We start from the raw sequence: 57,671 nt of genomic DNA, 5'->3' as shown, positions 1-57,671 counted from the left end.
CGAATGCGTGGAGTTGTCATTCATAATCATGAAGTTAACGTTGGTAAGAAAGTAATTTTATAGTTATCGCCGAGTGGCGATAATGGCAATTAATGACAGTATTCCAGTCACTATAGGCGTTAGGATGTAGACTCTGTCTACGCTTGTTACTCGAACTTTACCAGGCTCTACGTACACTACATCGTTTGAGTGAAGTGTATAATATGGCGATTTAAACGCATCACGTCGAGTCAGATCCAGCCGGGCGAAAATACGCTTCCCCCCTTCTTCCCGAACAATCAGCACGTTGTCTCGACGACCGTAAATGGTCAAATCGCCAGCCAGGCCTAGGGCTTCTGGCAGTGTTACCTGTTCATTTGGAATTGTAAATAGCGATGGTCGGGTTACTTCACCCAGCACCGATATTCTAAAATTCAGGTTCCGCACTGTAACGGTCGGCTCCTTTAAATAGGCTTTAAGTTTACTGCTTATTAGTTGGCCTGCCTTTGCGTTTGTTAAATCAACTACCGTTACTTGACCAATTAATGGTAGTTTAATAGCTCCATCGGTATCCACTAAATAGCCAGCTGTTCGAGCGAGTGGGTTAACTGGCGTTACTGACGGCGTTGTTTCTGCTACTGATGATGGATTGAAGTAGGTTGACGCTTCTGCGTTTAAACTGCTTACCTGAACCGATAATACATCTCCTTTCCTAATGGTTGGGACAAATGGCTCTGGTATTACTACCGTGTCATCACTACTCGTGGCTCCTTGAAAGTAAATCAGCTTTCGGGCCGATGTGCATCCTGCCAGTGAGGCTAACCAAAGAGCAATGACAACATAACCACATAAAATAATTCCCCTCCTTTTTACTTCATCCGTTAATAATTTGTGCATTAAGGTAATTATTGATAAGTACGTTGAGTATTTTACAGTGTAGAAACAGAAGCTTTTAACAGACGGCAACCTTATGAGTTATATACGTCACTCGCTCGATGTTATCTACTATAAATTTATAGCAGGTGTTTTTAAGAAAGACATATAATAGACCTGCCTAAATAAAACATGGGTAAACTTATAGATGTTTTTAATTTTCAAAATTATTTTAACATTAACCAATTATTTACTTATCATTATTAATAGTAACAAATTGATTGGATTAATTCAATAGATAAATTTAATATTATCACCTTTGCCTGATTAGAAATTAATTGCTCGGATAGGGCCTAAAATGATTCTATAGCCCAGTCTATCACAAGCCTGGAAGACTAAATAGGTAAAGGCAATAACGATTATAATACCTATTTTTACATTTAGTGGACTTAATATCACTACCCTATATCAAGTACATTAAGGGATTGGATTACCTGCTTCATCGTAATTCATAGAGGCCTGACAACTACCACCTAAAACAGCATCATACGGTTTACCACCCATACCCTGAATCAATCTATTTTTTGTCAGCACGTTATTTATGGCTTTACTACCATAAGCCATAAACGTAGCCTGATTTCCAGAGCTGGCCTTATTAGAAATGGTGTTTTCTGAGAACGTATTATTAGGGGTGTCATCGCAGATAATTGCCTTGTTCGACGAACTTTCAATGCTGTTCCCAGTGAAGGTGCCGCCTGAAGTTGAATGCAGGAGTTCCAACATTCCCGTCATTCGGAAATTGTTTTTGCTAAACTGCATCGCTCCACCATTATGAAACTGTACCCCTCCCTGACATAGACCTATTGTTGAATTGCCTGTAACAACCATACCTCCAACGATAGAACCATTTCCGCCCCCATCATTCGAGCCTTCAAGGAACTTATCAAAGACGCCCTCAAACCGGTTATTCGTAATCGTCACATTCTGAGCAGCTCCAGCAATCTCAATACCATATAAACTGCAGTTCTTTATGTCGTTATTATCAATTGTAAGCTGAGCTAAAGGCCCCGATAAAGACAGACCAAAGTGGCAGTTGTAAAATGTATTTCCGCTAACGGTTATGTTTTTACCCGCGTAGATATTGTAGTTATCATGATTAAAAATCTCACAAGCCATACGTTTCGCCTGTATTGTATTATTCTTCACGACAATATTTGTTGCAGTTTTTCCAGCCTGAATTTTTAGCGTCAGCCAGTTTGTGCTGTCTTTGGCGGTTCCATCGACGCTGGTACAATTCTGAATGGTCAGATCCGAAACAGTAGGGCCATCAATATAAATTGGCCCATTTAAACTACTTTGTGTGGAGGTTAGATTCCAGGATAGTCCATCTACCAGGATATTCTTTAACTGAATCGAAGGGTCGACGGGACTTGAAAGCGAAACGTATACTTTAGGCAACGTAATAAGTACTTTGCCAGCATTGGCTCGAATGGTCAAATTACTGGCCAAATGCACTGTGGTAAGCTGCGTGTATTTCCCGTCGGGAATAAAAATGTTTCCGGTAGCTTTTATGGCCGTCTCCAAGGCAGGGCCAATATCAGCGTCCGATTGCTTGACACCAAACCAGAGTAGATTAGCAGAGCCCTGGAAATCTCGCCTGTATCGGTAGCCATTTTTGGTAACCAGAATTATACCAGTATTATCGACGCTGCTTTGATCGGCGACATCCAGCTTGAAGATCCCTTCGCTACCCGCATCTGTAATCTCAACACTTGTAGGGACAGGCGTCGAGTTGATGGCCCTTACCTGAGTAATGCTAAGCGTGTCCTGCCGTTGTACAACTAGGTCTGGTGCAGGATCTGATGTCTTACAACAAACTAGTCCGGCAAGCATAAGGACAAACGCACTTAGCTGGAGCCTGATTAATTGCTTCATAATAATGAATAATAAAGTAAGTGAGGTATCGGCCCGTTTGAAAAAACGAGTTAGGTGATCATTGGCAAGAAGAGAAAGAAAACGTCAGCGCATTCCAGCCAGGGTCTTTAATCGATTATAAATTCTGACCGGAACACTGTAATGACGAAGTGTTTGCCGATGGTAATAATCGGTGGGCTGGTTTAATTCTGGCAAGTCGAATGTTCGTTGTGTACCCTCGTCCAGTTGGGTTTTGTAGCGATTAAAAATATCAGTATGTGTAGCGTCTTTGCCAAATCCGATGTTTTGTACTTTCGATTTGGTTGGATAGATAGACAAGCCATTTCCTTTAAATCGATTGTAACAGAAACGGATATCCCACGCATCGGACCGCCCTTCCATTTGATCTCGTAACATACCAACGAGGTCTGAGCCTCCCTGCATAAATGCTTTTTGCTGTTGGCGGTCACGCGCAAACTCCGGATAATCTTTCATATCCCAATCAATCGATTGCCAGCGGTCAGCCCAGGTTGCCCATCCCCAAGGGCTATGACGGGGAACTGTGTAGGTATCAGAAGTATATTGGGCGGGTTGTGAAAATGGCAACGTGTAACCCGCAACCGAATAAATACGTTTATTATCTGCATACTTCACCAGACACTGATTCATGAAATCCAGGAAGTTTGGTGCAGTAATCAGATCATCTTCTACAATGATAGCAGTTGGATGCTTGGACAATACTTGAGACACACCTCTAATTATTGAATCAGCACAGCCAATATTATTTTTTGCATAATCTCGATGAATTGTACGAAAACCAGATACCGCATCTAGTAGCTTATGAACCTCATTAACTTTAGCGACATCATCTGGCCGTTTGGGCGCATCTACAAAGATGTATAAGTCGCTTTGTGAAGCCAGATGGTTGGCCTGTAAAGCCCGAAGCGTTTCCCGTAATTCAACAGGGCGCTTGTACGCAAATAAGAGCACGGGTGCATACATAATTGAAACAGCGTTGAGTAGTTAAAAGAGTCATAGACCTGCATGTCAAACGACGTCTATAATCAGGTAATAGTTTACTATTTGCCAAGGGCACTTTACTTTCTATAGCATACAGTGTGTTCAGGATAATCTAAACAATCATAGCACAGGTAAGCTTAGCCAACATAGTACGCTTATCATCTAAGGATGATTTCTCTATAAAATTAGAAGGGTAAGCGTCTGAAGAAAAGAAAAAGCAGAATACTGTTTTATAATTACACTAAACTAAAAATGATTATTAGTTGTTTAAATTTCATTATATTATACTAATTATTTACCAAATTGTATAATATGACAACAAATTTAGTGGATTTATATATTTTAAAATATAAAATTTTCAATTAGTACCAGTTTAGAAATTAATTATTTTAGGCGCAAAAAAGAGGAAGTATCTTTGTAAAGATTGACTCTTTTAGGTTACCGAATAACAACTTTCGTTAATCATACTCTAGAGCTCTTCCAAAATAGATTTTTTTGATACTACTAGATTCTTTTGATACTATATACCTGATTATCAGAATCGATAGAATCTACAGAACTATAGAATCTAAATTGGAAAAGCACTAGTAAGGTAGGTAATCAAAAAAGTCAACCTATATAACCAAAACATAATCATTTGAGCAATGAGCAAGCTAGTTTTTTAGCTATCGTTGTTCAGTTGCAAGTGTTTATTTACCTGCAAAAGTCTGGTTTCAGTCAGTTCAAGTCGTGTACGGGAAACGGGTATGACCCTATCATCAGTCATCCGGACCCATCCGGACCGGCCGCGCTTCTGACCGAATTCCTGTACAAACATTGGATTGATAACAGCTGATCGATGAATACGAATAAAATCTATATTCTGCTCGAACCAATGCAGCGACTGGGTAACAATAACACTTTTGCCATCTTGATAATGTACCCGAGTATAATTTGCTTCTCCTTCTAACCAGACAATTGAATTGATGGCCACTGGTTGAGGATGACCTACCAATTGGATAGTATTCATATTTGTCTTATTTGGTGTTCTTTACATATACGATGGTAAGTAAAATTTGGTTTTGCCAATACATAGTTAGTAAACATTACATAAATCAGCCATTGACTAAACATTTAGACTTAGAAAGACTTACTATAGTTACTATTGGAGAACCCAAGTCACTAATAGCTGCGTGAAACTCTGGTATAAGCCATTTATTTACTGGGAAATTAACATCGAGTAGATCGAAACATATTTTCTGATTGAATTAAGAGCAAGCAGATTCGTCCCGTTTAAGTACTCAAGATAATATGGCGTCAATCTCTGGTCCACTCTATACATTGTACTAATGCAGTAAGAGTTGACTAAAGTCTACATGACCTAAGAGTCTTTATATACACTATAAACTTAATTTTATACTTATATACCCACAATTGTACATAAATGAGTAAACATTCAACTCCTCGGCGCCGAAAGGAAACACCAGTTCCAATTCTGGTTGTTGAAAATAATGCAGAGCAGTGGCTTATTATTCGAGCCGTTTTAGCCCAAACTTTTCCTGAAGTAACGCCGATATGGATGAACAATACAGCACAAACAATCGCCTACCTGCAGACCCATGCAGATGATCCTGTTAAACTGCCCAGACTGATTTTAGCCGAATTATACCTACCCAGACGAGAAGATGGAGTAGCTATCCTGGAATTCATTAAAAACTCCGCCTTCTATCGAAAACCGCCTATTATAACTCTTAGTTTTTCTCAGACGACCGAAGATATAGCGCTAGTATATTCTTTTAGCGTTGCCTCCTATATTGTTAAACCCAGCACCTATCATGAATGGTTAAATTGTCTTTACAATTTCCGACGTTACTGGTGGGAAGTTGTTACCCTTCCTTTACGCACTCAATAGTTATGTTTTTAAAAATGTACAAACGAGAAGCAAGTCTATTTTTTTTTGAATTATTATTTCTGTTTTTTTTACCTATATCGATTAGTCTGGGACAGATTACCTATTATGTTGCCAGTAACGGTAACGATTCTAATAATGGACGGTCTAGTACATTCCCCTTTCAAACGTTAAGTAAAATCAACGGTCTGTCGCTGCAACCTGGCGATAAAGTCCTATTTCGGCGGGGCGATACTTTTCGAGGCACCTTAACAATACGTAGGTCAGGCTCGGCCAGCGCACCTATTATTTTTGACGCATATGATAGTGGGCCAAAGCCTGTTTTAGCCGGTTCAGTGCCAGTAATTAACTGGACCAATGCCGGAAATAATATCTGGCAGGCATCCTGCCCGACCTGTGGTACCGCGGTTACTGGTTTATACCGTAATGGTGTCCCCCTGTCACTTGGTCGTTACCCCAATCCAGACGAGCCCAATAAAGGGAACCTTACCATCAGAGCGCATACTCAGAAATACCAAATCTTCAGTCAGGAACACCTACCCACTACAATAGATTGGCAGGGGGCCGAGGTAGTCATGCGACCTACTCCTTGGATTATTGACCGGGCTGTTGTGGATCATCAATATGGTGATGCGTTAAACTTGTTTAATTACTCAAATTATACACCCAGAGATAATTCTGAATATTTTTTTCAAAATCACCCGGCAACACTAGATAGAGATGATGAATGGTGCTATGATGCAACCAATAAAAAGTTGCTACTATACAATACACAAAATGTATTGCCTAGTCAATTACTGACAACCACTGTCAATAGTCGGGGGATAGACCTCGCTAATGTATCTTTCATTGAACTACGAAACTTAAGGTGTACAGAAACACTCAATACAAATATAATAGCTCAAAATGTCTCAAATCTTTCGCTAATAAACCTTGACATTACCAATGCGGGCGAAGACGGAGTTATTATCAGTGGATCGGGCAAAAACATAATCATGGAAAATAATACTGTAACTAGTATTAATAACAATGGTCTTGTCATTGACGCTTATCAAACTGTTACGCTGAGAGGTAATTTGTTCCGAAGTATTGGCATCGTTCCCGGTCGGGGTAAAAGTGGCGATGGCCAATATAACGGGATAGCCTCAAAGGCGAACCTAGCTGTATTGATCGAAAAAAATACTATTGATAGCGTAGGCTATAATGGAATAACATTCTGGAATAATACAACTATTCAACAGAATGTTATTTCAAATTACTGTTATTCTAAAATTGATGGAGGTGGTATATACTGTTGGAATGGCAATAAGGCTGCAATGACTAACATCCATATATTGTCAAATATATTATACAATAACCCAGCAGGTGGCGCTCCTTGGTTAGATTATACCATCGGAATATTTCTTGACGATTGCACTGAGAATGTAGACGTGAGAAATAATACTGTATTTGGTAACACGCGAGGAGTCTTTCTCCATGCAGCAAATAAGATCACATTTACAGACAACACTCTATTTAATAACAGTGGAACTCAATTAATCGTCTATCATAATGGGGGTGTATGTCCGATTCGAAACGATGTCATAAAGCGGAATATCTGTGTTAGCAAAGAGTCCTCTCAATTTACGGCAGATTATGAATCGAATACCAATGATTTGCTTCTTTACGGTCAAATCGATTCAAATTATTATGCTCGCCCGTTTAAAGAATATGGTTCAGTACTGGGGGTTATAAATTCAACTTTTGGCAGGGGTTGGTCGCTAGATGAGTGGAAGAGTTTTTCGGGTGGGCTCGATCTTCATTCAACAGGTAGTCCTATTACTTATAAGCAGTATAAAAACGATGGGGCTGGTGGAACCAACAAGTTTAATTCGACTTTCGATACAAGTAACGATGATTGGTTCCTCGTTTACAGTCGCTATAACAACGGGGAGGTTACTCAAGATAACACGAACAAATTAGATAATGGAAGTCTGCGGGTGGGCTTTACGAGTTCATCAGGGCAAAGCAATTCATATGCTCAGGCGGCTAAATTTGTTTCCCTTACAAAAGGCAAAACGTATGTGCTCCGATTTGATGCTATTGCTACAACCAAAGATACCATACTGGTCTATCTTCGACAATATGGCTCTCCTTACAAAGAATATGATGAACGATATTCTATCCCGATCAGCACAACACGTACGAGTTTCGAGTTACCGTTTACGCCAACTGACAGTGATTCGAATGCCGTTGTGATGATGCAAATTGATGGCGAAGGACCAACTTTCTGGCTCGATAATGTTCGCCTGCAAGAGGATGCACCTATTCGAAATAATCCCGACGATTTTATTAAATTATTCTATAATCCTACTCTGAGAGATAGTGTTATTACACTCGAAGGAGTTTATCGAAATGTAAAGAATCAAATATATACTGGTTCATTTACCCTCAGTCCGTTTAGTTCGACAATTTTACTAAAGGACACTATCCCACTGTTGACCACTGACCTTAGCTTATTTTTAGAAAATGAAAAACGCTTTTTACAAGTAAATGAACCGGTTAATTTTCGCCTTCGGGTTAGCAATCAAAGTAATGTTCAGGCTGGGTTAGCGCGATGGACGTGCCGCCTGCCTGCTTATCTTGATTTTGTTGATAGCAGCGGACAAGCCTATAGTGATAATGTGTTGACTGGAGAATTGCCCCAGCTTGCTCCACAAAGCGACACTGTTTTTACCTTTTTAGTAAGGCCAACAACTGCCGGATTATTTCATATCTCAGCTCAGATAACTACGGCCAACTCGCCTGACTCTGACAGTACTCCTAACTCAGGTACTGCTGATGGAGAAGATGATGCGGCAACCGCTGAATTACGTGTGGGCAATACGGCCTCTGCTATTGTTGAATCTCCTAACCCTAATCAACGTTTACTGCCAACTGTAGTCTCTAATCAACCTACTCCCAGTCCCGATCAGGCTGACTTAAATTTACAACTGGTAGCTGGTAGTCGTACACTACAGATAGGTAATTTACTAACCTTCACATTATCTGTTACAAATGGAGGAGGACTTGCCGCCGATAGTGTACAGCTCGAAAACCAGTTACCTGATGGATTCGAATTGGTTGATTCGACCAATTGGATAGTAGATGGTAAGTATTTGAGAGCGTCTCTGCCCCCCATTGCTGCGGGCTCTACGCAAACTATATCATTTCAGGTTCGGGCTACGATGCCTGGCAACTGGATTAATAGAGCCCAGATTAAAGCGTCGAATGTAGGCGACCCTGATTCAATACCAGGCAATGGATTTCTAAATGGCGAAGATGACCAAGCCCAGGTAGATGGCCGTACCCAGTGACGCTAAAGTTAATTATCAATACAAAGTCAAGTAAATAGAATTATACCAGACTAACGTATATGAAAAGCTCTTTTAAGTTCTTGCCAAACCGCTAATAAAAGCACTATTAGTGCCAGAAACATAAATCCAATTGGTGCCAGCCACAATGGTAAGCTTATCCACCACCAGGCCCAGTCAATTTGACCGGTTTGTTTCAAAACCAGTAGCAAAAATGAGATTGCTACCAAAACAGCATATATAGTTACCAATGGACGCACTGGTAGTTCTGGAACAGGGTCTAGTTCCTGATCGTATATTTCCGGCATTTCAGACTTCTTTTCGTCTTCAAACTTGTCGACGTGATCAGACATAGGTAGTTGTTGCCTGGAAAAATCAGTAGTTCAGGCTTGGACATATATAGGAAATTAATACCCGTAAGACTATGACTTAAGCGCCATTCATTTTGATCACGGCTATAAGCTTATGAATCGATAGCAAAGAAATAAGAGTGGTATCGTAATAAGTTAGACGGATTGACAGCGAAGCCAAAAGCGGTAAGAAGGGATAAAATAGCTGGTTTATGATGCATCCTGAATAACCTGTACAGTTTCAGAAGTGCCATCTACCTCTAAGATGTAAACACCCGCTTCGTAAATAACCCTTGCACGGGGATTATTCGCATAATAATACAGGTATTTGGGTTCATTCTGGAGCCAGCTTACTCCATTAGAAAATGTAAAGCGATTGAACTGCGTTCTAAAACCTCGAAATGGGCCCTTCAGTTTGCCTACCTGGATCACTAGTTGAGATTGCATATGGGTGGAATAAAGATTTATCAATTTTATGGGTAAAGTGATTTTTTACAGCGAAATAAGCCAAAATATAAAGTAAACTGTAAACAAAATGTTAGTATAAAGCATGCTGTATTTTTTAACTAACTATGCACAAAAAAAAGTGAGCATTTAAAATAAAAAATGAGGTAACGGTCCGATTCACTGTAAGTTATGATCCATAATCTAGAATTAAACTCCACAAAATTTCTATTTTCCAGCAGCAACTACTGTTTAAAATTATCTAATTTAGAAGCCAATTATAAGTTACTCTTTTCTGCAATCAAACACTTGTATTTTACTATGAATAAATTGTATATATTTATAAAATCTAAATATTGTCGGCAGAACTTAAAGAATGCTGCCATATTCTTTTTGATCAATCTGGTCACGCAATCTGCTTGGGCACAAACGACTTACTATGTGGCTAGCAATGGCAATGACTCAAATAACGGTCGATCAACATCAAGTCCGTTTCAGAGCCTGACAAAAATTAATAATTTAGTACTGCAAGCTGGTGATGTGGTTTTATTCCGCCGGGGCGATACGTTTCGGGGTACTTTGCAACTTACTGAGTCTGGCACATCTGATAGCCCTATTGTTATTGATGCCTACGGATCTGGCAATAAGCCTATTCTTTCTGGCGCAGTAGCTGTTACGAGCTGGAGTAATATTGGTAACAATATTTGGCAGGCTACTTGTTCTAGTTGTGGCAGCCAAGTTACAGGTCTATACCGCGATAATACAGCCCTACCTTTAGGCCGATATCCTAACCTGGATGCTAGTAACAAAGGGTACCTCACGGTCCAATCGCATTCGGGCAAAACGCAGCTTACCAGTCAACAAGCGCTATCAACCAACTGGACAGGGGGAGAAGTTGTATATCGGCCGACCCAATGGATATTGAACAGGGCTAAAATCACGAGTCAGAGTGGAAATACCCTGAATCTAGAAAGTGCTGGTAACTACGATATCACAAATAACTGGGGTTACTTTATTCAGAATCATCCCAGCGCTCTTGACCAAAATGGGGAGTGGTACTATAACCCGGCTACGAAAGCAATTCAATTATATTATAGCCAGGATAATCCTAACAATCAGTCCATTGCAGCAACCGGGTATGCTCAGGCTATAAATCTAGCAAACGCGTCTTATATAACTATCCGTAATCTACAGATTTCACAGGCCCTGAATACTGGCGTTTTGGTTACCAATAGTTCAAACATTACTATTACCAGTAATGATATTACGCAGGCGGGCGAAGATGGCGTCTCTATTCAGGGCAGTGGCCAGCAGATTCTATTGGAAGGCAATTTGATTGAAAATGTAAATAACAATGGAGTTGCAATAGCAACCTATCAGAATGTTACGTTTAGAGGCAATATCGTTCGCAATATTGCGCTTCTGCCGGGTCGTGGTAAAAGTGGCGATGGCAATTACGTCGGGTTTCAATCCAATTCCACATCGAATACACTGATTGAGAACAATATATTTGATAATATTGGTTACCACGCCGTTAATTTTTCGACTAGTACAACCGTTCAACGTAATCAAATTAGCAATTTTTGTTTGACTAAAAGTGACGGTGGTGGTTTATATATCTGGAATGGTAATCAACAGGCATTAAATGATATTCATCTGATTTCGAACACCGTCTATAATGGGATTGGTGCTCCTGAAGGATCTCCAAGTGGTACATCAGCCGGTGCTCATGGCATTTATCTCGATGATTGCACCGCTAACATTGAGGTGAAGGATAACACAGTTTATAACTGTAAGGGTTCTGGAATATATCTGCACGGATCGTCTTCCGTTTCGGTAACGGGAAATACCTCTTATAATAATAGCGAAGCCCAGATATCCATAAAAAGCGCCAATAGTTGCCAGCCTCGCTCCAACTCTATTCTAAATAATATTTTTGTAAGTCGCTCAGCAGATCAGTATAATGCTAAATATGAGTCGAGCCAGAACGACTTAGGCAGTTATGGGCAGTTTGATAACAATGTATATGCACGTCCATTTGATGATAATCTTAAGATTCTGGCTGTGTACAATAACACATCTGGCACAGCACTCTCACTTGCTCAGTGGAAAAGTCAATACGGCAAAGATGCATCATCAACCAATAGTCCTATTACCTACTCATCGGGCAATCCCGATGAGTATATCAAACTTCTAACTAACCCAACGGCTAATGCCAATCAGGTTACGCTGGATGGCAATTATAAAAATGCGCGAAATACCGGTTACAGCGGTCAGGTAACGGTTCCGGGTTTTTCATCATTGCTTTTATTCAAAGATACCACCCCAGTTGTAACGCTACGCACGCCCGAAAATCCAGCTAATGCGGTTACTGGACTAGATTATCGCTATTATGAAAATTCATGGAGCAGCCTACCTGATTTCACAACACTAACGCCAGTTAAATCAGGAACCACAAATACTGTTGGCCTATCTGTTCGTAATCGTGACCAGAACTACGGGCTACGCTTTACCGGCTTCATCAGCGTACCAACCGATGGAGTCTACACCTTTTACACAAGCTCAGATGATGGAAGCAAGCTCCTGATTGGCACTACAGAGGTAGTCAACAATGACGGCGTGCACGGTGAACAGGAACGTTCGGGTACCATCGGTTTAAAGGCTGGAGTACACTCATTAACGGTCGTTTACTTTCAGGGTACTGGTAGCCAAGTACTGACGGTTAGCTATAGTGGTCCGAACATTAACAAACAGCTAATACCTGACGCATCTTTTCGTCGGATCGCGACTACGGTAGATCCCCAACCTCCAGTAACCGATCCACAGCCTAGCGTGAGGGCCTATTCAGCGACCAAAGATTCGCCAAAGGCCTCACAGGTTACCACCCGGCTCGAATTGCGTAATGATAGCAATACACCCATTAACAAACAGGATCTGAGTGCTCGTTACTGGTTCACCTCCGACAATGGCCAATTAGCTAAACTCTATGTAGACTATGCAGCCATGGGGAGCTCTAACGTTCAGACTAAAGTAGTTCAAATCAGCTCGGTAACAGGGGCCGATAGTTATGTAGAGCTAAAGATATTGGGCACTGGAACGTTAGCTGCCATGACTAGTTTAGGAGCAATTGATTTCCGTTTGGTACGCTCAGACTATGGCTTGTTAGATCAGACTAATGATTATTCTTACATGAGCAACTATGGCGCTACAGTCCTTAATCCACGTATCTGCGTTTACTTAAAGGGTGTCTTGATCTATGGTACTCCCCCCACGGGAGCCTCAGGTCGGGTAGGAGCAATTGAAGAGCCAGATTCGAAACTTCAGGTTCGCGTATTAGGCAACCCGATAGTAGGCCCTGCGGCTCAGGTTGAGATAAGTGGAGTTAGTGGTCAAGGGGTATTGGTGGAAGTAATGGATCTACAGGGTCGTCGTTGGCATCAGCAAACTCTTGCTCAAGCGAGTTCGTTGGAACAACTAAGTATTCCATTGGGTAGCAGTCGCGGCTTACTATTGTTAAAGGTAAGTAGTGCCGGACAGTCCCAAACTATTAAAATGATCAAGGCCGAGTAACAATAAATCACTATGATCTTCAAATTTCACGAACCTATATGCTATGATAGTACAGTAATCACGGATCATTAAAATCCACATAAATACCTAACTATTACTGCCAAAATTATAGGCTAATACTATTTAATTATTACACTTACGGAAGTTCTGGAAAAGGCTCTTTAACCTACTAACGAGGTCAAGTGCTACGAAGCCCTTACAATCAGAAAAGGGCTGCACCAACCGGGCCTATTTTCTTAAATTACCTAAATACTGCGTAGATTTATGGAGAAATCTACTCTATTACATGAAAGTTGCCCAGCCTCACCCGGAGGAAAATAACCGCCTTGATTCGTTAAGAAGTTACGATATACTTGACTCGCTACCAGAACAAGACTATGACGATTTAACCCGGCTTGCTTCTGAAATTTGCCAGACTCCGATTGCCCTGATCAGCCTGATTGATGATAAACGGCAGTGGTTCAAATCCAATCATGGCCTTGATGTACGGGAGACCCCGCGTGACTACGCTTTTTGCGCACATGGCATTCTTAATCCTAACGAACCACTAATTGTTCCTGATTCGCGGGAAGATGAGCGCTTTATTGGTAATCCATTGGTTACTGGTGATCCGCACGTGATTTTTTATGCAGGTGTACCCCTGGTAAATCAGGAGGGCTATCCGTTGGGTTCTTTATGCGTCATTGATAACACGCCCAATCAACTAAGCGAAAGTCAGTTATCAGCGCTAAAGACATTGGCCAAGCAAGTTGTGAACATGCTGGAACTCCGAAAGAAAAACAAGGCGTTAGAAACCTTAAAACGATTGCTTGAGGAGCGAAATGCCGAGTTAGAGCAAATGGCGAGTATTGCTCGAAATGAGGTAAAACCTCAAATTATCCAGCTTCACGGCACGATTTTGCAGGTTATCGGTGAATATGTCAAACCTGATGGCATGAACCTTAGCCCATTGTTGCAGGAAGCCATCAGGAACACTCGTGCTATTGAAGATGGATTAAGTCGAATGCAACACTTTGACTAAGTTGACTAGCTCCTGCCTATGACTGATTAGTAAGGTTTGCCATAAATCAACGTTTAATTATCTCATAATCAACGATTAAATCTTGTAACTTGCGTTATTGTTCGTAGCTTAAAAAGCGTTCTCAATCTAACCAAATAAATAGCCCATGACAGATGTTAATTTACACGACGCCGAAGTAATGGGTATCGAACACGACGAGGACAACAAAGAACTCGTACTAAAGACCGTGCTTCCGTCAGGGGAAAAATGTCAGGTTATTTTTCAAAGCGTTGAATGGTGGGAGTTATGCTCGTTTGGCGTACAAAATGTACTGTTTTCCATTGCGCCCTTCGACAAACACTCGTTAACGAAAGCCATTATAGATGATCAGGATATACCTGATCAATATGTTCAACTAGTTAATGAAGGCCATTATGTACTTTTTGTCATAAAAGCTTCTATTGGCTTAGAAGGCTGGGTAATTGCCAAAAAAATGCATATTGGCCCTGTGGCCGAAAAGGTATAAACTAAATCACCTCTTCTTAAGCCGGAAGATAGACCTGAAATCTAGCCCCCTGGCCTGGCTGGCTACTGGCCGTGATGGCTCCGCCGTGATTCTCCACTACTCGCTGACAAATTGCTAGTCCAACGCCGGTTCCGGCATATTCATGTTTGCCATGAAGTCGCTGGAACACTTGAAAGATACGGTCTGCATACTTTTCATCAAATCCAATCCCATTATCCTCTACAGTGATTTGGTGATAAATCCGGGCCTCTACACTTGGCTTTACGCCAGGCGGCAATTCACTCAACGACCGCTGGACATACTCAATTCGGATTTGGGGAGATTGACCGGGGACCACAAACTTGATGGCATTCGTCAGTAAGTTCTGAAACAACTGGCCTAATTGCGACTCGTCGCCTTTAATCACGGGTAGTGGCTCAACGCTAATCTTTGCCCCCGACTGACTAATATCCCATTCGAGCATCGTGAGTACATCTGCTACGATGGTCCCTAAGGAAACCGGACCGAAAACCTGTTGGCGGGTTGAGATGCGTGAATAGGCCAACAAATCTTTGATCAGATTCGACATCCGGGCACCAGCAGCTGTAATACGCTGCAAGTGATCTTTAGCCGCTTCGTTCAGTTGGTTATCCAGTTGTTGCGTAAGTAGCGTACTAAACGATTGAATTTTGCGCAATGGCTCCTGTAAGTCGTGACTAGCTACATAAGCAAACTGCTGCAGATTATCATTCGACCGTTTCAGATCAGCATTGGCCTGACTTAAAGCCTGGGTACGGGCCTTTACTCGTTCTTCTAGCTCGGCCGACAGATAGCGGTAGCGTTCTTCACTCTGGCGAAGCGCTTCTTCGGCCCTCTTTTGTTCAGTCACGTCGCTGGCAGTACCAAACCACTCCAAAATTTGCCCCTGTTCATCCAGAATGGGCACAGCTCGCGAGAATGTCCAGCCAATGGTTCCATCGGCCTGAACAACACGGTGCTCCAACTGGAACACCTTTTTAGCCGCGATAGCTTCTTCGATGGCCGTTTCTACCTGCGTCTGATCGTCAGTCGGAATATATTTTAGCAGCCAGTCACGACTAGGCTCCTGGGTATTGGCCAAAAACATTTTCCCGTCCATTTGATTCATTTGTCGCCAGTCGGCACTCATGGTGTAAACCACGTCTGAACTAGCTGTCACAAATGATCGGAATCGTTCTTCACTAGTCCGCAAGGCTGCTTCGACCTGTTTGATATCTGTAATATCACGAGTTGTACCTGCTATAGCCTCCACCTCCCCTTTTTCATTAAGAACAGGCGCAAACACGTAGTCATAAATTCGCTTGCCGAGCGTGGCATGGGGAAACGACACCTCCCCCCGAATCGGTTGCTTGGTCGCCACTACCTGATCGACCTCCCGTTCGTGCATCTCGGCATGCCAGGGCTCATAGCCGTTTTCTAACAGATTTTTCCCGATCGATTTTTCCCAACTACTGCCCCACATATCCAGCAGTGCCCGATTGGCATACATGAACCGATAATTCAGATCAAGTACATACATTAAATCGGGGGTACTGCTTGCAATGGCTTCATAGATCCGCTGCTGCCGTTGTGAATCCAGTCGGATAGTGACCTCTCGTTGCTGAGCTTCTATCTGCGGAGTTACTTCCTGACCCACGCCTGCAAAACGATAAATCTCACCAGCCTCAGAGAAGTAGCTTCTTCCATAAAAACGCACCCACCGCAACTTACCATCATCGGCTCCAACGGTCCGAAAGGTTTCATCAAACAAGCCATTCGACTGAGGATTTATTGCCCACTGAGCAGCGCTATTAACCCGATTTGCATCGTCGGCGTGAATGTATTGAATAGCCTGCTCATAGGACAGGGAGTTATGCCTGGCCAGTCCAAACAACTCCTGGCAACGGTCGTCCCAAAGAACTTGATTGGTAACGAGGTCCAGTTCCCAAACACCCAATCCAGCAGCCTGAAGGGCAAAGTCAATATCTAGTCGTTGAGTTAGTTTTCGAGATGAATCCAAAGGCCGTTGATCACCGGTCATAGCTGAATCAAATGTATACCGTACGTAAAAAGAATCTATTGGTTAATGGCTATTAACTAATTAAGCCGTTTAAGTCGTAAATAACCCATTTACGATACTGATGAAGGTTTTTTAAAAATGTAAAGTACTAACGTTAATCTACGCCAAGTGGTTTTAGCTAAAAATAACTCGATACTAATCAGACCGACTACCTCTCTCAACATACAAATCGATTCAAGACAATAAAACCATTCCGGGAATAAACCTGTCTAATACAAAAGCCTCGAAAACAATATGTTCTCAAGGCTTCTGTATTAGAAAAAAGTCAACAAGCACTCAGGCATTTATTACTTTCTGTAATGACTAAACATTACTTTTTATCGATGCGATATAACCGGCCCTGATCGGTAACGGTATACAAAGCGCCGTCCTTGCCTTGGGTTATGTCTCGAAAACGTTGGAACTGGTCGGACAATAGTCTTTCTTCACCTACAACCTTGTCGTTTTTAATGATTAGCCGCAATACGTGCATACCGCTGAGTGTGCTAATGAATAAGTTATTCTTCCACTCAGGAATATGATCGCTGCTGTAGAATGTCATACCGCTTGGCGACACAACGGGGTCCCAGTAATAAACCGGCTGCTCCATTCCTTCTTTTTGCTGAATGACATCGCCGATTTTTTTGCCACTGTATTCAATACCATACGTAATCGTAGGCCAACCGTAGTTCTTTCCGGGTTTGATGTGGTTCAGTTCGTCCCCGCCACGTGGGCCAAATTCACCTTCCCACAGCTCACCAGTTACTGGATCAAAAGCAAGGCTCTGTACGTTCCGGTGTCCATATGAATACAGTTCGGGTCTGACACCTGCCTGACCTTCAAATGGGTTGCCGGGAGCCGGTTTGCCCTCTTTCGTAATCCGAATTACTTTCCCCAGACCCGAATTTAGCGATTGAGCTTGTGGCCGGGTAACCAGATCAGACCGTTCGCCCGTACTGATGATCAGGTTCCCGGTTTTATCAATAAGAATCCGACCGCCATAGTGCAGATTTCCTTTGTAAGCCGGTGTGGCCTGGTAAATAACCTTCGCCCCTTCAATCTTCTTCTCATCGGCCGACAATTTACCTTTAGCAACGGCTGTCAGGTTGCCATCAGCAAGTGGTTCCGAAAACACCCAGTAAACCATTCGGTTGGTCGCAAAATCAGGATCGACCCGAACGCCCAGAAGTCCACCCTGCCCCGATGGATTTACTTTAGGAATACCTGTGATGGCCTCGCCAACCTTACCCTCGGTTGTAACGATGCGCATCACGCCTTCTTTTTCGGTAACAAGCAGTCGGCCGTCGGGTAGGGTTGTAATACCCCAGGGACTCTTCAGCGCTTCGGTTAATACCTTGCCTTCGTAGTTGGTCGCTGATTTTACGCCAGCAATTCGGGTTTGGCCCGCAAAAGCGGGCTTATAATCCGAATTAGCCTCTTTAGTCTCTACCGGAGGCAGCGTGCTTGCTGTATTTTGACCACAGGCTGCAAATGCTAACGACGTAGCAGCTATGGTGAACAGAATGCAGTTTCTCATTTTGGTTGCTTTATAAAACTGGTTTTAACGTGAATTTGGGGTTACTACATAGATGATTAACAAACTTAACGGGGTTCTGGCTAAAAAGCCAACCTTGCTTACTCTCGCTGAAGAACTTCCTCCAGTTTTGCCTTATAAATCCGGCCAATCGGAATCTCCTCGTTACTGATTCGGATGTAAGTCGCGCTGACCGCCTGAATATGATCCAGTGCCACAATGAACGATTTATGAATACGCGCAAATCGGTCGGGAGGTAGTTTTTCCTCCAGATAGCTAATTCGCAGGTACGACACCAACGTGCCTGATACGGTGTGAATTCGGACATAATCTTTCAGGCCTTCAATCCATAAAATATCCTCCAGAAAGAGTTTGACCATCTCTTTATTGACCTTGAAATATTGGTACTCTTTCCCCACTTTTGCAGGCTCTGGCGTGTCTGGAATGGGCGATATGGCGGGCAAAAAACGGTAAATTTTACCAACAGACTGGAGGAATCGCTCAAATGAAATGGGTTTTACTAAAAAATCCAGCACATCAAATTCGTAACTATCCAGCGCGTATTCCCGAAAGGCCGTTGTAAAAATCACTTTAGGCCGGTAACCTAACGGACGCAGTAAATCGAAGCCAGTTAACCGAGGCATCTGAATGTCCAGAAACAGAACATCGACCGGTGTTTGTTGCAACATCCGCAATGCCTGCGTTGGGCTATTGGATACGCCCACCAGATCCAGATCGGGCAATCGACCGATGTAGTCTTTCAACAAATCGGTGGCGAGTGGCTCATCATCCAGCACAAAACAACGAATCGCCATCAGTTTATCGTAAATTTTAGGACTGCCAGAAACTGACTATCTTCCGGCAACGTAACTAATTCGTAATTGCCCGGAAACAGAATATCCAGTCGCTTTTTCAGGTTTGTTAACCCTAACCCTGTTGTCGATGGATACGAAACCCCTTCCGGGATGGAGTTCTCCGCCGAAAAAACCAGCCGATTGCCACTCCGGTACAAGTGGAGCTGAATCCAGCAGGCGCCCTCCGTTTGAGCGGCTCCGTGCTTGAAAGCGTTCTCCACAAAAGGCAGTAAGAGCATCGGCGGAATCATCAAGTTGGTCAAATTTGACAACTCGTCAAAATTCGTCATCACATCCAGTCGATCCGCATACCGGATTTTTTCAAGCGAAATATAATCCGTCAAATACGCCACTTCTTTGGCCAAAGATACCGTTGAGCGATGGCTTTCGTGGAGTTGATAACTCAGCAGGCCCGCCAGTCGTTGAAGCAAATGGGGCATCTGGGCTGGCTGATGCAGAGAGACCGAAATGAGATTATTAAGCGTATTGAACAGAAAATGGGGCTGTACCTGAGATTGTAACAATCGGTATTCGGCTGCGAGTTTTTCCCGGCGATAGGTCTCGCTCAATTGTTGCTGGTGCAAGGCATGCCGAACCAGATTAACCGCTACAAACAAGGCAACCACTAAGTGCAACTGCATGGATTCGGCCATGATTTTAGGCCAATACCAATAGGGCTTAAGCAAGCCATCTGGATAATAGACCGGATATAACCACGTATAGTTGATGGCCCGTCGGAGCAAGCCGAAAACCAGTAAACCACCTCCTAAGCTGATCCAGAACCCCGTCATACGACCCGAGAGCAGAAAATGGCGAACCGTAAACAGCAGATGCCAATAACCAGCCACCACCAACAGGGGTAAACTAAGGGTAATCTGACAAAGACTTTTCTGGTAATTATCCATATAAGCCCCTGTATTGAGCCACTCAAACAGGAAGTATCCCAGCCAGAAAATAGCTTGAGCCCCAACTTCCCGATACGGTTTAAGCATACTGAAACGAACCATTTGTGCGTGATTTCCCCCACAAAAGAAGTCAAAGCTACACCTTCTTTGGCTCAAAATATGGTCTATTCGTCCAACAACGCGTGCAGGCTCCGTAACGTAGTCAGGATTCGACAAACGACCTATTTTCTCGACCAACTGCGCTGATTCCCCATAAACAGTTATGTGGAGGAGCGAAGCTGTCGTTAGTCTAAAAAAAAATTGAGCTACTGAAACAGTGTATTCATTTGCTCAACAAAATACAACCTGAATTGTCTCACCATCATAAACCTGACATCGACTATGCTACTTCGTCGACTCATTGCCCTACTGGCCTATTTGCTTCGGTCCTTCTTAACCGGATCACCGGTGAATTCAACCACTCACTTTATTACCGTAACCCGGCGAAAGACGTTTGCATGGGTCTACGCTGTTGCCCTGCTCTTGTATGCGCATGCGGGGCAAGCCCAGTTTGAGCCAGTAGTTCAACAAAATGATGTCGAAATCGATTCAAGTCGAGGGTATTGGCAACTTACAACCCAGGCAAGTACCCGTAGCACGATGGTTCAGTTTTTTGGCCCTGATCACCATCTTCTCTACGAAGAAATTATGCCGGAAAAATGGGTCAAACTCAGTCGAAGAAATCAAAAGCAGTTCGATCAATTGTTAGCAAAATTAGTCGCCAATCAACTGCTGACGGATCGCATTAAAACCGAGGCACTTCCGCCAACGCCAACAGAACCCGAACAACCCAGAGTATCCGTCAAAGCAAGCACGAGTTCGTACGCAAACTCAACGGTCAATTCGTATCTGGTTCATGCGTACATCAATCAAACGGGTAAGCTTTACCTTATTGTCGACAATCCCGATCGGTACCGATATATGGTTAAGGTGATTGATCAGGGTGGGCAATCGCTCTATGAAGAGTTCACCAACCATGATCGGTATCGACGCCGATTAGACCTGTCATCGCTGCCGAATGATGCCTACCAAGTCGTCGTCCAGATCGATAATAAACCCTTTGTTTATAAACTGAAACGACAGACAAACAGAATGGCTTATAGCCTTCAATCGCCGTCAGCACTCAAACCCCAGCCTGTTGTTGAGCCCAATCGAGCCGATAACGAACGGTTGTTAATGCCCGTCTCGATTGATTTATAACTGGCATACGCTTAGACCCGACTCAGACCAAAGCAATTATTTGATTTTCGTAATTCTTCGTTTGAATACAATAAGGATAGTAAAATGCCTTACTCTAGTTTAGACGTCACATATTCCAGGGCTACCTACCCCTCGCAACAAACAGAAATTTAGGCAGTTATATAGTAGAGCATTAAACCAATACCACTATGGCAACGATCAAATTTAACATCAATGGAAAAGATCAGTCGATCGATGTTGATCCGCAGATGCCGCTTCTGTGGGCCATCCGGGATGTTGTTGGTCTGAAAGGTACCAAATATGGTTGTGGCGTGGCTCAGTGTGGAGCCTGCACAGTCCATTTAAACGGCGAAGCTGTCCGCTCGTGCGTTACTCGCGTTAGCCGTGCTGCCGGGCAAAAAGTAGTTACCATCGAAGGCTTGTCGGAAAACAATAATCACCCTGTGCAACTAGCCTGGCAGGAGATCGACGTACCGCAGTGCGGCTATTGCCATTCCGGTCAGATCATGTCGGCAGTCGTGTTGTTACGAGAAAATCCAAGCCCAACCGATCAGGACATTGACAATGCCATGGCCGGTAATATTTGCCGTTGTGGTACCTATCTGCGCATCCGTAAAGCCATCCATCTAGCCGCCGGTATGGAGCAGAAGGTTGGCAAAAATGAGTAATGAATAATGGATAATGACCAATGGATAATGGATAATGCTACTACTCTCCCCATTATCCATTACTCATTATTCATTATCCGTTACCCCTCCAATTATCGCTATGAAACAACCTACTGAATCTCAATCCTACTCTTTCCGACCAATCCGAACGATTGTAGCAGCAGGAATTATGCTGACCATAACGGCCATTATGGCGTCGACTTTTGGAACAACACACAAGAGAATAGAAAAGAGGGCAAAAACAAACGCAGCCCCCATCAATCGGGATAGTGTGGAATCCGTAAAAGCCTTTGCGAGTGTATATAAAGTACTGATGAGTCCTCGCTGCATGAACTGCCACCCATCGGGCGATGTGCCCTTACAGGGAGATGATAGCCATTTGCATACGATGGGACCCAAACGGGGAGTTGAAGGAAAAGGGCTCTATGCCATGAAATGCGCCAACTGCCATCAGCCCACCAATACGCCGGGCGTCCATACGCCACCGGGCAATCCGAATTGGCATCTACCGCCAGCCACTATGAAAATGGTTTTTCAGGGGCGAACACCCCATCAGTTAGCCAAACAACTGATCGATCCGAAACAGAATGGCAATAAAACGAAGGAACAATTGCTCGAACATGCCCACGATGGGTTAGTACTGGGCGGCTGGAATCCCGGCGAAGGCCGTACATTGCCCCCCTTGAGCCACGCTGAATTTACGAAAGCCTGGACCACCTGGATTAAAAAAGGGGCCTATGCTCCCAAACCATAAGATCTTCATCGTCAACCAGGAACACCATGACAGTATCCAGAAGGAATTTCCTAAAAACCGTTGGCCTGACCGGAGCGGTTCTTTCGTTGGGCATTTATATCCCAACCAACGCCGAAGAAGCCGAAATTATCAAGGCCGCCGAGGCCGATAGTTTTGGTGTTGAGATGAATGCCTGGGTACACATCGATACATCGGGCAAGGTCACCATTTTCAGCCATCGGGCCGAAATGGGCCAGGGTGTTTATCAGGCTATACCTCAGATGGTTGCCGAAGAACTGGAAGTAAATCTGGACGAGGTAAACATCGTTTTTGCCAAAGGCGATAATAAGAAATACGGGAGCCAGATCACAGGAGGCAGTTCAACGGTTCGTGGTTCGTACAAGAATCTACTGAATCTGGGCGCTACCGCCCGCGAAATGCTGATTCAGGCCGCAGCCAATAAATGGAACGTACCCAAATCAGATTGCTATGCGCAGGCTGGTCATGTATTTCACCGACCAACGAACAGGCAGTTTCACTACGGGGAGCTTGTTCTTGATGCCAATAAACTGGAAACGCCCAAGAATATTATCCTCAAGAAACGGTCGGACTATAAGCTCATTGGCAAGCCACTACCTCGTCAGGATACCCGCCTAAAAACCAATGGTACAGCTACCTTCGGTCTGGATAAAGAGATTCCGGGTATGCTGTATGCGATGGTAGTGCGTAACCCACGCCTGCGGGGAAAGGTCAAAAGTTTTGATGATACCGCAGCCCGTAAAATCCCCGGCGTCAAGCACGTTGTCAAGACTCGAATGGGTGTTTTTAGTACCTATCGGGAAGGCGTTGCCGTTGTGGCCGATTCGATATGGGCAGCCATGCAGGCTAAAAAAGTACTGACCGTGGAGTGGGACGATAGCGGTTTTGAACACCTGAGCACGGCGGATATCTACAAGCGACAAGCCGAAGCGCTCCAAACTCAGGAAGGACTTCCGTTTAAACAACAGGGAGATGCTGCGGGCATTATTGCTCAGGCACCGAAGAAAATCGATGTGGTTTATGAGACTCCCTATCAGTACCACAGTTGCATGGAGCCACTGAACTGCATAGCTCATTATCAGGAAGGTAAGCTCGAAATCTGGGGACCGATTCAGGCACCGGAATGGATACAGGATTACATCAGTAAGGAAATGAACATTCCCCGCGAAAACGTGATCGTAAACATGACGTTTCTGGGCGGTGGCTTTGGCCGGAAGGCCTTCATGGATTATCCCCACGAAGCATCGGTGATTTCAAAGGCAGTTGGTGCTCCTATTCAGGTGGTGTGGACTCGGGAAGACGATGCTACGCAGGGACCGTATCGGCCGGGTATATCCTATCGTTGCGAGGGCGTCGTTACTAATGGCGAAATCAGTGCATTCAAGGTAAAACTGGCTGGCCAAAACAATAATCATTGGCGTGGAGCCCCCAAAGACAAGCCAAACGGCAGTGCTTCGGAAGGCTTTCTTAAACCGTATTTTGATAGTATTAAAAACCTGAGCATTCAGGATATTCCCTTCGAAACGCCCATTCCCACCATGTGGTGGCGATCGGTCTATGCATCGACCAATGGCTTTGCCTACGAAAGCTTTCTGGATGAGCTGGCCATCGAGGCAGGAAAAGACCCGCTGGCTTTCCGGAAAGACTATTTGAAGGAAGATCGGCTGCATCTATTAATTGACAAGATGATCGACGTATCGGGCTGGAAAAACCGGAAGAAAAATGAGGGATACGGTACCGCCATTACCGAATGTTTTGGCAGCACGGTTGGTCAGGTGGTCAAAGTATCCCGCAATACGGATGGCAAACTAACCATCGATCGCGTCTGGGCTGTTATGGATTGTGGCTGGTACGTTAATCCCGATACCATCAAAGCGCAGGTAGAAGGAGCTATTGTGATGGGCCTTGGTGCCGCCACAATGCACCAGGTAACCTTCCAGGATGGTATACCGGTCGACAAGAATTTCTATTCGTACCAGTTGCCGCGTATTACAGATATCCCCCCAATTGAGATATACATCATGGAGAACGATGCCGATGCGGGTGGCGTCGGCGAACCCGGTTTACCGGCCTTCGCCCCAGCCCTGACAAACGCTATCTTTGATTTGACCGGCAAGCGAATTAGAAAGCTACCGTTCAATCTGGCAACTGTTTAAAAAAATAGAACGCTGATTTTTAGGATGGTTATGATTAAAAGTGATCTTAATGACTCATAATCATCCTAAAAATCAGCGTTCTATCAAATCCGTAACTTACCTAAATGGATAAAGCAGAAACCTTAGAAGAGTTATATACCCGGAAATTCGATTGGATGCCCGATACCATTCGCAACGAAATTGGGCATTTCAATGTGTTTCGGTTGGAGCCGCTTGTAGGCGATAAAGCGAAACCCGTACCCTATAAACGGCGCGATTATTACAAAATCATGCTGGTGATCGGGAACAGCCAGGTTCATTACGCCGACAAAGTGGTCGAAGTACAAAAACAGGCGCTGTCTTTTTCCAATCCACATATCCCCTATCGATGGGAACATCTGGACCAAATTCGCAGTGGTTTTTTCTGCATTTTTAATCAGCATTTTTTCGCTCAGTTTGGCGATCTAAACCAATATGAGGTTTTCCAACCCAATGGTAACCACCTCTTTGAATTAACCGACGAACAGGTACCCCAGGTGGCGCGCATCTACGAGCGTATGTTCGAGGAGATTAACTCCGATTACATCCACAAGTATGATGTGCTTCGGAATCTGGTTTTTGAGCTATTGCATTATGCCCTCAAAATGCAGTCGTCGTCAACATTCGACAAGCAGCCGATCAACGCAGCGCAGCGAATTTCGACCCTGTTTCTGGAACTGTTGGAACGGCAATTTCCGCTCGACGACAATCATCAACAGGTCAACTTTCGCTCGCCCTCCGATTTCGCCAATCAGTGTTTTTTTTGTCATCCCGACGTCAGGATGACAAAAAACTAGTATAATTCTATTCGTAAATCGGCCATAATTCACGTTAGTCTAGCAGACCTAATCCTAAAAAATTAGTACAAACTTCCTATTTATTAATAGGCTTAAACTTGTCAGTCGTTATATTCAACAAAACACAACGAACTTGCCAACTTTTTCTAACCTATATGCTCAACTCTACCATTCTTTGGCTAAGCTTAGCCACTCCTGCTCCGACAGATACAATTCCCAATCCCGATACCCTACGTTCGCGAGAACTAACCGAAGTGGTTGTATCGGCGTCGCGGGTATCCGAATCAATTCTACGATCGCCCGTTAGTATTGAAGTTCTGGATGCCCGACGCATCCGGCTATCGGCTCAACCGTCTTACTTCGATGCGATTGAAAATATCAAAGGGGTTCACCTGCTCACGTCCAGCCTAGGTTTTAAGGTGTATAACACTCGTGGATTTGCCACAACAACCAACGTTCGCTTTGTCCAGCTTGTTGATGGCCGAGACAATCAGGCCCCACACATAGGCGCTCCTATTGCCAGCGCATTGGCCCCTTCCGATCTGGATATTCAACAAGTTGAGCTGGTGCCGGGGGTTGCCTCTGCTCTTTATGGCATGAACGCCTTGAACGGTCTTGTCAATATTCTGACCCGAAACCCCTTCGATTCGGAGGGCTTGAGCGTCGGCCAGAAAACAGGCGTCAATCATGTGAGCGATGCCGCTACATCGGCCCAAATGTATTCAGAAACCAGTCTGCGATATGCCCGTCGGTTGGGACAGCGGTTTGCGTTTAAGGTAAATCTGGTTTATCAGCGTGGTTACGACTGGATAGCGGACAATCGAGACGACCTGAACCCCAATGGCAATGCCTCGCTCAACTTGTTTGGGGCCGATAATCCCGCTTACGATCCCGTTAATGGCTACGGCAACGAATCGGCCAACCGACGTACGCTCACCCTGGGCGGCAAACGCTATAGCATTGGTCGGACGGGCTACTACGAGAAAGAAGCTACTGATTATGGTCTAAAAAATTTGCGCGGTGACCTGTCTCTCCACTATCGTTTCTCGCCAACGGTCGAATTAGCCTATACGTACCAGGGCGCTACATTAAACAACGTTTATCAGCGAACAAACCGCTTTCGTTTAGAAAACTATCGACTCGACCAGCACAGTTTGACTTTGACTACTCCTTCGATACAAGTCCGGGCGTATCGAAGCAGCGAAAACACAGGGGATTCTTATAACATTCGGTCGATGGCCGAAAACATCGATAAGTCATTCAAAACTGACAATCAGTGGTTTACCGACTTTACAAATCAATTCAATAAGGATACACAAGCTGGTACCGCTGTTCCCGACGCGCTCCGGGACGCCCGAGCCGTAGCTGATCAGGGAAGACCCGTACCGGGAACGTCTACTTTTAACGATTTGGTTGCCAAGCTGCGCGACATTAACAACTGGGACATTGGTGCGGCTTTGCGGGTGCAGTCGTGGATGTACCACGTGGAAGGGCAGGTTGAACCGACGCGGGTTCTCTGGAAGCGGTTTCGGGAACAGACCGGCTTAACGATTCAGGCTGGGTTCGATTTTCGGCGATATATTGTCTTCCCCGATGGTAACTATTTTATCAATCCTACCGAGAGCGGCAAAAATCTGGTTTATGGCAAAACAGGCGGCTTTGTGCAGCTAAGTCGCACATTTCTCGATAATAAACTGAAAGTAGCCGGGGCGCTTCGGATCGACAAAAACTACTATTTCGATGCCCGACTCAACCCTCGATTGTCGGTCGTGTATTCGCCAACCGAAAATAATAACATCCGGGTTTCTTACCAGAATGGCTACCGATTTCCCTCTTTATTCGAGGGTTTCACCAACATCAACTCGGGGGGTGTGAAGCGCGTTGGGGGCTTACCAATCATGTCGCATGGGATTTACGAAAACGCTTACCTGGTCACGTCCATCAACGCGTTTCAGGCAGCCATTACGACCGATGTCAACACCAACAAATTGACTACCGATCAGGCAATTCAGAAGAATAAAGGACTACTCAAACAAAGCCCCTACACCTACCTGAAACCTGAGCAGGTTAATAGCTTTGAAGTGGGTTATAAGGGCCTGTTTTTCAAACAGCGCCTTTTTGTTGATGTCGACGCTTATTACATGGCCTATAAAAACTTCATCGCTCAGGTAAACGCCAACGTAGCCAAAGGCTCTAATCCCGATTCGTTGGCCTATTATTTTTCATCATCGACTACCCAGGATCGCTATCGGTTATGGACTAATTCGCAAACCAAAGTGTTCAATTACGGGGCTAGTCTTGGTCTGCGCTATAGCGTAACCCAAAACTGGTCGGTGGGTGGCAATGCGTCTTTTGCTCAACTCGACCGGGCAGAAAATGGCGATGGATTGGAGAGTTCGTTTAATACCCCGCGCTGGATTACAAACCTGACTATTTCGAATGGCAATCTGTGGCAGGGCATTGGCTTTTCGGTGAACTACAAACACCAGGATGCCTTTTTGTGGCAGTCGGAGCTGGCTACGGGAACGGTATCCGCAATCAATACAGTAGATGCCCAGATCAGTTACCGACTCCCAAAACTAAATCTGCTCATAAAAGCGGGGGGGACCGACATTCTTAATCAGTACTATTATACATTCATTGGTAGCCCGTCTGTAGGGGGTCTTTATTACACAAATCTTGTGTGGGAGCCTAGATTTTAGGGAGATGTTGATTTCCCGTCAGGCGGTTCATCAGAACTAGTTGTCATCTAGGCAGCCGAAACCACCTTAAGGCATAACTTTTTAGGAGAAAGACCCCACTTAAAGTAAAAATCCCGACCAGCTAAGACTTGTCGGGATTTTTATATTTCCAGGTTTAACTAAGTAATCTATGGCGGTTTATTGCTATCTTGAAAGTCTGAACTAGTCACGCCCGATAAGTGATCAGCTTAGATTTTCACACCTTTGTTAGCTGAACATGAACATTTTACTATCAGGTGGGGCTGGCTTTATTGGGTCTCACCTGGCCAACCAGTTACTAACTACCCACTGTACGGTTCACGTACTGGATAATTTCTTCGATAACTATAATCCAGCGCACAAGTGGCGTAATATAGAAGCCAATTTAGTCAACTCTAATTACTACCTACATCAGGGTGATATTTGCCATAAAGAGACGTTAGAAAAACTGTTTCAGCAGTATACGTTTGATACCGTTGTGCACCTGGCTGCTTTGGCTGGCGTTCAGGCTTCGTTTCAACAACCAGCGACCTATACGGCGGTAAATGTCGAGGGAACGAGAAACTTATTGGAGGTTATGCGTACCAGTGGCGTCAGGAAACTGATCTACTGTTCATCCTCATCGGTCTATGGCGAAAGTTGTTCCTTACCACTTCAGGAAAACTGCCAGCCCCTCCTACCGATCTCCCCTTACGCACTCACAAAATATCAGGGAGAAAAGCTCTGTAAAGAATACCATGAGCAAGTTGACATTGAGGTAACCTGCCTACGCTTTTTTACAGTTTACGGTCCACGCCAACGCCCCGACATGGCCATATCCCAGTTTTTAAAGGCCCTACTCCAGCAGTGCCCATTAACTATTTACGGAGAAGGAAGTAGTCGCGATTATACCTACGTTGCTGATATTGTTCAGGGGAATTTGCCGGGCCATGCACCGGATGAAGGGATTTGAGATTTACAACATCGGCAGTGGAGTCCCCGTATCGACCCAGGAGTTGATCAATACACTCGAGATTGTGACGGGCCAACAGGCGACTATTATACGAGCACCTAGCCGAGTTGGCGACGTTAGACACACCTGGGCTGATTTGACGAAAGCCCAATGTGAGTTAGGATATCAACCCGCTGTCAGCCTTCGGGAAGGGATTGGCAAGATGGTCGACTCGCTCGCAAGACTGGTTTAACTAAAGTCGGCGATTCATGGTCAACAAGCGGTGTCATTAATAAACGAATCCGGTGGTTCGCGTAAAATATTTGGCTGTTGGCGGTATTTTTTGAATACGTTTTGCGGGCACACCACCGTAAAGCGTCCACTCATCAGTATGCGCTTTATTCAGCAATGCCTTTGCTCCAAGCACCGAATAAGCCGGTAGCACAGCGCCCCCTAATACGACTACATTCGTCCCCACGAACGTGTAATCGCCAATGTAAATAGGGACACTATCCTGCCGATTTTCAGCTACATCGATCGAATGGGTCAAGAACTGCGAGTTATACCCAGCGATGGTTGAAAAGCGGCCAATGTGGATTAAACTTGTACAGTCAAGATGATGATTTTTTGAAATAGCCGCCGATTCCCCCATTCTCAATTCGGCCTTGCGCTCCAATTGATGCCGAAAATGTAACGAATCTGTATTCATTGGAAAACCCGTAATCCAATTACTACGCCCAATGGTTGCGTTCTGGCCCATACTTATCTGTTCAAGATGAATAGCCACGGTAAAATGGTCAATCCGGGCGCCCTCTCCCATACTAAGTTTACGGGGGAATATCCAGGCCAGACCGATATAAGCACGCGGATGAATTTCATACCCGAACCACCGCATCAACGCAAGGCGTCGCAAAGGCCAGGGCAGCATACACGAAATTAGTTTCAAAAACATACGTACCGACAAAGAAGCACACGATTGGGGAACTGCATTCCTAGTTACTTCATACCGATAATGAACTTGTTTCAGAAACTCCAACAAGATTTACGGAGGCAGGTGTCACACTGTCAGGAGAAATGGATGGCCGTTTCAGTCCATGCAACTCGATATAGGTATTTACCATATGGATTGGTTCAAAGCGCTTCGTATTTTCGAATCCTCGCCGAATCAGGTCCTGACGAATATCTTTGTCTTGTAAAGCCAGAAAAGCATTCGCGAATTCCGCAGGTTTGGTTGGGTCAAGATGGAAAGCCGCACCACCACTAATTTCTGGCATAGGTTGATTATGGCTGGCAATGACAGGGGCCCCGCAAGCCTGCGCTTCAATGAGAGGCCATCCGAAGCCTTCCGAAAAAGAAGGGAAGATAAACGAATCGCAAGCGTTGTAAAGGGCAACGAGTGTAGCATGATCTGGTTCCTCAACCGACCAGATCCGATCCTGTAAACCCACTGAACGGGCATGACTCATTAATGATTCGTCAACGGCATTTCCAGCGAAACAAATGGTACCAGTCCATTGGCTGCCCAACGAATGCACCATATCAATCAGCATACGTCGGTTTTTACGCGGAAGCCACGAACCGACATGAAGAATAAACGGAACGCCTGGCTGAATACCTGCTTTGCTCAACAACGATTCTTTCTCTTCTGGTTGAATAACCTCAAACCGGGCGTTGAAACCAACATGAACAACTCGCCAGTCGACCCGGTTAGTTGTGTAACCAGCTGTCACTTCGTTTAATTGATCAAACGTTTGTTGCGAATCACAGGCAATCCGTTTAGCTCTACTCAGATTAGTCAATATCCACTTCTGCAAAAGCTTCCCCAAACCTGACGTCGGCCAGTAAGCATCAGCGCAGCCCAACGCTCCTCGAATCGCGATGACGTCATGACAAGTTATAACCGTCTTATCGATTGGTAGATGGGCTAGATAGGGGGCATTAGAATGATCGCATATATGAAAACGAACCTCTTTGCGCGATAGGCGAATCCCCACTTGGCGCCATCGTAATAGCCATGGAAAAACCAGCCATTTATCCAGATAACCCACCCATTTTCCCAAACCCGACGTTGAAGACTTAAACCAGGCCGCTAGCAGGACTTTAGGGCGCCAGACTTCCGTCTCTATTCCAGCATCCCGAAAAGCCGCAGATAGCATCTGTGCAAAGCGATCCATGCTCTCCTGCCGATCGAGCGGGTAATTACTAATCAGGATAACCTTCATGACGAATATTTTTTCGTTGACAAGAAATTTCAAGCGACACAACTAACGATTACCTATATACGTATTGCAAAACCCCATGATTAGGCAAACCTTTATCTTATCATACCCTCTTTTCTAATCATTACCATAACTCCCAGGTTACTGGTAAAAATATCACCCGTATCATAAGCCAGTCTTATGCCTGCTTTCAAGCCAGTTGGTCTACCCAAAGCAATATTATTAACCTCCAGGCTCGTATAAAGCTGATTGTAGTTCTTATCGATCATTGGCCACTCATGATATTTATTGGCCGTAACGAGTAACACAAGGGGGATTTTTTGAGCTGCTAAAGCATACAAACCCATATGCACTGTTTGTACTGCATTATTATTTACAGGTCTGTTCCGGCTAAACCAGTCATTTCCGTTACGCACAGTTGCTGGAATGTCGGCCGTTCTCGTAAAAATCGGCGTACCAATAACCGACGACTTATTCACCCAGCCGTCAGGATATTGTGCGTTGAAAAAGTAATCATCCCCACCATATATTGGATCATTTCCACTACGATTCAGGCTCGTTAAGAACTCGAAGGTTAGTTGTTTAAGTTGAAACCCGCGCCCACTAGTTGTACTTAAATTCTTCCATCGGATTCCCCAAAGTCCATCCGGGAAATTTTGAAACTTTAGTCCAGATCCATCCTCATAAAGATGTTGATAATAAGCATAAATATTGGACTGACGTACTTGAATATCCATAGCAAAATCAATGGAACCCAGATGATTACCAACTTGATTCAGCGTATCGATAGTCGTAAACTGATCGTCTCCGCCCGGCCGTCCAATTGGCCAGACAACTGCTTTATAAGCTTTCCATGAACTGGCAAGATGGCCATTTTGGGTCAATGTACCACCGGGAAAATAGTGCATATAAGCTGGTAAAACAGGCAAATATCCTCCCCACTGAACGAAATGATTGATACCGCCATAGAGCCGAAACTTCCAGTTAGGCTTGCCTATACGCAGAAATACAGATTTGGCATGCAGCATAACCTGTTGCATTGAATCTGAATTAGCAAACCAGCCGTGACTAAAAAACGCATTGACTGCCAGAACGTCTTTGGTAAATTTTAAAGGAGCAAAATCTCTAGTTCCTAACCGTATTTGGGTGATTGGCAAAGCATTACCTGACCAGGCAACAGAACCAGAAGTCAACAAGGTATCAGTAAGTCCATTAATCTCTTTTCGGCGACCAATATATAATTCACCATGACCAAGTCGAATAGACGCATAAGCTTCGGGCAAAACCAGTCTAGAATTTTGGTTCAAATTACCAACCAGCTCTATTCCTGCTTTGAAATAAGGCTTTCTGGCTTGGCTGGCGTCCCCCAAAAGTGCAGTGAGTCCAACACTACCGATTCCGGTTGGGGAATCCCACGGAATAGTGCCAAATTGATTTGATCGTAGCCAAAATGGTGTATTACCATTAGTAGAAGCTAAGCCGACTATCTCTGCTCGATATAAAACTCCCCTACGCGTTACTGTATCGTAGATAGGTCGATTATGAAATTGACCAAATGAGGGAACACGGGTAAAAAATAGAAAAAAACTACTCAATGCGAAGCCAACTATGATGGAGTAGTTTTTCATTAATAGTATGCAATAAAAGCCAGCCCAAAACAAGCATAATCAGACTAACAAGACAGTATTGTCAAATTAGGTAAAGTGTTTTCTTAACGATTTTATATATAAATACTCTAATTAATCACAGACAATCAGAATTAAAGTAGTCTATCAGAAAATAGGCCACCTGATTGAATAAACTTAATGATTAGTAAGAAGTCTAGGAAGAGTTTCCAATACAACTCATTACTTAAAAAATACCTCGACTTTCACATTTAATAAAAGGGCGATTTTGGAAAATCTTAGAATAATTTACTTCAACCACCTTAAACTTAAGTAACAACTTTTTTTATCTAAAAAATATATAAACTAATATTAGATAAAAAAATATGGAAAATTGAGCAAACAAAAAATTAAAATTGATTCAAATGCGATACCCGTTCATGTAATTCATAAGCCATTTCATTGCAATTGTGTAAAAAAAGTAATAATTATTGATCTAAAAAAATTAACAAAACAGCATAATCATAGCATAGAGTACACGTAAGCTCTCTAAAATAATACTCAGTGACTTTTAGTAACCTCTGTGTCTAATATATTCTAATATAATCAAGGTATAAACAGTAGAGTAATTAATCTACCAATTCTCTTTTGCAGTACTTTTTCGCTACTCATTTAATTTGATACATCCAAAACAAATAGTTATATACATTATTGTCCAAGTATAGCTATTTCATTAAGATTATGTTGTTTATAAACTTTATTCATAACGATGTGATTAATAGTAGGATAAATCCTACGTTCAACTAAATAAGAGAAGCCAACGCAAATTATTATGTAAGCGCTAATTTGAATCGGCTTATTAGTAATTATATTGTCAAGATAATTGGCATTAGCAACTAAAAACCAATGAGAAATATAAAGAGCAAACGAAATAGGTGCAATACGGCCAAAAATACCAAATATCATATTAAATCCAACCCATCCAAATGATTTCCATAGCAGCGAAATAGGTATTATAAATAATACAAACAGGAAATGCCTTAGCTCTAGAATAGGACTCACCCCAAAACCGCTATCATGAAGAATAGCTGCCGTTTTAGTCCCGTTAAAATAAAAATTAATTGTCAAAATAATCGTAACACAAAGAATGCTTGCCAATGGCATTAACAGTGTTTTCAGAAATATATCTTTTCCTTGAAAATATAACAATCCAATATCTGCCCCAATCCACCAAATGGACAAATACATAAACACTCGACCAATAAATGTAGGATAAAAAAAGTAAGATATGGCCGCTAGAATACTGATGCTATAAGCATAGAGGCCTGACATCTTTCCAAACTTAGTATATAAATAAAAAAATATGAAATAAAACCACCATTCGTAAGATAGCGACCATAAAGGTAAATTACCTAAAAATGGACCAAATAATATACCCACCTTAACACCACCGTAATCTTGCAGCATTGCAATATTACCGACTAGCTCAGGCCAGCTTACCGAAACTTGTGTGTTTTCAGTTATAATTAATATGCCATAATTAGCCAAAAATATAAAAAAAAGTGGGATGTAAATTCGCAAAAAACGCTTTAAAAAAAAATGGCTAAATGAATAATTTCCTGCCCTTGCAAAGGAGTATTGCATAACAATACCACTTAGAATAAAAAATAAAATAACTGCTTCTTGGCCAAATCTAAATATATATGCAAAATTTATACCACTAATAATCAAAGTTTTTTTTACAATATGACCAATCGCTACATATGTTGCGGCAAATCCTCGTATAGCCTCTAGCTTTATAAGTTTGTCGGAATGGCTTCTCATTACAGTACAGTCGACAATCATTATGACAAAATATATAAAGTAAAGTCTACATTATTTAATAAAGCACTTGACATTAGAACAAGTTATGGGGTTATGTTTGGGAATAAGCTAGATTCGCCAAAGTATTGACTAATCAGTTTAAACAAAAAGTACTCAGCAAATCTTCACACAACAATCTATTAATTTAAATTAGGCCAAAGGAGTGTTAGCATGAGGTAAGCTTTCCGCCAACGGGAATCTTACCGGCTTAGAGCTAGAGTTCTGCAATTGTAGCAAATCATGCTCAAATTTCCCCAAAATTACTTCCTTGCTCAAGTGTAATTCAGCGTATCTACGCGCATTAAGTTTATAAGTCGACAAATCTGACTCTAAAGCAAGTTTAATTCCATGATAAAGAGCATCAACTGATTCTGGATCTATTAAAATACCCATCTGATGGCGGTGAATAATATCATGCAGGTTAGTACCAGGAACAGCTGATACTAAAGCACAGCCACCAGCAGATAAAATGCTAATTAATTTTGAAGGCAAGACCAAATCAGATACTGACTTTTTTTGAAGCACTAAATGGATATCGGCCGTTGCCAGAATCGCGGGCAACTTTTCATAAGGTTGAAGTGAATGAAACAGTACATTCGTTAAACCATATTGCTGTGCCATAATCTCTAAATGCAGTTTGTAACTGCCAGACCCACAAATTAAGAACTTAACTTGCTTATTATCGGAGAATGATTTTGCAGCTTTAATAATTAGCTCTAAACCTTGCTTTTCTCCTAAACTACCAGAATATAAAATTACTTTATCAGTATCATACAGGCCTAATTCAGCACGTAATGATTGAGTACGTGGTAAGGGTTTAACATGTTGTTCATCAACCCAGTTTGGAAACAGCTTACAACTAGATTGTATTATTTTTTTATCAGCTGTTTTGCGAATCATTCCTTCACTTATAGTTGATACACTCATACATCGCTTTAAGATAAATTTTTCAATTCTAAAAAGAAAATATAGAAATTTTTTATTCTTGAGCATATCAAGCTCTTTGGCTACGTCAATCTGTAAGTCCTGAAGATGCATCCACAATGGAACATTTCGAAATAATGAATACAGAACAGGTAAAAAGCCGACATGAAAGGGAGGGGCAACACAAATTACAACATCATATTGTTTTGTAAAAAATAGGGGTAACCAATAATATAAACTACTAAGTATAAAGGAAAATTCATGTACTATTCGTTTTAACGCGGTAGCTTTTTCAGGAACATATAAAGGACATCGATTAACTGTAACACCATCAATAATTTCTGTAAACCACATCCTACCTTTATAACGCTCATGTACATCCCATTCCGGATAATATGGCATAGCAGTAATTACCTGAACAGTATGCCCTTTCTGTTTAAGCCAGGCACCCATTTCGCCAGTGTATTTACCTACGCCTGTAAGTTCAGGTGCATAATTAATGTCGTAAATTAAAATCTTCATAAAGGAAAAGTCAGTTGAGAGAATGGATAAAAAAATTAAGCAAACTATTCAACAAATAACTAATCATATCTTATAGTAATCTAAATATCTTTTGTGTAATAGTTTTAGAAAAAACTGTATTGTGTTACCGTGAGGATTTTTAAAATGCACTTAAGTAAAAAAAGATATACAAAATAATCACCTAAAGCAGATAGGAGCGATAATAATTATTTACCAAGAAATTATGCTTCAATAAAAATAAAACAATTGACAATATTTTTAGTTTATTAGGAATCATCGTTATAATAGTAAATTCAGCAAGTACAGCTAAAATATCCTTAAGAAAGAATGATGCCGCAGATATAATTAGCTTTAGAAATTATCCAACTTTTTAGATATATCTATTGCTTCAGATAAACTAGTGGAAAGCTAAAGAAAGGCAGTTTTTTAAGTTTAAGAGCTCTTTTCTCAATAAAGTGCCAGGATAATATAGACAATGGGAATGTGAGCAATACTCCTAAAATAAAGTTTTCAATTTGACTCATTGAGGGATAATAATAAATTAAAATTTGTTGCACTGGCCATGCCCAAATGTACATTCCATACGAATAATCACCATAATTATCAAAACTTAACAATTGGTTTTTCACAAACGCTAACACAATTATCAGATAAGCCAATGAAAATGTAAAAATTAAAGTCCTAAGGTATTTAACGAAAAATATATTAATTAGATCGCCAGAAGTAAATAATGAAACTATAAAACACAAAATCGATATAACAATAGCCCATGGAGTTAATTTTATAGTATATCTAAACCTATACAATAATATTCCTACAATAAAAAATACAACGTTGTGCAGTAACATGGACGTTTGATTTAAACCAATCGAAACCCATAAAATAAAGATATACGACAGAACAAATAATGCTTGTTTATATTTCTTCTCTCGAATTTGTCCAATAAAAGCAACAAAACAATAAAACATTATTTCTATTGGTAATGTCCAGATACTAGTATTAACGGAGCTACCAATAATATTATTTACAAATACTCCAGGCAAATAAAAATAGAGTTTAAGACAAAGGCAATTAAACAAATATTTATAAGTTTCGTAATTACCAAAGTATTCAGTCAATGGCAAAGTTGTCAAAAACGGCCCGATGATAAAAACTAGAATGACTATCATACCTATTAAAGCAGGAAATATTCTAATCACTCTAAAAAATAAGTACTTTAATAAACTGGAGGACCTATCATAACTCTGTTGAATCAAAAATCCACTTATTACAAAAAAAACATAGACAGATAATGTCCCTATACTAATATAATTATTAGAAAGAACTTTTAATGGCTCAATATCTTGATGGCCAGTAATATCAAAAGAGTGCGAATAAATAACAAATACAGCTGCGAAAAATCTTATTAGATCGAAATTATTATTTCTCGACAGATTATGATACCTCAGAGTGAGACTCATATAGTAAGCCATTTATAAGCTGAACTTATAAACTAAAACAGTTTATTAACGAGCAACTAAATTCATTTAAACAGTATAATCCCCAAATTCTGAAGCGAATTCAGATTTGATACAAATCTTTATATGCAGAAAGTGTATTCTATCTTATATAGTAAATAGTATTCACATATATATATCAATAATTCATAATTCTCGCCTTCACCGGTTTACATGGATGTCCATAACACACTGACCAGGTAGGCATATTGTTAGTAACAACTGAGCGTGCTCCTATTACACACCCTTCTCCTATACTAACACCTGGATGAACAAATGCTTCTGCGGCAATCCAGGCAAAATCACCCACTTCAATAGGTGTACATAGTAACGGGAAGCTAGGTGAAGTGTAATCATGAGTACCAGTGCATAAATGAGAACCTTGTGATACTACAGCTCTATAACCAATTATAATCTTAGCTTGTGAATATAAAATTGCCCCATCGCCTACAATACATTCGTCATTTAAAACAAGATTCCAAGGAGCCCAAATTTTAACGTCAGAATATACGCGCACACCACGCCCAACCTTAGCACCAAAACACCTTAAAATAAATGAGCGCCAACCGTGAAAAGTTCTGGGAGAAAATTTAAACAGAAATAAATAGAAGATATGCCATATAACTCTAGCCAATCGATTTTCAATTGAAAAAGATGGTCGTATATAGGCATCAGTGTTATACATAGTAAGCTATCTACAGCTATTATTTAGTGACTAGTACTACGCTCGTAACACAAAAGAGATTTGATTAGTAAGTAATTCTTCTCTTGAATAAGTGGAAGATAGCCTCTTAAATAGATCAGGAGTAAGATATTTTTCGCCTAAGCGATCATGTTTATGCTTTATCTCAAGAATCTCGAATTCTTTAGAAAACAATTCGATATAGTCTTGCAACCTTAATCTGTTTAAATACGTGTTAACTTTAAAGTTCGGATCTAGCAAATGTAACCAAGCTTTGGAATGGGGTGCCTTTTCTAGAATTATGTCATTAGGATAATAATCTGGGTCATGACCACCGGATATTCCAGTCCACACATTAGGTCTTACAACAAAAATGCCACCATTTTTCAGCCAGTTTTTTATGTTGCTTAACACCTTAGGGAGATCGGCTGAAGGTATATGTTCAAACACATCTTCTGAAAAAACAAATGTAAAGCTATCATCTTGAAAATGACGTCTTTCAGCCGCATTTCCTATTAACATTCTTGATTGATCAATAGTCAGCTTTTTATTTAAATAGCTTAATTCTTTTTTCAAATAATTAAGATCTCTGGTATCAAACAAAAAGCAGCGAACCAGGGACTTTATAAATCGTTCAAATCCATTGTATTTTAAAGCCTCTCCTAAACGTTTCAAATTGAGTCCGTATACAGGCCGGTCTAAATCGATCCCTTTAATATCAACACCTAAAGAGGCCATAGATAAGAGTCGCCAAGGGCGAGCACCGTAACCTATTTCGAGTACCTGATGCTCAACTAAACGTTGTTTTGTTGGGCAGTACTTTACTAATATGGATTCATATTCTCGAATATCTTCCCAAGGAATGAGATTGTAACTTTGCCCACCTTTAACTCGCATCAAAAACAGCTTATATAAATAAGAAACTTTCGACACAAAATCTATATCATGTATTGACGAAGCACTTTTCATAGTTTGCTTAGCTATTTATAGTCGACAAGAAACGCTCTGCTACAAGTGTCATCGAAAAGTAGTTTTTATAGGTTGTGTAGGCTTGATTGTGCATAAACTGTCGATCTATATTTGAAAGATTTAGCCATTTTTCTAAGGCTACTCTAATTTCTTCTATAGAGTTTTCAAATACAATTCCAGCATTATTCTCTTTAATTTTATCATGTATATTTACTTGATTAGAAATTAGTACTGCTTTTTTACAAGCCATTGCTTCTACAACCGCTATTCCAAAATTTTCCTGATAGCTAGGTAATATAAAAGCTTCACAACCATATATAGCGCCCCATTTTTTTTCTCCTGTAATCATATCAGAAAAAAAAAATATCATCTTTTACGTCGGGAAAGGCAGCAACTAATTTTTGAAGGCCTATTCCATAAACAGAATCTAAACCAGGTCCCACAATAACGAGTTTAGGGATTATGCGAGAAACCGAGTCCTGATCATTCCGCAAGCGCATATAAGCCTTTATCAATAAATCCACACCTTTCTTCTCATGAATACGGCCAAAAAAAAGTATATACTTATTATCAGATGTATTCATAACACTATCTCTAAAGGCAGCCAGCATATCTAAATTACACTGAGGAGGCTCCTGAATTCCATATCCAATAACAATTTCATTTTTAGGTCTGTAAGGATAAAATGGTTTTCGTGCTAAGAGTAATTCTGTTTCGCTAGTAAATAAGAGTGCATCTGCATCACGAATAATACGATGTTCAATTAACATCCAATAGATTGAGTTCCGAAGTGCTTTAAACCTTCTGTTAGATGATTTTTGAAACCAAGGATCTAACATGCCATGTGGCATAATAAAGAATTTAGGTATATGTTGATAGTTATTTGCTTTTAAATAGTTTATAGCCCTCCAAAGAGAATAACTAATATATATCCAAATGCCATTTAAGATAATCACGTCAAATCGGGGCAAATTTTCTATAAACCATGGTAGTAGTTTAGCACTGTACTGCCATGATCCCTGCGAAGGCCCTATTGCATTTATAAATACAGAATCATTATCATCGTCCAAATTCTTAGGATCATCTAAACATAAAATTTCTTCGTAAACATTTAATTTTTTTAGTTCAATTGACATATTACGTATTCCCTGGCCTGGACCTCCAGTTATAGTGCTCATACTACCAATAACATGTAATAAGTTCATCCTTATTTCAAAAGACTATCTTTTCGATCAAGATTCTTCAATAAATTATAAATATGCGGATACAATATTTCACCCATGAAACGTTGCCCTTTTGCACTAAGATGTATATCATCTAAATAGCATTCATTTTTTAGTGTATAATTTATATCACAAATAACTTCTCTATTGTTTTCCTTAAAGAATGAAATTATTTTTTTACCATCTTCATTATATTTATCAAGAGATATTTCTTCCCGAGAGGCATGCATATAGACAAGTAACGGAATATTTAAGCGCAAAGCTAAGTCATTTATTTGTTGAAACCCTTTATTGAATTTTCCAGTTTTAGATGCATTTAAATTACTTTTTGAATACAAAACGCAATTCTGAAACACCTTAAATTCTTTCAACATAAAACTAATAATTGCTAGCGTATAATTTTCGGATGGCATACTTGGATTCAAACCAACAATTGGCTCAAATGTCATATTATCATAGGCATCACCGCTGTTGTTAATAGACACTATAATATCAGCATTAAATGTACCATGACTCTTCAAATAAGAATACACATTATCTGGCCCCCAAGTGTATGATGAAACATTTAAAACTCGAACATTTTTGTTGAAGCTTTTCTTTAAAGTATCTTCTAGTATTGTCGAAGCTAAACTATCTTGATCAACTTGGTTTGTACCATTCAAAACAGAATCTCCAATCAGTAAAACAACCAAACTATCATATTTGCTAACTGGGTTACTTCTCATCGAATACTCATTTGTAATAAATTTATTTCTGTATATGAGTGTATTTTGATTAGGCTTATGAATATACTCATAATTTTTGTTTTCTTCGAATAAAGGAAATTGATGAAATCCATAATACCTTAAAACAATTTCTATCAACAGTAGAATCAAAATTATATAAGCTAATCTAATAAGATATTTATAGCTATACTTCTCAAAATCCATTGTAATAATATATAATACTTAAATATAAATTACAGAAACAATAACTTATTAATCAAAGAACTTACGTCTTAGATACTATATAAAACTACACACTTATCTATAAATATAGATTTATACTTAAACCAATTTTAAAATTTCTTCACAAACATTTTCATTCCCAAGTTTTAACTCTTTGACCCGTTGAATTCCTGCCAAACGAATTTCTTCTCTTTTAGTATCGTTATTTAACAGGAAATGACATAATCTAGCACACTCCTCAGCACTAGACCAAAAAACAGCTTCCACTCCTTCCTTATAAAGATAAGTATGCTCTGATGTTCTCTCTGCACATAGCAACCCAGCAGCATAAGGTATTTCTAAAGACCTGGTTGTATGTTGATCTCTATTACCAGAGGATAAAAAACCAATACAAACTTTTGCTCCTTGAATGGCAGCAGTATAATCTCTTCCTCCCAAAGAAGCTCCCTTATAGCTATGCTTTAACTTTTCCCAATAAGACGATTTTTGCCAACGATCTCCCCAAATACTTAATGGCACACCATTGTCCATAAGTTGAGCAAGAAACTTATCTCTACGCTCATATTTCATCCAAGTTCCAATAAAAGCTACTTCCGATTTAAACGACAAAGGTATTTCCTCTAGATTATCGAACGGAAGATGAGCTTTTTCATCATAGCTCCTGTAAACACGTATTACACGTTTAGCGCCAAGCTGCTGACACTCATATTGTGTTTCAGGACGTACAACTACTACAAGATCATAAGCTAAAAGTGATCTTAAGGCATTCTTAAATCGATTGCCATCGCGCTTTCCAGTTAAATCATCTATATTATATAATATGACAGGGCAATTCCATATTTTTAAAATTTTTAGACTGGTTGGTCCAAAAAGCTCACCACTGTCTACCCATATTACATCGGGTTTAGGAGATGTGTTAATTATATATAGTAGCCATTCATTTATTACTTTTTCTAAGAAAAAATACCCTGTAATGTAGTGAATTTTTGATTGAATTTTATTATTTAGTCGATTAGCTATTATCGTATATGGATCATATATAATAACATTATGACCTAGCCTCTTTAAAGCTGATGCTCTATGATAGGTTGTAGTATTAGTATAACTAATTCCGAAATAATATATATTTGCCATCGCTTGTACCTATAAAAAATAACTATACAATTGTCAATCAAGCAATTAATCTAAAAAAATCTACTTACAATAAAGGAAAATTTATATAGAATAAAATAGAGAAATATCATTTGTATCCAGATTCGAAGAATAAAAGTTGCTGTTGTAACAACGCTTTCAGAAGGCAAGAATTGAAAAATTGATGTAAGCGCTAATAAACCACAAAGACTAAAGTGGCCTTGCCAAATAAAATATTTTTTTTTAGGGTCAACTAAAATAGGCGTATGAATGAAAAACGCATCAAATAAAGCGTACACAGGAATAATTCCTATTCCTAGAAATAACAAATAAAACCAACCAAATGCGGCCATCCCCGTACCATCAAGATGTCCAGCCAAATTAGCACCTAACATATCAAAATCTGAAGTGGCTTTAGCATACAAAAAATCACCAAATGAATAACCAATTGATTTTCTCTTATTCTCAATTAAGCCTAATCCTTCTACAATAGGGGCAGGAAATATTAGCAATATTCTTGAAAGTGTAAACTCAAGAATATCGTCATTTGAGTCAATTACTTTATTTGCCTGAATAAGACTAAGATCATTGTATTTTATATTACAGAATCTAGCTAAAAATATATTGTTAATATAATTTTCATTCCATGTGCTTTGCTCTAGATTTTGATCTTCTTTACGTTTCGCAACAATTGCGTTCTTATCTTCAAAAATTTTCAGGGTGTTCTCAAACAATTCTAAACTTGAAATATCTGCCCTTTGAGCTCTTGTAATAACCATGGCGGTACCTAAATCTGCTAATGGGTTAGTAAAAATCCAACAAGCAAATACAATAGCAATTAGTCTGGTTATTTTCAAAGGGGGAGTTTTATAGTAACCAAGTAATAGTCCTAATGTATAACCAAATCCAATTGCAGTAAAGCCATACATAAATGCTCCTCTACTATTTCTGGAAACACTTATTACAAACAAAATAATTGTAAAAACTACAAGAAATATTGTTGTTCTATTTTTATATAATCTGGCATTTCCATACAATTTCCCAAGAGGTATAAAAAAAGGAGCATAGCTATATGGTATCATAGCTTCTATAAGCTTATTAAAAGCACTGCCAGTTACTTGCGTTGCAGCCTTTGTATAAATGTAGACATAAAATGTAGCAGCTATACCTATCACCCCAATTATCCATATTTGTTTATCACTAGGTGTTTTAAAAAAACTCCATTTCTTCAAAATAGTCCTTACATATACTTTAATTGCTAAGTAGTTTGATCGGTATATTTTATGGGCTACCACTAATATAAAAAAATCAAGAAACATATGCAAAAAAACCTGATACGGAAGCAATAAATTATGCACAACAGGTTTTCTTTCTAAAAAAGTAAAAATTAAAGGTAAATAGAACTGCGTAAATGTGAAACCAAATATTAAAAAAATAGATAAAGGAAATTTTATCAATAATTTTTTACGCAAAATGGTATTCGTAAATACATACCACGAGAAGCAGATAGTAATAATAGCTACAAGGTTAGAATCACTGTAAAAAAAAATACATTGTAGCAGTGAAAAAATCAATAATATTACCCAAGACCAATGTTTAAATTGACTCAAAAAATCTTGTTTATTACAAGAGATATAACCGAAATTATTCGTATCAGCACGTAACATATTTTATAGCCAACATATTGACAGAGAATAATTTTTGTAAAAATTTTAGTTAATTAATTGAGGCTATTAGTTTCGAAAATTCTTCACCATATCTATCCCAACCATTTATTTGTTTTACTCGCTGAGTAGCAGCTTCTGACATCTGGCTTTGCAACAAATGATTGTCAACTAATTGTTGAAGACATTCTTTTATAGAATTGGGTGATCTGATAGGAATTATGTAGCCTTCAACTCCATTCTTGAACAAATCTTCACTACCTGTATTCGTAGTTGCTATCACCGGGCATCCACAAGCCAAAGCCTCACCCTGTACCATAGCCATACCTTCTTCTATACTTGGTAGGACAAAAACGTGAGATGTACTATATAATAAGGCCAAATCTTTATTAGCCACTTTGTGGAGAAAAGTAATATTCGCAGTACTTTTTGAAGCCAAAAGCTTTTTTATTTCCGGGGTAACAGCGCCAACAACCAGCAATTCTTTCCGAGGGTGCTTAAGCATCTGAAATGCCTCGTATAGATACATAAAGCCTTTGCGAATACTTAATTCACCTACCCAAAATACTCGAAAACAATTTTTAGGAGGGTCAGCAATTTTGAAAAATCGATCAAAATTAGCTCCATAAATTATCTTTGAAATTTTCGCTTCCGAGACTCCCATCCTCATAAAAGATTTTTTCGCAAATTCGGAGGGAACCGTAATTTTGTCGGCAACTTCGTACTCTAATTCTTCTTTTTTAATTACTTGTGGATTAATTCCTTCAAAAGAAAATCCCCAACGAGCGTACTCTTCAATTAATAATTCATTTTGAAATCGTATATGTGATGATCCCCTGTCGCATATATAATAGCCCCCAAGCTGCTGGGTCTTGATCCCAGCATGTAAACCCATAGATGAGAGTGCAATTAAAACAGTTGATGAAGTGATTTCTGATGCTACATATTTATCAATTAATTCACAGGCGAGCCATTCTATTTTACGATTAATCCTTTTTGATCTTATTAAGCCAAAACGTTTATTAGCCATGTTGATAGAGTGTACCCAAGGATAACTCTTAATTCTGCTATGAGGAATGCCTACTTCATCTCTTAATTTGAACAAAGGATAACCTGTCCAAATAAATTCTAATAATCCACGTTTTTCCATCTGCCTCGCTAAATGGAAGTGATGAAATCTACCGATAGATATTTGGTTAACGTTCTTCATATACTGTTAAATCTTTCACATTTATAATTTTATAGAGCACGTATTTATCTGTAAAATAATTTATAACAAGTTAATAACTCAATTATCCCAAAAATCACCATTCTATCGATTATCAAATCGTCAATAACCTTGATACCTTATTAGCTCTTGCAGTTATAAAATCAGGCAATAATTTCCAATAATAGTAAAAATTCACTACTGATAACAATATAAACGCAAAAACAACAAACCACTTCATTAGCGGAACTTGTATTATTATTAACATCGATATTGCTGCAAATAAGGCAGAAAACAGTACACTTAATAATGCCTTATTAGGCCAAGACAAGCTATGAGTAGTAAGCCATTTTTTGGCTGCTATTCTGTAATATATAGCGGAAGAAATTTCGCCTAACAATAAGCTAATTGCGGCACCAATAATGCCTATTTTTGGAACTAATAGCCATATGCCAGTCAGGATAACAATAGCTATCATAGTTGCAATTATCACTTGAGTTTTTAGCAAGTTATTAGTTATTACAATGGCTGTAGCTGGTTGAGATATAGCATATATCAATACGCTTATTGAAAGAAATGAAAAAAGTAAAGGATCGAAATTTATTTGATGGCGCGTCCAGGTTACGAAAAAAGGTTCTATCAATGCCTGTAGCATAACCACTCCAGGAGCGAGTAGTCCTATAACTACAAGCCATATTGTACCAAAAGCGGCTTCTATCCGAGCTTGGTCACGCTGATGCAGGAACTTACTTAGCTCAGGCACAAGCGGATAAACAACTGTATTTAAACCTTGCAAAGCTACATTGGCCCCGGTTCGCATTGTAAAAAAGGCTACTAACGAAGCTGATCCTGTCAATGGAGCCAGAATAACACGTAAACTTTGTTGACGAAAGCTGTCTAGAAAATCTCTCCCAGCAATTGCGAATGATTTTTTAACGTTTTTGAAGCCTATTAGCCATGATATAGACTTGAAAGATATTTTTTCTTTTTTCAGCAAATTGATCATATCTACAAAAGCAAACAAAGCAAAGCCAATAGTAAAAATCAGTATTGCTATACCAATTGTTATCAGGCTTCCTCCTTGACTAACAACTATAGCGGGTATTAATAAATTATAAAAAGAGTAAAACACACCCCACCAAGCCATTCTAGGGTAATAATCTAATGCAGACAAAGCACGTATTAATATTCCTCCAACACTTACATATATAAATGATGAAATCATTAATAGGATTAACAACGTACCTGCCTGCTGCATCACAACCTTATCATTTAGTATAGTAAATCCTAAGCAGTAAGACAAAAATCCTGAATACACAATTAGTAAAGTTGCTGCTAGCTGTAGGGCTCCAATTATTACTCCATAGCAAACACCAGACAAAATACTAACCCCTAAATCATTTCGGGAATTATTAACGATCCTAAGAAACTCATAACCTAAAAACCCTATGTGACTTTTTTCAATTATCGTCAATATCGAAAAGAGTCCTTGTATAGCAATCCAAATACCGTACAGTTTTACATCCCAATATGTTAAATAAACAGGAACTATAAATAGTTGCGAAAGTAAATTTATCCCTATAGTAGCCCAAGATGCCAAACTACCAGAAACAACTCTCGATACTGTAGACATTTATCAGGCGGCAATAAATTTCTTTCAAAAAAATAATTCACACAAAAACTAAAGTCGACAAATGTGTCTTTTTATCTAAAAAATAGCTTCAGTTTTTACGTATTTTACTTGAGGCTAAATACAATTTATCAATAGGAATGGCGACTTTATTTCCGTTTGTATTTACCACATTTCCCTTAGTTAAACTATAAGAGAGATTACTAAATACGCCCAGCTTAGCGTGAGGGGAGATAAAATTGAAAATAGTATAATCTTTAGGGAATAGGTCACACATATTAGTATAATCTTTTCTTCCTTCGGCGCTCCATTCAAAAAATACAATAGGCCTATATAACTCAAGAGATTTCCTGAGTCCTCGAAGTGCGCTAGGCTCATAACCTTCTATATCCATTTTGACGTAGTCTAACTTCTCAAGATGAAGGTTACTTAAATAATCATCTCCTATTTGAATGGGCAGTTTTAAAGAATTTTTATTTATCTCAGCATTACCCATAAACGTACCCGTTCCCGTATTTGAGTCAGTCGGAGGAAAATAGGGCAGCTCATCTTCACGTTCACCTAATCCAACCTCATGGATAATAATATTATCTATCGAGTTAATTTCTATTTTTTGATAAAGCTTCTCAAGAACTAGTGGATATGGCTCGAATGAATGTACCTCTTTAGCTATTGTTGATGCAAATAAACTATGGTGGCCTATGTTGGCCCCTATATCTAAAATGATTGGATCCCTTACATCGCGCAATAAATCCTTCATTATACTCAGTTCTTCACCACAGTATGCGCCATAATAATAAACGCTCCAGTCCAGAAAAGTCGAAAAATCACCAGCGTATATTTTTCCGTAAAAAGGAACATTAAATACTTCAGGACGACTTTCATCTGGATTATGAAATGCTCTAATAATTCGATCTCGCACGCCAAAACGAAGCCAATGCTGATGACCCAATAAACGCAATAACGATCGCATTATCATGACTTTTTTTGAGTTAAAATTATATTTTCTGCATGGCTTCGCCCGCTCAGTCCCATTAAGAACCTAAAAAAGTATACTCATTCACTAACTCAATTTTTGAAAATAACTCGTGTTAAACCGCAACTAATGTTTTCGCCATGTCGACACTAATCACTAACTGCAATGAGTCTAATGTAAGAGAGACAACTGTACCTTGTTGCCTAATAACTCTGCCCGACAGATCAGAGAATGACCCTGACTTAATTGTTAGTCGATCACCAGGTTGCATCCGATTTAAGGATAAGCAATTATGATCAACCTCATTTAATAATCGCTTAATAATGTCAATTTCTTCATCGCGCACAATTGCAGGCTTGTTTAGCCAAAACAGGTAATGCGATACGCCTGGTACAACAAACACGTTTTTACGTTCGTGTTCTTTCAATTTCACAAAACAATACGACCGAAATAAGGGCTCCTCAACTATTTTTATCCTATCAGACCACTTACGCCGTATTTTCTTTAATGGGCAATAAACCTCCATTTTGAGGCCTCGTAGCCGTTCAGCTACCATCTTTTCAGCGCGTGACTTTGTATATAATACGAACCAAGGCATGTGGAGACATATTTTACAAATTTGATTGCAAATCCATTAAACATAGCCATGAATCTCACAGTAGCATATATGCAGATTTCTTACTCTTTTTATAAGAGTAGGATGCTAACGGACAGTAAACAATACGGTAGGAGTAAGTGCCACTCGTATGAGTGAGTGTACGATATATTGGAAATTAACAGGCTTATTGTTTATCCGGCAAGCAGATTATTTACAAGTCCTTGGTCCACAACTTGGAGGGTAAAGGTATTGATCATAGTCGGTATGGATAGGTGTTTCATTGTTGAGTTTATTTCAAATTTGGTAACAAAAATTTTACATTATTCAAAAAACTGATTCATAATCAAATCTAATTGTTAATATTTAAAAGTCAACAATAAAATTCATTAAACAATAATTTTTATTACTTAACAAAGGCAAATGTTCTTTTGGCTGCAAGCAATCCACTATTATGGTTGAATATGGGAAAATAATTAACAGTTATTATATCAATTATGCAATATATATTTAGTTTAAAAAATTATCTTTTAGTAATTTTATATTAACTAATTCAAAGTTATGGGCACCAAATTTGAATACAATTAAATTGATTATTCGGCAAAAATATATTTTTTATACCATCTATAAGTTATATAATCCTATTATTTTCCTATAATGATAACTATCTCAATTAATTATATATACCATATACAAAAATTAGAAAACTAAATGTTACCTATATTAAATAATTGAAACATTTCATTTCGTCATTAATAGGTATCATGGTTGCTGCCTTACTATCTGCACAGTAATGTAAGCGAGCATTAACGAAATTTTAAGTGTGGCTAAGTAGATTTTCAACTGATTTACTGTGGAAATTGGCTCAAGACAGAATAAGTGATCACATTAAGCTATTAGACTAATGAAAATACTGATTATCAGGTTCTCCTCAATAGGCGACATAGTTCTGACCACACCTGTTGCGAGGTGTCTGAAGCTACAGATACCCAATGCTGAAATACACTTTTGTACAAAAAGAATGTACCAATCGCTTATAGAGACCAATCCCTATATTGACTATTGCCACTGCCTGGATGATAGTTTACCAAATTTAATCAGGCGATTGTATAGAGAACAGTATGATTGTGTCATTGACCTACATAATAACCTGAGAACCAAACTCATAAAGTTAACTTTACGAACTTATTCGTATACCATCAATAAACGGAATATTCGTAAATGGCTCTATATTCGGTTAAAGCTGAATAGTATGCCTGATGAGCATATCGTAGATCGGTATATGGCTACCCTGAAGCCACTTAAGATCAATAATGATGGACTAGGTCTGGACTATTTTATTCCAGATAGTGCAAGAGTTACGAAAGATCAGCTTCCATTTACACACCAACAAGCGTATATAGCCTACGCTATTGGTGGGCAGCACGCCACGAAGCGATTACCTTTGGCTCGCATTATTGAGCTATGCCGACAGCTCAATCAGCCAATCATTTTATTGGGTAGCCCAGAAGATCGGGAAGTGGGCGAAGCCGTTCAGCAAGAACTGGGGGATCAGCTGATTTTTAATGCTTGTGGGTTATACAGCTTAAATCAATCCGCTTCTTTACTCCAGCAGGCAAGGATAGTTTTCAGCCATGATACCGGTTTAATGCATATAGCAGCCGCCTTGAAAAAGCCAATATACTCTATTTGGGGCAATACGACTCCCCAATTGGGTATGTATCCTTATAAAACACCGCATATTATTGTCGAAAATAAAAATTTGGGATGCCGTCCCTGCTCTAAAATCGGCTATCAGTCTTGCCCTCGGCAACACTTTCGATGCATGAGCGATCTCCCCTTTAATTTTGTCCTTCCTTCGATAAACACACAACCAACGAATGTTCATTACCAGTAACGCTTGAATTGATCGTATGCCAGCCCTTTCGTTGAAAAAGCTCCCTTCTACCTCTTCGGTCTATTTCCCATTGGGCTGGTCGTCCTTATTGGTAGTTGGCCTGTTGGCTGTTCTCCTGTCCCATCTGGGCTATATTCCGCTCGATATGGGTGATGAATCACGTCGGGCACTGGTTTCTCTGGAAATGATTCTTTCTGGCGATTATGTTACGCCGACGATTAACGGCGAGCGCTATTTTAATAAACCCCCGCTATACAACTGGCTAATTATTGGCTCTTATAAACTATTTGGCAATTATTCGTCGTTTGCATTGCGCTTTCCGATGATTATTTCGCTGCTATTATTTGGCTTAACTATAGCTGGTTTTATTCGTCGGTATACCACACCAGCCATAGCCTTTGCTACAGCTCTAATGACCCTCACTACAGGACGTGTGCTGCTCTATGATTCGATGCTGGGGCTGATTGAGATTACATTTTCATGGGTGCTTTATTCAAGCATGATGCTCGTTTACCATTTCGATCAAAAACGCAGCTACTGGTTATTGTATCTAACAACTTATGCACTTACCGCCATTGGATTTCTGCTAAAAGGATTGCCACCAGTTGCTTTTCAGGCGTTCACCTTACTAGGTTGGTTTATTTATACCCGGAATCTGTCGAAACTAATTCATCCAGCCCATTTCGTCGGTATTGGCCTTTTTCTGCTCATCATTGGCAGTTATTATAGTGCCTATCTCTCCCGCAACTCGATTCCTTTTAGCGACATCGCCTGGGTATTATTCAATGAAAGCGCTAAACGAACGGGTTTGAAGTTTGGCTTGACCGAAACCCTCCTTCATTTTCTCACCTTTCCGGCCGAAGTGATTTATCATTTCCTCCCGTATTTATTATTAATCGTGCTGCTTTTCCGGCGAAATCTAATCGCTATCCTAAAAAGCAATTCGTTTGTTGCCTTTAACGCATTAACGTTCAGTACAACCGTTATGATCTATTGGTCATCTCCCCAGGTTTATGGCCGTTACCTAATTGGTTTGATTCCGCTTCTCTTAACGGTGCTGGCTTATCTGTACTATGAGCACTCCAGCCCAAAAGACCGACCACGCTGGTATGTAGAACAAAGTTGGTTTATCGCGACGTTCGTAGTGGCAGTAGGGTCCTGGACAGCTGTATTTTACTCGGCTACGCGTATTTTACCCGGCGTAATCTGGAAAACAGCCATTGTTTCTGGTTTACTGTCGGTACTAGCCTGGCAACTTCGCCGTCCGTCGGCCAATCGGCTTGGACTTATGCTGGCCGTCATGATTGTTGTCCGATTAGGCTTTAACTGGCTGGTTTTACCGGGGCGGGTTGCCAAGCGGCAATTTTATCAGGACACATCCGAACAGGCAGCTCAGTTAACCATAGGCCATCCCTTGTATGGGTACGGAACTACAGTTGGTGCCGATAGTCCTACAGATGCTAACTCATTTCATATTGCGGCCTTCCGAGGAGACATTCTCCGAAAAACAACGAAGAAAATCCCTGGAGCCTATTTCATTGCAGATTCGACGAATCTACTTGGCCAGCGTTATCAAGTTATCGGTAAACTTACATTATTCGACAGGCACCCGGCCTATGTGGTTCAGTTTATCAAGTAAGTTGATTTCATGACTGACACTTAATCATTTATACTAGGTCAGTTCGTCAAAAATCGCCAATCTCGATCCGTGAAGGACTAACTTCCTGTTCATAGACTTTCCGGACGGCATACGGTTTTTTCTGCTGCGATTCGTAATAAGTGCGCATCTGAAGCTCAGCTACAAAGCCTAAACCAATAAATTGAAATCCTGCCAGAATACAGCCAATCCCGATTAACAATACGGAATTATTAACCGCCCCAAAGCCAGATAAACGCTCGATTAGCCAATAGCCATCAAGCCCCGTTCCTATCGCTAAACTTAGCAAACCCCAACTCCCAAATAGATGCATGGGTTTTTGCAGGTACTTTTTTAGAAACACCATGAGCAGCAGATCACTCATTACTTTCAACGTACGATTCAGGCCATACTTTGATTGCCCTAGTTGGCGAGGATGATGCAGAACAGGCATCTGTGTCATACGAGCGCCTTCCAGATAAGCCAGGACCGGAATAAACCGATGAAGTTCTCCATAAAGCCGTAATCGCTTGGCTAAATCAGCCCTAAACACTTTAAGACTACAGCCATAGTCGACCCAACGCATCCCCATTACTCTTGAAATAAAAAAGCCAGCCAGGCGGCTCGGCAACTTTCGGAACAGAAAATTATCCTGCCGATGGGTTCGAATACCTGCAACTAAATCATAATCGCCTTGCTCGGCCAGATTGAGAAGGTGGTGTATATCGGCCGGGTCATTTTGTAAGTCGCCATCCAAGGTTACAATGAATGCCCCACGAGCGGCCTCGATACCCGCCAGAAGAGCAAGGCTTTGCCCATAATTTTTCTGCAAATCCAAAATCCGGAGTCGCTTGTTATCAACTGCCCGGAGTTCATTCAACGTTTGATCTGTTGAGCCATCGTTCACATAGATTAACTCATACTCTAATGCCCCTAAAGCGTGCTGAATTTGCTCGATTAAGCGTGCGCTATTCCCCTCTTCATTGAAGACACAAACGATCACCGATAAGTAAGGGGCCTTTCTCATACACATTGAACTGTGCGCGCCAATTTTCGGAAGGTGAGCAATTTAAGTAATAAGCAACACATCGTAGTAACTTACTACGAGTCATTAGCTATCAATATCCACATTTTTTAACAACAACAAGCCTAGCTAAGCAATATAGAAACACTATCACTAGCTATTCTCCACTCAAGCAGCACAATCCAATGACTCGCTGTTTGATTTTCGTAACTTCCTGTTTGGATTTCGTTGTGTAGCCACTTTCACTTACGGTAGAACTGGGTATTGGCTTAGTGGCCTATAGCCCGCTCGGAAAGGGCTTTTTGACCGGTAAAATTGACGAGAATACGCAATTTGCCGAAGGTGATATTCGGAACATTCTGCCCAGATATACCGAAGAAGCTCGTGCGGCCAATAAAGCACTTCTGGATTTGTTGAATCAGTTTCCTGAACGTCGACAGGCTACTCCTGCTCAAATTGCCTTAGCCTGGGTGCTGGCCCAAAAGCCCTGGATCGTCCCTATTCCTGGCACTACAAAATTGCATCGCCTGACCGAAAATAACGGAGCCGCTACTATTGAGTTAACAGCCGATGAGCTTCGGGAGATTGAGAATGCCTCCGCTCATATTCACGTAGTAGGCACTCGATATACCGAACAGATGGAAAAATCGACCGGCCTGTAAACAAGTCGTTTGCTTACCCTTACCTACTTAATGGATATGTAGTGCCAGTTAATCCAGTATGCCGGATTAACTGGCACTACCTTTTGGGTTTTCTACCTCAACGCTTCTCTATTCGCTAAGGCTGCTTAACATCCGTCAATAGACTCATATTCAGTAACGGCTGTTCCTCCAGCAGCTTTATATCGGCTGAATTAAACAGACGAGTCATTGTGCTTATATCTTTGGAGCGGTGCATATCGCTCCCGATAAAATCGACCCAGGCATTTTGGAGTAAATACCGAGCCTGTTTTTCAACCTGCGACCCGTAACGTCCACACAATGACATCCAATTCAGTTGAAACAGGCAGCCCGCTTCCCGGAGGTGACCTAAAGTAGGTTTATCCTTATCTGCATGATAATACTTGTAGCGCTCCGGGTGGGCAAGTACAGGCGTATAGCCGTGGGTCTGAATCCGAAATATCATATCATCCAACCCAAACGGAGGGGCCGACCAGCCGGTCTCAATGAGAAGATATCGTTTTTCGCCAAAGGCAAGAAGATCACCTTTGTTCAGCGACTCCATGAAAAAATCATCCAGCAAATACTCCGCTGCCACCTCAATTGTCAGTGGAAGCTCGTGTTCGATAATGAGGTCTTGTACGGCGGTTAAACTCTCTTGAATTGTACTCGTTCCGTTGGGGTACCAATCGCGGCTCACGTGTGGGGTAGTAACAACCTTATGAATACCCCAATCGGCCAACTGCTTGAGGCAGATCAACGTCTCCTCAAGACTATTTACCCCATCATCTAAATCGGGTAATAAATGCGAATGGATATCCACCTGCCAAAAACAAGTATCCTGTTTAGCAGGGGCAGCCTTGCGGAATGGAATAAACCGTTGCCAAAAGCTTTCTGTGAGCATCAGTCGCAAAGATACAAAGTCGATAGGGAATTTCGACAGTGTCTAAAGTAGAGACAAAATTCTAGCTTGTCCTAATGTAGTGTATATTACTTACGTTAAATTTAGTTCGGCCGATTACCTGATCTTAACATATATCAGTATATAGGTCGATTTTCTTAAAACACTTTTTCCGTTTTACTTGTAGTCAGTACATATGCCTCTCTTCGTTATCGTCCGTCACGGACAATCACAGTGGAATTTAGAAAACCGATTTACGGGTAATACTGATACACCCCTTACTGATCTTGGTCGGCAGGAAGCCCGTGAAGCCGGAGATCTCCTCAAAGCCAATCAACCTCCAAACTTTAGTATTGGCTTTACGTCGGTATTACAACGGGCTATCGAAACGATGTCGATAATTCTGACTGAAATTGGCCAGGCAGACCTACCCATTGAACGCAGTGAAGCCCTTAATGAACGCATGTATGGCGATCTGCAGGGTATGAACAAGCTCGAAGCCGAAACGCAATTTGGTGCCGAGCAGGTATTCCGTTGGCGACGTGGCTACGAAGATCAACCCCCACATGGTGAACGATTGGCAGACACACATGCCCGAGTAGTCGCATACTTTAAAACAACTATTTTACCCCACCTACAGGCTGGACAAGCCGTATTGGTGGTCGCTCACGGAAATAGTCTGCGGGCCCTGATGATGGAATTAGAACACATCAGCCCTGCCGACATTGAGAAAGTGGAACTGGCTACGGGCATTCCTCGCCAGTACGACTACGACTTAACTACCGGCGAATTTCGACTATTGCCCAGATAACTAGCAGTTCCCTTGATTCATTACTTTATCGCAATGACTTCGATTTCAATCAGGACGTCGTTGCGCACGGTTTGCCCAACATTTTTCATGTCAACGATTTTTGGTGGAATAGTAAGGTAAGTACTTTGTACCGATTTTAATTGTTGCGAATCGAGATTACTCACCAGCGAGGTTTCCGTTTCCCCTTTGACGAAATACTTTATCTGGGTAATATCCTTCAGGGTCATTCCAACTGTAGCCAGTGAAGTTTTTATATTTTCGAATAACTGCTGAGTCTGTGCGCCTAAATTACCCGATCCTGCCAAATTCCCATTGGCATTAAATGGACGCTCTCCGCATATGTACACCGTCTGCCCCGGAATCGCATTATCTACTTTATACAGATAGCCACTGGGCGCTTTGGCCGTATCTGTTGATTGAGCTAAGCTGTACGAAGCCATCGAAATGCAGACTAGAAAATTAAGAAAGTAGCTCATTGTCTTATTAAGTGAAGTTGTTTGATAACCGCTTATCGTGCTATTCATTTAGGCAGGCTATCCGGATTAATCGTTCGCAGATAGGCACTCGCCTGGTCATCCTCGCCATTCGTATAGCCATTACCCGGCGTCGAGTCGGGATCGGCCTGATCGACACTAAAAATTTGAGCCCTATTGGTGAAAGTGCCCATACTTGTTGCCTGAAGAACAAACGTTAGACTAGCTGATTGTCCGGCAGGTATTTGGCTAATCGTTCCTTGCACAGTCGATCCATTGACCGTCATCCCCGACGATGAACTCACAAACTGCAAACCCGATGGTAACAAATTGTTCAATACAACATTTTTGGCCGTCAAGCCACCCAGATTATTTACGATGAGCGTAACGCTAACGGGCTGCCCAATCTTTATCGCCATACTGCTAATCTGCATCTGTAAACTTAAGTCGGCCTTAGCAGGATCGGGCGTTGGCTGATTCGATTGAACAGTCGGTAACGTTATCTGATTAGGGTTAGGCGAAACATATACACTCGACGAGCTTGCCAACGTTCGAACATCAGTCTGCGCTTCGTCTTTCTCCCCATTGGCCGTCCCATTATTCAGCGTTACACCCGCTATTGGGTTAACTGAAGCCGTTAATTCAGCAGCCGTCATGTAAGTTCCCGGCGCTGTTAACCGCACAACGTACCGCCGATTCGTTGTTAAACCCGCTGTCATACTGCCAATTGTACCACTCACTACACCGTTGAACGCGCTCAAATTATCGACCGACGAAACGAATGTAACATTAGGTGGCAGGCGGCTCTGCATCGACACCGCACCAACATCACAAGTACCTTTATTTTGTACAGAAAGCCAGAAACTGACAGTATCATTTATCGAAATTGTTCGTCGGGCTGTTCTGAATGCCAAACTCAGTTCTGCCGAAGCCAAGCTGATCGTTTGTGAAACCGCATTGGACAAACATCCATAAACTGCGTGCTGCGCCTGGACACTATAAACGCCAGGGTTAGTAACAACAACGGACGACGAGGTAGCGCCCGTACTCCAGCGATTGAGCCCCGTATACG

At 41.0% G+C, this 57,671-nt stretch carries 49 protein-coding genes (2 of these 49 cut by a window edge); 17 read left to right on the top strand and 32 right to left on the bottom strand.

Going from position 1 to position 57,671, the window contains the following annotated elements; genetic code table 11:
- The 5 genes from H3H32_RS03355 to H3H32_RS03335 form a co-directional block, all read right to left on the bottom strand.
- On the bottom strand, positions 1 to 24 hold the 5' end (the start) of the coding sequence (locus H3H32_RS03355; protein ID WP_182461263.1) for a GumC family protein. 2,286 nt of this gene lie to the left of the window's left edge; the window shows 24 of its 2,310 coding nt (coding positions 1-24); it begins with the start codon at positions 22 to 24; its stop codon lies beyond the left edge, outside the window.
- 39 nt (positions 25 to 63) lie between these two features.
- Positions 64 to 876 carry a polysaccharide biosynthesis/export family protein gene (locus H3H32_RS03350; RefSeq protein ID WP_182461262.1) on the bottom strand — a complete coding sequence of 271 codons (813 nt, stop codon included), beginning with the start codon at positions 874 to 876 and terminating at the stop codon, positions 64 to 66.
- Positions 877 to 1,329: 453 nt separating this feature from the next.
- Positions 1,330 to 2,787, bottom strand: coding sequence for a right-handed parallel beta-helix repeat-containing protein (locus tag H3H32_RS03345; protein WP_182461261.1), 1,458 nt, complete (start codon positions 2,785 to 2,787; stop codon positions 1,330 to 1,332).
- Between the two features lie 84 nt (positions 2,788 to 2,871).
- On the bottom strand, positions 2,872 to 3,768 hold the full coding sequence (locus H3H32_RS03340) for a glycosyltransferase family protein (protein ID WP_182461260.1): 897 nt from the start codon (positions 3,766 to 3,768) through the stop codon (positions 2,872 to 2,874).
- 679 nt (positions 3,769 to 4,447) lie between these two features.
- Positions 4,448 to 4,795, bottom strand: a complete 348-nt coding sequence (locus H3H32_RS03335; protein WP_182461259.1) for a LytR/AlgR family response regulator transcription factor — start codon at positions 4,793 to 4,795, stop codon at positions 4,448 to 4,450.
- A 414-nt stretch (positions 4,796 to 5,209) separates the two neighbouring features.
- On the opposite strand from H3H32_RS03335, the gene H3H32_RS03330 reads away from it, so the two are divergent.
- Complete coding sequence (locus tag H3H32_RS03330; RefSeq protein ID WP_182461258.1) at positions 5,210 to 5,677, top strand: response regulator; 468 nt, start codon at positions 5,210 to 5,212, stop codon at positions 5,675 to 5,677.
- A 2-nt stretch (positions 5,678 to 5,679) separates the two neighbouring features.
- The gene (locus H3H32_RS03325; RefSeq protein ID WP_182461257.1) at positions 5,680 to 9,009 is read left to right on the top strand and encodes a right-handed parallel beta-helix repeat-containing protein; all 3,330 of its coding nucleotides are present in this window, start codon (positions 5,680 to 5,682) and stop codon (positions 9,007 to 9,009) included.
- 50 nt (positions 9,010 to 9,059) lie between these two features.
- On the opposite strand, the gene H3H32_RS03320 is transcribed toward H3H32_RS03325, so the two are convergent.
- Together H3H32_RS03320 and H3H32_RS03315 are read right to left on the bottom strand one after the other, a co-directional pair.
- Complete coding sequence (locus tag H3H32_RS03320) at positions 9,060 to 9,359, bottom strand: hypothetical protein (RefSeq protein WP_220472596.1); 300 nt, start codon at positions 9,357 to 9,359, stop codon at positions 9,060 to 9,062.
- 207 nt (positions 9,360 to 9,566) lie between these two features.
- Complete coding sequence (locus H3H32_RS03315; RefSeq protein WP_182461256.1) at positions 9,567 to 9,803, bottom strand: hypothetical protein; 237 nt, start codon at positions 9,801 to 9,803, stop codon at positions 9,567 to 9,569.
- A gap of 318 nt (positions 9,804 to 10,121) precedes the next feature.
- On the opposite strand from H3H32_RS03315, the gene H3H32_RS03310 reads away from it, so the two are divergent.
- The 3 genes from H3H32_RS03310 (at position 10,122) to H3H32_RS03300 (ending at position 14,896) form a co-directional block, all read left to right on the top strand.
- Positions 10,122 to 13,370 carry a cellulose binding domain-containing protein gene (locus tag H3H32_RS03310; RefSeq protein ID WP_182461255.1) on the top strand — a complete coding sequence of 1,083 codons (3,249 nt, stop codon included), beginning with the start codon at positions 10,122 to 10,124 and terminating at the stop codon, positions 13,368 to 13,370.
- 286 nt (positions 13,371 to 13,656) lie between these two features.
- Positions 13,657 to 14,391, top strand: a complete 735-nt coding sequence (locus H3H32_RS03305) for a GAF domain-containing protein (RefSeq protein ID WP_182461254.1) — start codon at positions 13,657 to 13,659, stop codon at positions 14,389 to 14,391.
- A gap of 145 nt (positions 14,392 to 14,536) precedes the next feature.
- Positions 14,537 to 14,896, top strand: coding sequence for a hypothetical protein (locus H3H32_RS03300; RefSeq protein WP_182461253.1), 360 nt, complete (start codon positions 14,537 to 14,539; stop codon positions 14,894 to 14,896).
- A 16-nt stretch (positions 14,897 to 14,912) separates the two neighbouring features.
- Here the strand turns inward: H3H32_RS03300 and H3H32_RS03295 are convergent, their stop codons facing one another.
- From H3H32_RS03295 to H3H32_RS03280, 4 genes are all read right to left on the bottom strand, one after another.
- Positions 14,913 to 16,913, bottom strand: coding sequence for a PAS domain-containing sensor histidine kinase (locus H3H32_RS03295; protein ID WP_240543644.1), 2,001 nt, complete (start codon positions 16,911 to 16,913; stop codon positions 14,913 to 14,915).
- A 370-nt stretch (positions 16,914 to 17,283) separates the two neighbouring features.
- Positions 17,284 to 18,489 carry a PQQ-dependent sugar dehydrogenase gene (locus tag H3H32_RS03290; protein ID WP_182461251.1) on the bottom strand — a complete coding sequence of 402 codons (1,206 nt, stop codon included), beginning with the start codon at positions 18,487 to 18,489 and terminating at the stop codon, positions 17,284 to 17,286.
- Positions 18,490 to 18,587: 98 nt separating this feature from the next.
- A complete protein-coding gene (locus H3H32_RS03285) occupies positions 18,588 to 19,301 on the bottom strand; it encodes a LytR/AlgR family response regulator transcription factor (protein ID WP_182461250.1) in 714 nt (237 codons plus the stop codon).
- Positions 19,301 to 20,347 (bottom strand): sensor histidine kinase, encoded by a 1,047-nt coding sequence (locus H3H32_RS03280; RefSeq protein WP_182461249.1) that lies wholly within the window; start codon positions 20,345 to 20,347, stop codon positions 19,301 to 19,303. Before H3H32_RS03280 ends, H3H32_RS03285 begins: the two co-directional genes overlap by 1 nt.
- A gap of 279 nt (positions 20,348 to 20,626) precedes the next feature.
- Here H3H32_RS03280 and H3H32_RS03275 point away from each other — a divergent pair, with 279 nt between their 5' ends.
- The 8 genes from H3H32_RS03275 (at position 20,627) to H3H32_RS03240 (ending at position 29,799) form a co-directional block, all read left to right on the top strand.
- The gene (locus H3H32_RS03275; protein WP_182461248.1) at positions 20,627 to 21,484 is read left to right on the top strand and encodes a hypothetical protein; all 858 of its coding nucleotides are present in this window, start codon (positions 20,627 to 20,629) and stop codon (positions 21,482 to 21,484) included.
- Positions 21,485 to 21,672: 188 nt separating this feature from the next.
- On the top strand, positions 21,673 to 22,152 hold the full coding sequence (locus H3H32_RS03270; RefSeq protein ID WP_182461247.1) for a (2Fe-2S)-binding protein: 480 nt from the start codon (positions 21,673 to 21,675) through the stop codon (positions 22,150 to 22,152).
- Positions 22,153 to 22,252: 100 nt separating this feature from the next.
- Positions 22,253 to 22,906: a hypothetical protein gene (locus H3H32_RS03265; RefSeq protein ID WP_182461246.1), complete on the top strand. Its 654-nt coding sequence runs from the start codon at positions 22,253 to 22,255 to the stop codon at positions 22,904 to 22,906.
- A 26-nt stretch (positions 22,907 to 22,932) separates the two neighbouring features.
- A complete protein-coding gene (locus H3H32_RS03260; RefSeq protein ID WP_182461245.1) occupies positions 22,933 to 25,080 on the top strand; it encodes a molybdopterin cofactor-binding domain-containing protein in 2,148 nt (715 codons plus the stop codon).
- Positions 25,081 to 25,184: 104 nt separating this feature from the next.
- A complete protein-coding gene (locus H3H32_RS03255; RefSeq protein ID WP_240543643.1) occupies positions 25,185 to 25,895 on the top strand; it encodes an AraC family transcriptional regulator in 711 nt (236 codons plus the stop codon).
- 155 nt (positions 25,896 to 26,050) lie between these two features.
- Positions 26,051 to 28,597, top strand: coding sequence for a TonB-dependent receptor (locus H3H32_RS03250; RefSeq protein WP_182461244.1), 2,547 nt, complete (start codon positions 26,051 to 26,053; stop codon positions 28,595 to 28,597).
- Positions 28,598 to 28,853: 256 nt separating this feature from the next.
- The gene (locus H3H32_RS03245; protein WP_182461243.1) at positions 28,854 to 29,567 is read left to right on the top strand and encodes an NAD-dependent epimerase/dehydratase family protein; all 714 of its coding nucleotides are present in this window, start codon (positions 28,854 to 28,856) and stop codon (positions 29,565 to 29,567) included.
- Positions 29,554 to 29,799 (top strand): Rossmann-fold NAD(P)-binding domain-containing protein, encoded by a 246-nt coding sequence (locus H3H32_RS03240; protein WP_182461242.1) that lies wholly within the window; start codon positions 29,554 to 29,556, stop codon positions 29,797 to 29,799. Before H3H32_RS03245 ends, H3H32_RS03240 begins: the two co-directional genes overlap by 14 nt.
- Positions 29,800 to 29,835: 36 nt before the next feature.
- On the opposite strand, the gene H3H32_RS03235 is transcribed toward H3H32_RS03240, so the two are convergent.
- The 17 genes from H3H32_RS03235 to H3H32_RS03160 form a co-directional block, all read right to left on the bottom strand.
- The gene (locus H3H32_RS03235) at positions 29,836 to 30,474 is read right to left on the bottom strand and encodes an acyltransferase (protein ID WP_240543642.1); all 639 of its coding nucleotides are present in this window, start codon (positions 30,472 to 30,474) and stop codon (positions 29,836 to 29,838) included.
- A gap of 73 nt (positions 30,475 to 30,547) precedes the next feature.
- A complete protein-coding gene (locus H3H32_RS03230) occupies positions 30,548 to 31,768 on the bottom strand; it encodes a glycosyltransferase family 4 protein (RefSeq protein WP_182461240.1) in 1,221 nt (406 codons plus the stop codon).
- A 92-nt stretch (positions 31,769 to 31,860) separates the two neighbouring features.
- On the bottom strand, positions 31,861 to 33,393 hold the full coding sequence (locus H3H32_RS03225) for a capsule assembly Wzi family protein (RefSeq protein ID WP_182461239.1): 1,533 nt from the start codon (positions 33,391 to 33,393) through the stop codon (positions 31,861 to 31,863).
- A gap of 684 nt (positions 33,394 to 34,077) precedes the next feature.
- Complete coding sequence (locus H3H32_RS03220; protein WP_182461238.1) at positions 34,078 to 35,193, bottom strand: acyltransferase family protein; 1,116 nt, start codon at positions 35,191 to 35,193, stop codon at positions 34,078 to 34,080.
- 189 nt (positions 35,194 to 35,382) lie between these two features.
- Positions 35,383 to 36,678, bottom strand: a complete 1,296-nt coding sequence (locus H3H32_RS03215; RefSeq protein WP_182461237.1) for a WcaI family glycosyltransferase — start codon at positions 36,676 to 36,678, stop codon at positions 35,383 to 35,385.
- A gap of 380 nt (positions 36,679 to 37,058) precedes the next feature.
- Positions 37,059 to 38,138: an acyltransferase family protein gene (locus H3H32_RS03210; protein WP_182461236.1), complete on the bottom strand. Its 1,080-nt coding sequence runs from the start codon at positions 38,136 to 38,138 to the stop codon at positions 37,059 to 37,061.
- A gap of 175 nt (positions 38,139 to 38,313) precedes the next feature.
- Positions 38,314 to 38,859, bottom strand: a complete 546-nt coding sequence (locus H3H32_RS03205) for an LbetaH domain-containing protein (protein ID WP_182461235.1) — start codon at positions 38,857 to 38,859, stop codon at positions 38,314 to 38,316.
- A 36-nt stretch (positions 38,860 to 38,895) separates the two neighbouring features.
- Entirely contained in the window at positions 38,896 to 39,825 is a 930-nt protein-coding gene (locus H3H32_RS03200; protein WP_182461234.1) for a methyltransferase domain-containing protein, read from the bottom strand.
- A gap of 7 nt (positions 39,826 to 39,832) precedes the next feature.
- Positions 39,833 to 40,174 (bottom strand): glycosyltransferase, encoded by a 342-nt coding sequence (locus H3H32_RS37295; RefSeq protein ID WP_240543641.1) that lies wholly within the window; start codon positions 40,172 to 40,174, stop codon positions 39,833 to 39,835.
- Between the two features lies 1 nt (position 40,175).
- Positions 40,176 to 41,003, bottom strand: a complete 828-nt coding sequence (locus H3H32_RS03195) for a glycosyltransferase family protein (protein ID WP_240543640.1) — start codon at positions 41,001 to 41,003, stop codon at positions 40,176 to 40,178.
- 29 nt (positions 41,004 to 41,032) lie between these two features.
- Entirely contained in the window at positions 41,033 to 41,977 is a 945-nt protein-coding gene (locus tag H3H32_RS03190) for a hypothetical protein (RefSeq protein ID WP_182461233.1), read from the bottom strand.
- Between the two features lie 117 nt (positions 41,978 to 42,094).
- Complete coding sequence (locus H3H32_RS03185) at positions 42,095 to 43,129, bottom strand: CgeB family protein (RefSeq protein WP_182461232.1); 1,035 nt, start codon at positions 43,127 to 43,129, stop codon at positions 42,095 to 42,097.
- Positions 43,130 to 43,179: 50 nt separating this feature from the next.
- Positions 43,180 to 44,598, bottom strand: a complete 1,419-nt coding sequence (locus H3H32_RS03180) for a hypothetical protein (protein WP_182461231.1) — start codon at positions 44,596 to 44,598, stop codon at positions 43,180 to 43,182.
- A 244-nt stretch (positions 44,599 to 44,842) separates the two neighbouring features.
- Positions 44,843 to 45,940 (bottom strand): glycosyltransferase family 4 protein, encoded by a 1,098-nt coding sequence (locus H3H32_RS03175; RefSeq protein ID WP_220472595.1) that lies wholly within the window; start codon positions 45,938 to 45,940, stop codon positions 44,843 to 44,845.
- A gap of 172 nt (positions 45,941 to 46,112) precedes the next feature.
- Positions 46,113 to 47,630, bottom strand: coding sequence for a lipopolysaccharide biosynthesis protein (locus H3H32_RS38395; RefSeq protein ID WP_182461229.1), 1,518 nt, complete (start codon positions 47,628 to 47,630; stop codon positions 46,113 to 46,115).
- A gap of 88 nt (positions 47,631 to 47,718) precedes the next feature.
- Complete coding sequence (locus H3H32_RS03165) at positions 47,719 to 48,600, bottom strand: FkbM family methyltransferase (RefSeq protein WP_182461228.1); 882 nt, start codon at positions 48,598 to 48,600, stop codon at positions 47,719 to 47,721.
- Positions 48,601 to 48,718: 118 nt separating this feature from the next.
- Positions 48,719 to 49,201 (bottom strand): UpxY family transcription antiterminator, encoded by a 483-nt coding sequence (locus H3H32_RS03160; RefSeq protein ID WP_182461227.1) that lies wholly within the window; start codon positions 49,199 to 49,201, stop codon positions 48,719 to 48,721.
- A 901-nt stretch (positions 49,202 to 50,102) separates the two neighbouring features.
- Here H3H32_RS03160 and H3H32_RS03155 point away from each other — a divergent pair.
- Positions 50,103 to 51,095 carry a glycosyltransferase family 9 protein gene (locus H3H32_RS03155; protein WP_182461226.1) on the top strand — a complete coding sequence of 331 codons (993 nt, stop codon included), beginning with the start codon at positions 50,103 to 50,105 and terminating at the stop codon, positions 51,093 to 51,095.
- 16 nt (positions 51,096 to 51,111) lie between these two features.
- Positions 51,112 to 52,734 (top strand): ArnT family glycosyltransferase, encoded by a 1,623-nt coding sequence (locus tag H3H32_RS03150; protein WP_182461225.1) that lies wholly within the window; start codon positions 51,112 to 51,114, stop codon positions 52,732 to 52,734.
- A gap of 46 nt (positions 52,735 to 52,780) precedes the next feature.
- Here the strand turns inward: H3H32_RS03150 and H3H32_RS03145 are convergent, their stop codons facing one another.
- Complete coding sequence (locus H3H32_RS03145) at positions 52,781 to 53,758, bottom strand: glycosyltransferase family 2 protein (protein WP_182461224.1); 978 nt, start codon at positions 53,756 to 53,758, stop codon at positions 52,781 to 52,783.
- Between the two features lie 254 nt (positions 53,759 to 54,012).
- On the opposite strand from H3H32_RS03145, the gene H3H32_RS03140 reads away from it, so the two are divergent.
- A complete protein-coding gene (locus tag H3H32_RS03140; RefSeq protein WP_374191867.1) occupies positions 54,013 to 54,417 on the top strand; it encodes an aldo/keto reductase in 405 nt (134 codons plus the stop codon).
- A gap of 115 nt (positions 54,418 to 54,532) precedes the next feature.
- Here the strand turns inward: H3H32_RS03140 and H3H32_RS03135 are convergent, their stop codons facing one another.
- Positions 54,533 to 55,318 (bottom strand): tyrosine-protein phosphatase, encoded by a 786-nt coding sequence (locus tag H3H32_RS03135; protein ID WP_182461223.1) that lies wholly within the window; start codon positions 55,316 to 55,318, stop codon positions 54,533 to 54,535.
- A 193-nt stretch (positions 55,319 to 55,511) separates the two neighbouring features.
- Between H3H32_RS03135 and H3H32_RS03130 the strand changes: the two genes are divergently transcribed.
- Positions 55,512 to 56,126, top strand: a complete 615-nt coding sequence (locus H3H32_RS03130; RefSeq protein WP_182461222.1) for a 2,3-bisphosphoglycerate-dependent phosphoglycerate mutase — start codon at positions 55,512 to 55,514, stop codon at positions 56,124 to 56,126.
- A 20-nt stretch (positions 56,127 to 56,146) separates the two neighbouring features.
- Here H3H32_RS03130 and H3H32_RS03125 read toward each other — a convergent pair whose 3' ends face one another.
- The gene (locus tag H3H32_RS03125; RefSeq protein WP_182461221.1) at positions 56,147 to 56,602 is read right to left on the bottom strand and encodes a RidA family protein; all 456 of its coding nucleotides are present in this window, start codon (positions 56,600 to 56,602) and stop codon (positions 56,147 to 56,149) included.
- Positions 56,603 to 56,646: 44 nt separating this feature from the next.
- On the bottom strand, positions 56,647 to 57,671 hold the final stretch of the coding sequence (locus H3H32_RS03120) for a hypothetical protein (protein ID WP_240543639.1). It continues 1,489 nt past the right edge of the window; the window shows 1,025 of its 2,514 coding nt (coding positions 1,490-2,514); its start codon lies off the right edge, out of view; it ends in the stop codon at positions 56,647 to 56,649.

The organism is Spirosoma foliorum (assembly GCF_014117325.1).
In the GTDB taxonomy this organism is placed as follows: domain Bacteria; phylum Bacteroidota; class Bacteroidia; order Cytophagales; family Spirosomataceae; genus Spirosoma; species Spirosoma foliorum.
Note: the sequence above shows the minus strand (reverse complement) of the source record. Positions and strands in the feature narration are given on the sequence as shown.

Coding starts and splice junctions, on each gene's coding strand:
- H3H32_RS03350 (WP_182461262.1), bottom strand. CDS start 876: ATGCACAAATTATTAACGGATGAAGTAAAAAGGAGGGGAATTATTTTA.
- H3H32_RS03345 (WP_182461261.1), bottom strand. CDS start 2,787: ATGAAGCAATTAATCAGGCTCCAGCTAAGTGCGTTTGTCCTTATGCTT.
- H3H32_RS03340 (WP_182461260.1), bottom strand. CDS start 3,768: ATGTATGCACCCGTGCTCTTATTTGCGTACAAGCGCCCTGTTGAATTA.
- H3H32_RS03335 (WP_182461259.1), bottom strand. CDS start 4,795: ATGAATACTATCCAATTGGTAGGTCATCCTCAACCAGTGGCCATCAAT.
- H3H32_RS03330 (WP_182461258.1), top strand. CDS start 5,210: ATGAGTAAACATTCAACTCCTCGGCGCCGAAAGGAAACACCAGTTCCA.
- H3H32_RS03325 (WP_182461257.1), top strand. CDS start 5,680: ATGTTTTTAAAAATGTACAAACGAGAAGCAAGTCTATTTTTTTTTGAA.
- H3H32_RS03320 (WP_220472596.1), bottom strand. CDS start 9,359: ATGTCTGATCACGTCGACAAGTTTGAAGACGAAAAGAAGTCTGAAATG.
- H3H32_RS03315 (WP_182461256.1), bottom strand. CDS start 9,803: ATGCAATCTCAACTAGTGATCCAGGTAGGCAAACTGAAGGGCCCATTT.
- H3H32_RS03310 (WP_182461255.1), top strand. CDS start 10,122: ATGAATAAATTGTATATATTTATAAAATCTAAATATTGTCGGCAGAAC.
- H3H32_RS03305 (WP_182461254.1), top strand. CDS start 13,657: ATGAAAGTTGCCCAGCCTCACCCGGAGGAAAATAACCGCCTTGATTCG.
- H3H32_RS03300 (WP_182461253.1), top strand. CDS start 14,537: ATGACAGATGTTAATTTACACGACGCCGAAGTAATGGGTATCGAACAC.
- H3H32_RS03290 (WP_182461251.1), bottom strand. CDS start 18,489: ATGAGAAACTGCATTCTGTTCACCATAGCTGCTACGTCGTTAGCATTT.
- H3H32_RS03285 (WP_182461250.1), bottom strand. CDS start 19,301: ATGGCGATTCGTTGTTTTGTGCTGGATGATGAGCCACTCGCCACCGAT.
- H3H32_RS03280 (WP_182461249.1), bottom strand. CDS start 20,347: ATGGTTCGTTTCAGTATGCTTAAACCGTATCGGGAAGTTGGGGCTCAA.
- H3H32_RS03275 (WP_182461248.1), top strand. CDS start 20,627: ATGCTACTTCGTCGACTCATTGCCCTACTGGCCTATTTGCTTCGGTCC.
- H3H32_RS03270 (WP_182461247.1), top strand. CDS start 21,673: ATGGCAACGATCAAATTTAACATCAATGGAAAAGATCAGTCGATCGAT.
- H3H32_RS03265 (WP_182461246.1), top strand. CDS start 22,253: ATGAAACAACCTACTGAATCTCAATCCTACTCTTTCCGACCAATCCGA.
- H3H32_RS03260 (WP_182461245.1), top strand. CDS start 22,933: ATGACAGTATCCAGAAGGAATTTCCTAAAAACCGTTGGCCTGACCGGA.
- H3H32_RS03255 (WP_240543643.1), top strand. CDS start 25,185: ATGGATAAAGCAGAAACCTTAGAAGAGTTATATACCCGGAAATTCGAT.
- H3H32_RS03250 (WP_182461244.1), top strand. CDS start 26,051: ATGCTCAACTCTACCATTCTTTGGCTAAGCTTAGCCACTCCTGCTCCG.
- H3H32_RS03245 (WP_182461243.1), top strand. CDS start 28,854: ATGAACATTTTACTATCAGGTGGGGCTGGCTTTATTGGGTCTCACCTG.
- H3H32_RS03240 (WP_182461242.1), top strand. CDS start 29,554: ATGAAGGGATTTGAGATTTACAACATCGGCAGTGGAGTCCCCGTATCG.
- H3H32_RS03235 (WP_240543642.1), bottom strand. CDS start 30,474: ATGCTGCCCTGGCCTTTGCGACGCCTTGCGTTGATGCGGTGGTTCGGG.
- H3H32_RS03230 (WP_182461240.1), bottom strand. CDS start 31,768: ATGAAGGTTATCCTGATTAGTAATTACCCGCTCGATCGGCAGGAGAGC.
- H3H32_RS03225 (WP_182461239.1), bottom strand. CDS start 33,393: ATGAAAAACTACTCCATCATAGTTGGCTTCGCATTGAGTAGTTTTTTT.
- H3H32_RS03220 (WP_182461238.1), bottom strand. CDS start 35,193: ATGAGAAGCCATTCCGACAAACTTATAAAGCTAGAGGCTATACGAGGA.
- H3H32_RS03215 (WP_182461237.1), bottom strand. CDS start 36,678: ATGAAGATTTTAATTTACGACATTAATTATGCACCTGAACTTACAGGC.
- H3H32_RS03210 (WP_182461236.1), bottom strand. CDS start 38,138: ATGAGTCTCACTCTGAGGTATCATAATCTGTCGAGAAATAATAATTTC.
- H3H32_RS03205 (WP_182461235.1), bottom strand. CDS start 38,859: ATGTATAACACTGATGCCTATATACGACCATCTTTTTCAATTGAAAAT.
- H3H32_RS03200 (WP_182461234.1), bottom strand. CDS start 39,825: ATGAAAAGTGCTTCGTCAATACATGATATAGATTTTGTGTCGAAAGTT.
- H3H32_RS37295 (WP_240543641.1), bottom strand. CDS start 40,174: ATGATTACAGGAGAAAAAAAATGGGGCGCTATATATGGTTGTGAAGCT.
- H3H32_RS03195 (WP_240543640.1), bottom strand. CDS start 41,003: ATGAGCACTATAACTGGAGGTCCAGGCCAGGGAATACGTAATATGTCA.
- H3H32_RS03190 (WP_182461233.1), bottom strand. CDS start 41,977: ATGGATTTTGAGAAGTATAGCTATAAATATCTTATTAGATTAGCTTAT.
- H3H32_RS03185 (WP_182461232.1), bottom strand. CDS start 43,129: ATGGCAAATATATATTATTTCGGAATTAGTTATACTAATACTACAACC.
- H3H32_RS03175 (WP_220472595.1), bottom strand. CDS start 45,940: ATGGAAAAACGTGGATTATTAGAATTTATTTGGACAGGTTATCCTTTG.
- H3H32_RS38395 (WP_182461229.1), bottom strand. CDS start 47,630: ATGTCTACAGTATCGAGAGTTGTTTCTGGTAGTTTGGCATCTTGGGCT.
- H3H32_RS03165 (WP_182461228.1), bottom strand. CDS start 48,600: ATGCGATCGTTATTGCGTTTATTGGGTCATCAGCATTGGCTTCGTTTT.
- H3H32_RS03160 (WP_182461227.1), bottom strand. CDS start 49,201: ATGCCTTGGTTCGTATTATATACAAAGTCACGCGCTGAAAAGATGGTA.
- H3H32_RS03155 (WP_182461226.1), top strand. CDS start 50,103: ATGAAAATACTGATTATCAGGTTCTCCTCAATAGGCGACATAGTTCTG.
- H3H32_RS03150 (WP_182461225.1), top strand. CDS start 51,112: ATGCCAGCCCTTTCGTTGAAAAAGCTCCCTTCTACCTCTTCGGTCTAT.
- H3H32_RS03145 (WP_182461224.1), bottom strand. CDS start 53,758: ATGAGAAAGGCCCCTTACTTATCGGTGATCGTTTGTGTCTTCAATGAA.
- H3H32_RS03135 (WP_182461223.1), bottom strand. CDS start 55,318: ATGCTCACAGAAAGCTTTTGGCAACGGTTTATTCCATTCCGCAAGGCT.
- H3H32_RS03130 (WP_182461222.1), top strand. CDS start 55,512: ATGCCTCTCTTCGTTATCGTCCGTCACGGACAATCACAGTGGAATTTA.
- H3H32_RS03125 (WP_182461221.1), bottom strand. CDS start 56,602: ATGAGCTACTTTCTTAATTTTCTAGTCTGCATTTCGATGGCTTCGTAC.